The 56,349-nt window shown below is 62.0% G+C and carries 55 protein-coding genes (1 of these 55 only partly in view); 35 read left to right on the top strand and 20 right to left on the bottom strand.

Features of this window, described 5'->3' with window-relative positions; genetic code table 11:
• The first annotated feature begins 234 nt into the window (after window positions 1-234).
• Entirely contained in the window at window positions 235-1,128 is an 894-nt protein-coding gene (locus AC1DLT_RS23275) for a LysR family transcriptional regulator (protein WP_477488320.1), read from the top strand.
• Window positions 1,129-1,174: 46 nt separating this feature from the next.
• Window positions 1,175-2,284, top strand: a complete 1,110-nt coding sequence (locus tag AC1DLT_RS23280; RefSeq protein WP_477488321.1) for a pyridoxal phosphate-dependent aminotransferase — start codon at window positions 1,175-1,177, stop codon at window positions 2,282-2,284.
• 189 nt (window positions 2,285-2,473) lie between these two features.
• Here AC1DLT_RS23280 and AC1DLT_RS23285 read toward each other — a convergent pair whose 3' ends face one another.
• The gene (locus tag AC1DLT_RS23285) at window positions 2,474-2,740 is read right to left on the bottom strand and encodes a sel1 repeat family protein (RefSeq protein WP_046637522.1); all 267 of its coding nucleotides are present in this window, start codon (window positions 2,738-2,740) and stop codon (window positions 2,474-2,476) included.
• A 520-nt stretch (window positions 2,741-3,260) separates the two neighbouring features.
• Between AC1DLT_RS23285 and AC1DLT_RS23290 the strand changes: the two genes are divergently transcribed.
• The 12 genes from AC1DLT_RS23290 (at window position 3,261) to vapC (ending at window position 9,574) form a co-directional block, all read left to right on the top strand.
• Window positions 3,261-3,599: a DUF2147 domain-containing protein gene (locus AC1DLT_RS23290; RefSeq protein WP_038585137.1), complete on the top strand. Its 339-nt coding sequence runs from the start codon at window positions 3,261-3,263 to the stop codon at window positions 3,597-3,599.
• A gap of 572 nt (window positions 3,600-4,171) precedes the next feature.
• The gene (locus tag AC1DLT_RS23295) at window positions 4,172-4,396 is read left to right on the top strand and encodes a hypothetical protein (RefSeq protein ID WP_477488322.1); all 225 of its coding nucleotides are present in this window, start codon (window positions 4,172-4,174) and stop codon (window positions 4,394-4,396) included.
• Window positions 4,397-4,483: 87 nt separating this feature from the next.
• A complete protein-coding gene (locus AC1DLT_RS23300) occupies window positions 4,484-4,699 on the top strand; it encodes a hypothetical protein (RefSeq protein ID WP_247036779.1) in 216 nt (71 codons plus the stop codon).
• A gap of 87 nt (window positions 4,700-4,786) precedes the next feature.
• Window positions 4,787-5,002, top strand: coding sequence for a hypothetical protein (locus AC1DLT_RS23305; RefSeq protein WP_247036779.1), 216 nt, complete (start codon window positions 4,787-4,789; stop codon window positions 5,000-5,002).
• An 86-nt stretch (window positions 5,003-5,088) separates the two neighbouring features.
• A complete protein-coding gene (locus AC1DLT_RS23310; RefSeq protein WP_247036786.1) occupies window positions 5,089-5,355 on the top strand; it encodes a hypothetical protein in 267 nt (88 codons plus the stop codon).
• Window positions 5,356-5,440: 85 nt separating this feature from the next.
• A complete protein-coding gene (locus tag AC1DLT_RS23315; RefSeq protein WP_038541422.1) occupies window positions 5,441-5,734 on the top strand; it encodes a hypothetical protein in 294 nt (97 codons plus the stop codon).
• An 84-nt stretch (window positions 5,735-5,818) separates the two neighbouring features.
• On the top strand, window positions 5,819-6,079 hold the full coding sequence (locus AC1DLT_RS23320; protein ID WP_046600236.1) for a hypothetical protein: 261 nt from the start codon (window positions 5,819-5,821) through the stop codon (window positions 6,077-6,079).
• A gap of 453 nt (window positions 6,080-6,532) precedes the next feature.
• Window positions 6,533-6,829 carry a hypothetical protein gene (locus AC1DLT_RS23325; RefSeq protein ID WP_038541417.1) on the top strand — a complete coding sequence of 99 codons (297 nt, stop codon included), beginning with the start codon at window positions 6,533-6,535 and terminating at the stop codon, window positions 6,827-6,829.
• A gap of 324 nt (window positions 6,830-7,153) precedes the next feature.
• Complete coding sequence (locus AC1DLT_RS23330; RefSeq protein ID WP_157884579.1) at window positions 7,154-7,324, top strand: hypothetical protein; 171 nt, start codon at window positions 7,154-7,156, stop codon at window positions 7,322-7,324.
• A 71-nt stretch (window positions 7,325-7,395) separates the two neighbouring features.
• Window positions 7,396-8,898, top strand: a complete 1,503-nt coding sequence (gene amn / locus AC1DLT_RS23335) for an AMP nucleosidase (RefSeq protein ID WP_247036790.1) — start codon at window positions 7,396-7,398, stop codon at window positions 8,896-8,898.
• 59 nt (window positions 8,899-8,957) lie between these two features.
• The gene (locus tag AC1DLT_RS23340) at window positions 8,958-9,188 is read left to right on the top strand and encodes a type II toxin-antitoxin system VapB family antitoxin (RefSeq protein ID WP_477488323.1); all 231 of its coding nucleotides are present in this window, start codon (window positions 8,958-8,960) and stop codon (window positions 9,186-9,188) included.
• Window positions 9,185-9,574: a type II toxin-antitoxin system VapC family toxin gene (gene vapC / locus AC1DLT_RS23345; RefSeq protein ID WP_477488324.1), complete on the top strand. Its 390-nt coding sequence runs from the start codon at window positions 9,185-9,187 to the stop codon at window positions 9,572-9,574. Before AC1DLT_RS23340 ends, vapC begins: the two co-directional genes overlap by 4 nt.
• Here the strand turns inward: vapC and AC1DLT_RS23350 are convergent, their stop codons facing one another.
• Window positions 9,575-10,537 (bottom strand): lysylphosphatidylglycerol synthase transmembrane domain-containing protein, encoded by a 963-nt coding sequence (locus AC1DLT_RS23350; protein ID WP_477488325.1) that lies wholly within the window; start codon window positions 10,535-10,537, stop codon window positions 9,575-9,577. It abuts the gene before it with no gap.
• An 83-nt stretch (window positions 10,538-10,620) separates the two neighbouring features.
• Here AC1DLT_RS23350 and AC1DLT_RS23355 point away from each other — a divergent pair, with 83 nt between their 5' ends.
• Window positions 10,621-11,640, top strand: a complete 1,020-nt coding sequence (locus AC1DLT_RS23355) for a glycosyltransferase family 2 protein (RefSeq protein ID WP_477488326.1) — start codon at window positions 10,621-10,623, stop codon at window positions 11,638-11,640.
• A complete protein-coding gene (locus AC1DLT_RS23360) occupies window positions 11,624-13,123 on the top strand; it encodes an ArnT family glycosyltransferase (protein WP_477488327.1) in 1,500 nt (499 codons plus the stop codon). Before AC1DLT_RS23355 ends, AC1DLT_RS23360 begins: the two co-directional genes overlap by 17 nt.
• A gap of 8 nt (window positions 13,124-13,131) precedes the next feature.
• On the opposite strand, the gene AC1DLT_RS23365 is transcribed toward AC1DLT_RS23360, so the two are convergent.
• A complete protein-coding gene (locus AC1DLT_RS23365; RefSeq protein WP_477488328.1) occupies window positions 13,132-14,499 on the bottom strand; it encodes an aspartate aminotransferase family protein in 1,368 nt (455 codons plus the stop codon).
• 84 nt (window positions 14,500-14,583) lie between these two features.
• On the opposite strand from AC1DLT_RS23365, the gene AC1DLT_RS23370 reads away from it, so the two are divergent.
• Window positions 14,584-15,918, top strand: coding sequence for a glutamine synthetase family protein (locus AC1DLT_RS23370; protein ID WP_477488329.1), 1,335 nt, complete (start codon window positions 14,584-14,586; stop codon window positions 15,916-15,918).
• Here AC1DLT_RS23370 and AC1DLT_RS23375 read toward each other — a convergent pair.
• On the bottom strand, window positions 15,915-16,643 hold the full coding sequence (locus tag AC1DLT_RS23375) for a hypothetical protein (RefSeq protein ID WP_247137900.1): 729 nt from the start codon (window positions 16,641-16,643) through the stop codon (window positions 15,915-15,917). The two genes, AC1DLT_RS23370 and AC1DLT_RS23375, sit on opposite strands and share 4 nt — an antisense overlap.
• Window positions 16,644-17,015: 372 nt before the next feature.
• Here AC1DLT_RS23375 and AC1DLT_RS23380 point away from each other — a divergent pair, with 372 nt between their 5' ends.
• On the top strand, window positions 17,016-17,759 hold the full coding sequence (locus AC1DLT_RS23380; protein ID WP_038541390.1) for a GGDEF domain-containing protein: 744 nt from the start codon (window positions 17,016-17,018) through the stop codon (window positions 17,757-17,759).
• Window positions 17,760-17,798: 39 nt separating this feature from the next.
• Here AC1DLT_RS23380 and AC1DLT_RS23385 read toward each other — a convergent pair whose 3' ends face one another.
• Window positions 17,799-18,737 (bottom strand): diacylglycerol/lipid kinase family protein, encoded by a 939-nt coding sequence (locus AC1DLT_RS23385; RefSeq protein ID WP_477488330.1) that lies wholly within the window; start codon window positions 18,735-18,737, stop codon window positions 17,799-17,801.
• A gap of 270 nt (window positions 18,738-19,007) precedes the next feature.
• On the opposite strand from AC1DLT_RS23385, the gene AC1DLT_RS23390 reads away from it, so the two are divergent.
• Entirely contained in the window at window positions 19,008-20,249 is a 1,242-nt protein-coding gene (locus AC1DLT_RS23390) for an MFS transporter (protein ID WP_477488331.1), read from the top strand.
• Here the strand turns inward: AC1DLT_RS23390 and AC1DLT_RS23395 are convergent, their stop codons facing one another.
• Window positions 20,250-20,645, bottom strand: coding sequence for a winged helix-turn-helix transcriptional regulator (locus tag AC1DLT_RS23395; protein WP_477488332.1), 396 nt, complete (start codon window positions 20,643-20,645; stop codon window positions 20,250-20,252).
• Window positions 20,646-20,768: 123 nt separating this feature from the next.
• On the opposite strand from AC1DLT_RS23395, the gene AC1DLT_RS23400 reads away from it, so the two are divergent.
• Window positions 20,769-21,785 (top strand): zinc-binding alcohol dehydrogenase family protein, encoded by a 1,017-nt coding sequence (locus AC1DLT_RS23400; RefSeq protein WP_477488333.1) that lies wholly within the window; start codon window positions 20,769-20,771, stop codon window positions 21,783-21,785.
• 75 nt (window positions 21,786-21,860) lie between these two features.
• Here AC1DLT_RS23400 and AC1DLT_RS23405 read toward each other — a convergent pair whose 3' ends face one another.
• Window positions 21,861-22,472 carry a L,D-transpeptidase gene (locus tag AC1DLT_RS23405; RefSeq protein ID WP_477488334.1) on the bottom strand — a complete coding sequence of 204 codons (612 nt, stop codon included), beginning with the start codon at window positions 22,470-22,472 and terminating at the stop codon, window positions 21,861-21,863.
• A 180-nt stretch (window positions 22,473-22,652) separates the two neighbouring features.
• Here AC1DLT_RS23405 and AC1DLT_RS23410 point away from each other — a divergent pair, with 180 nt between their 5' ends.
• Together AC1DLT_RS23410 and AC1DLT_RS23415 are read left to right on the top strand one after the other, a co-directional pair.
• A complete protein-coding gene (locus AC1DLT_RS23410) occupies window positions 22,653-22,859 on the top strand; it encodes a type II toxin-antitoxin system VapB family antitoxin (protein WP_247038910.1) in 207 nt (68 codons plus the stop codon).
• Window positions 22,856-23,230 carry a type II toxin-antitoxin system VapC family toxin gene (locus tag AC1DLT_RS23415; protein WP_477488335.1) on the top strand — a complete coding sequence of 125 codons (375 nt, stop codon included), beginning with the start codon at window positions 22,856-22,858 and terminating at the stop codon, window positions 23,228-23,230. The genes AC1DLT_RS23410 and AC1DLT_RS23415 overlap by 4 nt, the downstream gene beginning before the upstream one ends.
• Window positions 23,231-23,234: 4 nt before the next feature.
• On the opposite strand, the gene AC1DLT_RS23420 is transcribed toward AC1DLT_RS23415, so the two are convergent.
• Window positions 23,235-24,896, bottom strand: coding sequence for an electron transfer flavoprotein-ubiquinone oxidoreductase (locus AC1DLT_RS23420; protein ID WP_477488336.1), 1,662 nt, complete (start codon window positions 24,894-24,896; stop codon window positions 23,235-23,237).
• 258 nt (window positions 24,897-25,154) lie between these two features.
• Between AC1DLT_RS23420 and AC1DLT_RS23425 the strand changes: the two genes are divergently transcribed.
• From AC1DLT_RS23425 to AC1DLT_RS23445, 5 genes are all read left to right on the top strand, one after another.
• A complete protein-coding gene (locus AC1DLT_RS23425) occupies window positions 25,155-25,958 on the top strand; it encodes an SDR family oxidoreductase (protein ID WP_038541371.1) in 804 nt (267 codons plus the stop codon).
• Between the two features lie 125 nt (window positions 25,959-26,083).
• Window positions 26,084-26,452: a hypothetical protein gene (locus tag AC1DLT_RS23430; RefSeq protein ID WP_038541369.1), complete on the top strand. Its 369-nt coding sequence runs from the start codon at window positions 26,084-26,086 to the stop codon at window positions 26,450-26,452.
• A gap of 100 nt (window positions 26,453-26,552) precedes the next feature.
• On the top strand, window positions 26,553-26,756 hold the full coding sequence (locus AC1DLT_RS23435) for a hypothetical protein (RefSeq protein ID WP_038541367.1): 204 nt from the start codon (window positions 26,553-26,555) through the stop codon (window positions 26,754-26,756).
• A gap of 201 nt (window positions 26,757-26,957) precedes the next feature.
• A complete protein-coding gene (locus AC1DLT_RS23440) occupies window positions 26,958-28,184 on the top strand; it encodes an efflux RND transporter periplasmic adaptor subunit (RefSeq protein ID WP_477488337.1) in 1,227 nt (408 codons plus the stop codon).
• On the top strand, window positions 28,181-31,306 hold the full coding sequence (locus tag AC1DLT_RS23445; RefSeq protein WP_477488338.1) for an efflux RND transporter permease subunit: 3,126 nt from the start codon (window positions 28,181-28,183) through the stop codon (window positions 31,304-31,306). The genes AC1DLT_RS23440 and AC1DLT_RS23445 overlap by 4 nt, the downstream gene beginning before the upstream one ends.
• A 197-nt stretch (window positions 31,307-31,503) precedes the next feature.
• Here AC1DLT_RS23445 and blaOXA read toward each other — a convergent pair whose 3' ends face one another.
• On the bottom strand, window positions 31,504-32,328 hold the full coding sequence (blaOXA, locus tag AC1DLT_RS23450; RefSeq protein WP_477488339.1) for a class D beta-lactamase: 825 nt from the start codon (window positions 32,326-32,328) through the stop codon (window positions 31,504-31,506).
• Window positions 32,329-32,432: 104 nt separating this feature from the next.
• On the opposite strand from blaOXA, the gene AC1DLT_RS23455 reads away from it, so the two are divergent.
• From AC1DLT_RS23455 to AC1DLT_RS23475, 5 genes are all read left to right on the top strand, one after another.
• Window positions 32,433-33,323, top strand: a complete 891-nt coding sequence (locus tag AC1DLT_RS23455) for a LysR substrate-binding domain-containing protein (RefSeq protein WP_477488340.1) — start codon at window positions 32,433-32,435, stop codon at window positions 33,321-33,323.
• 155 nt (window positions 33,324-33,478) lie between these two features.
• On the top strand, window positions 33,479-34,771 hold the full coding sequence (locus AC1DLT_RS23460; protein WP_477488341.1) for an Hsp70 family protein: 1,293 nt from the start codon (window positions 33,479-33,481) through the stop codon (window positions 34,769-34,771).
• A 251-nt stretch (window positions 34,772-35,022) separates the two neighbouring features.
• Window positions 35,023-35,922, top strand: a complete 900-nt coding sequence (locus AC1DLT_RS23465) for a uracil-DNA glycosylase (protein WP_477488342.1) — start codon at window positions 35,023-35,025, stop codon at window positions 35,920-35,922.
• 176 nt (window positions 35,923-36,098) lie between these two features.
• Entirely contained in the window at window positions 36,099-36,290 is a 192-nt protein-coding gene (locus AC1DLT_RS23470; protein ID WP_038541359.1) for a hypothetical protein, read from the top strand.
• A gap of 27 nt (window positions 36,291-36,317) precedes the next feature.
• The gene (locus tag AC1DLT_RS23475) at window positions 36,318-36,467 is read left to right on the top strand and encodes a hypothetical protein (RefSeq protein ID WP_477488343.1); all 150 of its coding nucleotides are present in this window, start codon (window positions 36,318-36,320) and stop codon (window positions 36,465-36,467) included.
• A 13-nt stretch (window positions 36,468-36,480) separates the two neighbouring features.
• Here AC1DLT_RS23475 and AC1DLT_RS23480 read toward each other — a convergent pair whose 3' ends face one another.
• Window positions 36,481-37,419 (bottom strand): DMT family transporter, encoded by a 939-nt coding sequence (locus AC1DLT_RS23480; RefSeq protein ID WP_247137329.1) that lies wholly within the window; start codon window positions 37,417-37,419, stop codon window positions 36,481-36,483.
• A gap of 340 nt (window positions 37,420-37,759) precedes the next feature.
• Between AC1DLT_RS23480 and pepN the strand changes: the two genes are divergently transcribed.
• Entirely contained in the window at window positions 37,760-40,408 is a 2,649-nt protein-coding gene (pepN, locus tag AC1DLT_RS23485; RefSeq protein ID WP_477488344.1) for an aminopeptidase N, read from the top strand.
• Between the two features lie 16 nt (window positions 40,409-40,424).
• On the opposite strand, the gene AC1DLT_RS23490 is transcribed toward pepN, so the two are convergent.
• Window positions 40,425-40,988, bottom strand: a complete 564-nt coding sequence (locus AC1DLT_RS23490) for a TetR/AcrR family transcriptional regulator (protein WP_247038210.1) — start codon at window positions 40,986-40,988, stop codon at window positions 40,425-40,427.
• Window positions 40,989-41,108: 120 nt separating this feature from the next.
• Between AC1DLT_RS23490 and AC1DLT_RS23495 the strand changes: the two genes are divergently transcribed.
• Together AC1DLT_RS23495 and AC1DLT_RS23500 are read left to right on the top strand one after the other, a co-directional pair.
• Window positions 41,109-42,311, top strand: a complete 1,203-nt coding sequence (locus tag AC1DLT_RS23495) for an MFS transporter (RefSeq protein WP_477488345.1) — start codon at window positions 41,109-41,111, stop codon at window positions 42,309-42,311.
• 163 nt (window positions 42,312-42,474) lie between these two features.
• Window positions 42,475-44,817 (top strand): PAS domain-containing sensor histidine kinase, encoded by a 2,343-nt coding sequence (locus AC1DLT_RS23500; protein ID WP_051900058.1) that lies wholly within the window; start codon window positions 42,475-42,477, stop codon window positions 44,815-44,817.
• Between the two features lie 32 nt (window positions 44,818-44,849).
• Here AC1DLT_RS23500 and AC1DLT_RS23505 read toward each other — a convergent pair whose 3' ends face one another.
• From AC1DLT_RS23505 to ccmI, 9 genes are all read right to left on the bottom strand, one after another.
• On the bottom strand, window positions 44,850-45,626 hold the full coding sequence (locus AC1DLT_RS23505) for an aminoglycoside adenylyltransferase family protein (protein ID WP_477488346.1): 777 nt from the start codon (window positions 45,624-45,626) through the stop codon (window positions 44,850-44,852).
• An 80-nt stretch (window positions 45,627-45,706) separates the two neighbouring features.
• Window positions 45,707-48,658 carry a bifunctional [glutamine synthetase] adenylyltransferase/[glutamine synthetase]-adenylyl-L-tyrosine phosphorylase gene (locus AC1DLT_RS23510; protein ID WP_477488347.1) on the bottom strand — a complete coding sequence of 984 codons (2,952 nt, stop codon included), beginning with the start codon at window positions 48,656-48,658 and terminating at the stop codon, window positions 45,707-45,709.
• A 32-nt stretch (window positions 48,659-48,690) separates the two neighbouring features.
• Window positions 48,691-50,100, bottom strand: coding sequence for a sensor histidine kinase (locus tag AC1DLT_RS23515; RefSeq protein WP_477488405.1), 1,410 nt, complete (start codon window positions 50,098-50,100; stop codon window positions 48,691-48,693).
• A gap of 9 nt (window positions 50,101-50,109) precedes the next feature.
• Window positions 50,110-50,868: a response regulator transcription factor gene (locus tag AC1DLT_RS23520; RefSeq protein ID WP_275452108.1), complete on the bottom strand. Its 759-nt coding sequence runs from the start codon at window positions 50,866-50,868 to the stop codon at window positions 50,110-50,112.
• Between the two features lie 77 nt (window positions 50,869-50,945).
• Window positions 50,946-52,535 (bottom strand): Do family serine endopeptidase, encoded by a 1,590-nt coding sequence (locus tag AC1DLT_RS23525; RefSeq protein WP_477488348.1) that lies wholly within the window; start codon window positions 52,533-52,535, stop codon window positions 50,946-50,948.
• A gap of 145 nt (window positions 52,536-52,680) precedes the next feature.
• A complete protein-coding gene (locus tag AC1DLT_RS23530; RefSeq protein WP_477488349.1) occupies window positions 52,681-53,109 on the bottom strand; it encodes a cytochrome c-type biogenesis protein in 429 nt (142 codons plus the stop codon).
• 176 nt (window positions 53,110-53,285) lie between these two features.
• The gene (locus AC1DLT_RS23535) at window positions 53,286-55,274 is read right to left on the bottom strand and encodes a heme lyase CcmF/NrfE family subunit (RefSeq protein WP_477488350.1); all 1,989 of its coding nucleotides are present in this window, start codon (window positions 55,272-55,274) and stop codon (window positions 53,286-53,288) included.
• Window positions 55,271-55,771 carry a cytochrome c maturation protein CcmE gene (gene ccmE, locus AC1DLT_RS23540; protein ID WP_477488351.1) on the bottom strand — a complete coding sequence of 167 codons (501 nt, stop codon included), beginning with the start codon at window positions 55,769-55,771 and terminating at the stop codon, window positions 55,271-55,273. The genes AC1DLT_RS23535 and ccmE overlap by 4 nt, the downstream gene beginning before the upstream one ends.
• On the bottom strand, window positions 55,768-56,349 hold the 3' portion of the coding sequence (gene ccmI / locus AC1DLT_RS23545; RefSeq protein WP_477488352.1) for a c-type cytochrome biogenesis protein CcmI. 555 nt of this gene lie beyond the right edge of the window; 582 of the gene's 1,137 nt are visible here — the last part of the coding sequence; the start codon falls outside the window, past its right edge; the stop codon is at window positions 55,768-55,770. The genes ccmE and ccmI overlap by 4 nt, the downstream gene beginning before the upstream one ends.

The raw sequence follows: 56,349 nt of genomic DNA on the forward strand, positions 1-56,349 counted from the left end.
CCCTCCAGAGGATCAGCGAGCGGATCCCGCCGCCCGTTCCGGCAGCGCCCGTTCTTCTCCTTGTTCAGTTGTTTCCAAAACCTCACCCGGTTGAGAAACATGGCAGTCACTCCATCTATGATGTGATGCCATCGAGCTAGTGGTTTGCGGCACGGCTTGTAGACGCGCCGGCGAACGCCGTTTTTCATCCATGAACGATGGGACGATCACCGGTGAAACAATAAGGTGTCTCGCATGACAGACGCGGGCTGGGATGATCTCAAACTGTTCCTGCATGTGGCAAGCGAAGGTGCCTTGAGTGGCGCCGCCGCCCGCACGGGCCTCAGCGCGCCGACGATCGGCCGGCGGATGCTGGCGCTGGAACGGACGACGGGCCGGACCCTTTTCGTGCGCAGCCAGCAGGGTTATCGGCTGGCGCCCGACGGAGAGACGCTGCTCGAACATGTCCGTGCCATGCAGAAGACGGCCGACAGCATCGCCGACTGGAAGGCGCAGGCCTTCGCGCTGCCGATCGTCTCGATTGGCGCCGACGCCTGGCTTTCCGGTTTCGTCAGCGATCATACGTCCGAGATCAGGGGCAAGGAGGACCGGTTCCGGCTCTGCTGCAAGTCGCTGCACAAGGGGCTCGATTTCACCTATCGCGAGGCGGATGTCGGGATTGTCGGCCGAAGGCCCGAATCCGGCAATGTGGCGATCCGCCGATCGGTCGCTGTCTCACACTGTATATATAGAGCGTATAGCCTTGCCGAAGACGAGACCATGCCGTGGGTTTCGATCGGCACCGAAAGCTCCCATTCGCCGGCCGACAAATGGGTGTTTCAGCATCACGAGGCCGATATCCGCACCTGGACCAATTCGCCGGAACTGCTGCTGCGGCTGATTGCCGGCGGCAACGGGCGCGGCGTGCTGCCATGCTTCATCGGCGATGAGGTCCCTGGCCTGGTGCGCGAGGGCGGCATCATCGAAGAACTCACCTATACGATGTGGATCGTCGCCAATGACGACGACCGGCACCGGCCGGAGGTGCGCCAGGTGATCGAAGGCCTTGGAGCGCTTTTCAAAAGCCACGAGAGAAGATTCATCGGCGAGAGGGCGCAATCGGCAGCAAGCAGACTTGCTTACCGATGAATCGATCTTATTGTGTGCCGGTTTTAGAGAACCGGAACTGAAATCCATGCCTGCATTCTCGCGCTTCACACCGCTGATCAGCGCCCTTCCCGCCAGCGTCCCCTTCGTCGGCCCCGAAGCCATCGAGCGAAATCGCGGTCTCATGGTCAAGGCCCGCATCGGCGCCAATGAAAACGGCTTCGGACCGGCGCCTTCCGTCATCGAGGCGATCGGCGCAGCGGCCGCAAGCACCTGGAAATATGCGGATCCGGAAAATTTCGAGCTCAAGCAGGCGCTTGCGGCGCATCTGGGCTGTCAGATGAACAATATTGCCGTCGGCGAAGGCATTGATAGCCTGCTCGGGCTGATCGTCCGGATGGTGATCGAGCCGGGCATGCCGGTCGTCACCTCCTTCGGTGCCTATCCGACCTTCAACTTCCATGTCGCAGGCCACGGCGGCCGGCTGGTAACGGTGCCTTATGTCGACGACCGCGAGCATCTCGATGGGCTGATGGAAGCCGTTCGCCGCGAAAACGCGCCGCTCGTCTATTTCGCCAATCCCGACAATCCGATGGGAAGCTGGTGGGATGCCGACAGCATCGTCGCGTTTGCCAAGGCGCTGCCGGAAACCTGCCTGATGATTCTCGACGAGGCCTATTGCGAGACGGGGCCAGCCGGCGCGACGCCCGAGATCGCCGCCCTGATCGACCGGCCGAACATCATCCGCACTCGAACCTTCTCGAAGGCCTATGGCATGGCCGGCTCGCGGGTGGGTTATGCGATCTCGACGCCCGGCACGGCTGAGGCCTTCGACAAGATCCGCAATCATTTCGGCATGAACAGGATCGGCGTCGCCTCGGCGCTCGCGGCACTCAAGGACCAGGCCTACCTCTCCCAGGTGATCGGCCAGATCAAGGCCTCGCGGGAACGGATCGCCGCCATCGCTCAAACCAACGGCCTGAAGCCGCTGGCGTCTGCCACCAATTTCGTGGCGATCGACTGCGGCCGCGACGGCGCCTATGCGCGCTCGATCGTCGATGGGCTGATGGAGCACGGGGTTTTCATCCGCATGCCGGGTGTCGCATCGCTCAACCGCTGCATCCGCGTGAGCACGGGACCGGAGCCGGACATGGCGTTGCTTGAAGAAGCGCTGCCGAAGGTGCTGAAGAGCTTATAGGCCAAAAGAAAATGACCGCGCCGGCCTTGTTCCTGCCGGTCGCGGTCTCAATTTCAGGCGTCGTCCCCGTCCAGACCCGACCGCCCTGTCTCCCGATCCCCTTTTGGGTTGATGTCTTTTGGATTGTTCTCCCGCCGGCCCTCTTGCGGGGCCGGTCAATTCGTTGACCACGGCGCTCCCTGAAGGCGCTCAGTGCATGGTCATCCATTCGCGAGCGGCGCGGAGTGCCGCGGCCAGCTGCATCTTGCTCATCGTCTGAGCGAGGTCGGCGCGCAATTCGGCGGCGCGATCGGAGCCCTTGATCGCGGCGATGTTGAGCCATTTGTGTGCGGAGATCAGATCGACGTCGCAACCACGACCGGTCGCATACATCAGGCCCATTTCGCAGAAAGTGTCGGCGCGGGTTTCGCCACCCATGGTGGCCATTCCGGAATTATTCATTTCAAAGCGTGCCATCGGTTTGATCCCTGTTAAAGCCTGTTGTTCGTCGTCTGCCCTGTTTTTTGCCCTTTCGGGCTCCATCCGGATCACCGTCTTGAAGCGGCTGTTTGATCCTTCCGGCCGGCGGTTTTTCCCGCTCGTTTGATGACTTCACTATGCGCCCAACCTTCCAAAAGACGCCTAAAAAGCATGATTAATTCAACGAAAACAAAGTACAAACGCTTGGTAAACTTGGCTTTTTGTTAAACATGGGATGCCTTGCATTTTAAGGAATTTGCAGAGATTTTTACGAAAAATTTAGAAAACGATTTAAACTGATTGCTAACTACGAATCCGGGTCGCATCGAGGATCTGTGGAAAAACCTGGCCCTCCCCGACGCTGTAAATCCCCGTTTTCCAGCCAATCCGATATTTACCTTTACGTACGGGTAAGATAAATTTCGAACCGGGTTCGCGCAAAGGGTGCGAATTGGAGGAAACCGCACCGTCTATCGCTTGAGAAGGTCTGACGGCGGAAGCAAAGGAGGAAACAATCATGATGCGCAGACTGATGCTTGCTGCCGCGCTGACACTTGCCGCGGCTGGGGCCCAGGCCGCCGAGCCGATCGAAGGCAATTGGAAAACCGCCAGCGGCGAGACCGCAGCGATAGGCAAATGCGACACCGCCTATTGCGTGACACTGAAGACCGGCAAACATTCCGGCAAGCAGATCGGCAAGCTCTCCGGCAAGGACGGCGAATATAGCGGCGAGATCACCGACCCGGCGGACGACAAGACCTATAGCGGCTCCGGCTCGGTCAGCGGCAATTCGCTGAAGATGAAGGGCTGTGTCCTCGCGATCTTTTGCAAATCGCAAACCTGGACGCGCCTCTAAGTCGGCTCGTCCCATATTCCTTATATAAGAAGTGCAGAGATGGTCGCGCCGACAAAGGCCGCGGCCATTTTTCGTCTCGCGACGTCAAGGACTGCCTGATTTTTTTGCTGCGCCGCACCAACAAAAGGCAGCATGATCACGGAAACGGCATCGGATTTGACCACCAAGTCCGGCGGATTTTTGGATGTCACAGTTTTGTGAAAAGCTTGAATAGGCCTTGAACGCAATTTACGCCGCACAAAAGTCCCAAAAAAGCCTTATTCGGCCAAAACACACACGCAGGCGATGCAAATTCTGTCACACCTGCCTATGATATTGATATTAATCAATAATTATCTTACCAAATTGTAACTTAATCGGTTTATTTGCGGCAATCTCAAAAAAATTAGCTTGCTTAGCACTTTTAACGTGCATTTTTAGAAGCCGATTTTGGCTGTCAACGTTTCGTTGACAACAGTCGCCAAAAGTGGGGCTTTCGGATCGAACCGATCGGTCCGATATCAGCATCGCAAACAGAAATTCACTCTGGTTCGACCCAAGACCGAACCGAACATACTCCAAGGATAAAGACAATGACCAAGATCACTTCCGCATTCGCCGCAGCCCTTATCGCTTCGGCTTCTTTCGCTTCGGTCGCCCTCGCTGAAGGCGACTATTGTGAAGGCGCCTCCAAGGCCTCCGCGACTGTCGACCATGTTCAGACCGGCAGCATTGCGAAGGATCAACAGGCTGCCAACCAGATCCAGGCTCCGGTCGGCCGCGGCGACTATTATGAAGGTGCAAACCGCCCGAACTAACCGCAGCTCATTCAAAACACCGAAACAACAATCCGTAGGCCAGGTCGCAAACTAAGAGCCGCGGAACACTCTGAAGGGACTACCACAATGACCAAGATCACTTCCGCCATCGCCGCAGCTCTCATCGCTTCGGCTTCCTTCGCCTCCGTCGCCCTCGCTGAAGGCGATTATTACGAAGGCGCCTCCAAGGTTTCCGCCACGACCGACCAGGTCCAGACCGGCAGCATCGGTCAGAAGGCCGAAGCCCAGAAGGCAGACGTCAACAGCGGCGACTATTTCGACGGCGCAAACCGCCCGAACTAACCGCAGACGTTCAAGACACAGAAACAACAATCCGCAGGCCAGGTCGCAAACTCATGAGCCGCGGAACACTCTGAAGGGACTAACATCATGACCAAGATCACTTCCGCTATCGCCGCAGCCCTTATCGCTTCGGCTTCCTTCGCCTCCGTCGCCCTCGCTGAAGGCGATTATTACGAAGGCGCTTCCAAGGTTTCCGCCACGACCGACCAGGTCCAGACCGGCAGTATCGGTCAGAAGGCCGAAGCCCAGAAGGCAGACGTCAACAGCGGCGACTATTTCGACGGCGCGAACCGCCCGAACTAACCGCAGACGTTCAAGACATAGAAACAATTTCCGCAGGCCAGGTCGCAAACTCATGAGCCTCGGAACACTCTGAAAGGACTACCATCATGACCAAGATCACTTCCGCAATTGCCGCAGCCCTGATCGCTTCGGCTTCCTTCGCCACCGCCGCTCTTGCCGATGAAGGCGACTATTACGAAGGCGCACAGCCCACAGAACAGGCTCAGGCCGTTCAGGGCGCTCGCGTCGACAACTTCGGCTACACCGGTTCTATCGGTCGCGCCAAGGCTTCGGCCCAGTCGAACCAGTCCTTCGACGGCACGGTCACCCTGAACCACGGCGATTATTATGAAGGCGCAGTTCGTCCGAACTAACCGCCCTCAATCAACCGAAACAACACATCCGCAGGCCAGGTCGCAAACTTTGAAGCCGCGGATCACTCTGAAAAGGAATAGGATCATGTCTAAGATCACTTCGACGATCGCTGCTACGCTGATCGCTACCGCTTCCTTCGCCACGGCCGCCCTTGCCAGCGGCGGCACCTATTACGAAGGCGCCGTCGAACCGGCTCCCAGCCAGCCGGTTGCCTCCAGCCATCAGGCCGCTCCCAAGGCCCAGCATCCGCGGGTCAGCTACGGCTACACGGGCTCGGTCTCGCACGCCACTGGCTCCGATCAGTCCGGCAAGGGCTTCGACGGCACGGTGATCCTCAACCGTGGCGACTACTACGAAGGCGCAGTTCGTCCGAACTAACCGCCGTTATTCAAGATACTGAACATATGTCCGCAGGCCGGGTCGCAAACTCACTGCCGCGGGCAACTCTGAAAGGCATAGACAATGACCAAGATGACTTCCGCACTCGCCGCAGCCCTGATCGCTTCGGTTTCGTTCGCCGGTGCAGCACTTGCTGAAGGCGACTATTACCAGGGCGTTCAGAAGACTGCGCCTTCCGTCTCCACCTCCATCGATCGCACCAACACCGGCAGCATCGATCGCCAGGACGGCAAGCTTCCGTTCAACAATGGCGGCGGACGGGATAACCGTATCTCCGATCTGGACAGCGGCGACTACTACAGCGGCGCAAATCGCCCGAACTAATTCTTAAGTTCGCTCGCGATCGATAGCCGCACGGAGCCTCGGCCAGTGCGGGATCGGACAGACAGAAAATATACGGGAAGAATGAAATACCAGCCGCTTGCGCGGCTGGTATTCGCAGTTCATTCAAGACACCGATTGGAAAGACGGGTCGCAATCGTCTTTCCGGTGCGTGGATGGCAGGACTCTGAAACCCGCCACCGTATTCAAGATTAAGTGAAGCTTTTCCACGAATCAATCACGTTGATGCTCTTCTTCGTGAGATTCCTGCATTTGGCAGCGGACCGCCCGTTTTTCGCGGTATTCCAGGCTTTTTCGCCCCCTAGACAAAAAACCGCTAGTGGCAGGTCCGCTCCATTTCCATTGGAACGATCCGTCCTTCCAGGGATTTCTATCTTCGGCGGAGCGATGCGACTATCGCTTCGCACCATAAGAACAGATGGAAAGGACAGGACAATGAAAACCTATCTGACTTCCGGTATTGCCGCTCTTATCATTACGGCAGGTTATACTGGTGCCGCCATGGCGCAGGATGCCGTCTATCCTGACCCGAATGGCCTGCCGCAATCGCCGCCGACCATCCAGCAGGATCGCGGCCGGGATCGCGGCCAGGGCGTCGACACCATGTCGACCGGCAGCATCTATCCGGGTACCGGCTACATGTACAACAACAACACCAGCGGCAATGCCGACCTGGATGGTGGACAGGACGAAGGCGACTACTACGACGGTATATTGCGTCCCCATAACTAAGCAGTTGCTTCAAGATACCGCATCTCGCGCAGGTCGCAGCCAGCGCACGGAATGACCTCTCCACCGATAGAACCAATTTTAAAGCCGGCCCCCAGGGGTCGGCTTTTTCGCGATCGGCATGGCTTCGAAGATGCACGGCGACATCCGGTCGCCTCGTGACGGCGCCGGACCATGTTTCGGCAGGGACGCAGTCATGTGCGGCTCTTCAAGCGTCCGTTCTGTTCGGCCGGCGTTAACCATTCTGAACCCAGGATGAAGCCCTCTCTCAGGACGCATTCAGCCCCGCGCCTTTATTCTGCCGCCATTGGCTTTGGGGAGAGAACCATGACCGTCCTCGCACGTCGCCTGACAATCGTAACGCTGATCATGACCATCTTCGCATTTGCCTTTGCCGCGCTTGTCGCAGCTCCGGCGCGCAACGATCTGCGCGTGCATCTCGGCACGACCGTGCCCTGTTACCATCCCGCGACGCCAAACTGCGTCGCGGCGCTTTAAAACTCATGAATCAATCGGCACGAGCCTTCCGACGTCGTTTGATTGTTATTGAGTTCCCACTATAATAGCGCATGAACACACGAATCTTTTCCCTATCCCCGCTTTCCTTCATCAGCCCGAGCCCGGTCGAGCCGCGCGCCTTCGACAATCCGGTCGAGGCGGTCGATGCCCTGACCGAGCTCTACGAGCGCAACACGCGGTTCCTGATCGAGGCGTTCGGAGCGCTTGCCGACGGCGCCGCCGTGACCGGCCGCTACCGCGCCTGCTACCCGCAGGTCAGCATCGAGACGACCTCATTCGGACACGCCGACTCGCGCCTCTCCTACGGCCATGTGTCGTCCCCCGGCGTCTATACGACGACCATCACCCGGCCAAAACTGTTCCGGCATTACCTCAAGGAACAGCTCGGCCTGCTGATGCGCAACCACAGCGTTCCGGTGACGATTTCCGAATCGACCACGCCGATCCCGCTGCATTTCGCTTTCGGCGAAGGTGCGCATGTGGAAGCGTCGGCGACCAGTTCGCTCGCCGACATCTCGTTGCGCGACCTCTTCGACACACCGGATCTCAACAACACCGACGACCTGATCGCCAACGGCGAATACGACCAGGTGCCCGGAGAACCGGCGCCGCTTGCGCCGTTCACCGCCCAGCGCATCGACTATTCGCTGGCCCGGCTCAGCCACTATACGGCGACCAGCGCCGATCACTTCCAGAACTTCGTGCTGTTCACCAACTACCAGTTCTACATCGACGAATTCGCGGCCTGGGCCCGGGAGATGATGGCAAAGGGCGGCGACGGCTACACGGCCTTCGTGGAGCCCGGAAATATCGTCACGCTTGCCGGCAGCGACAAACCGGAAACCGATGCGATCGTCCGCCTGCCGCAGATGCCTGCCTATCACCTGAAGAAGAAGGGGCACGCGGGCATCACGCTCGTCAATATCGGCGTCGGGCCTTCCAACGCCAAGACGATCACCGACCATATCGCCGTGCTGCGTCCGCATGCCTGGCTGATGGTCGGCCACTGCGCCGGCCTGCGCAACAGCCAGCGCCTGGGCGACTATGTGCTGGCGCATGCCTATGTGCGCGAAGACCATGTGCTCGACGACGACCTGCCGGTGTGGATCCCGATCCCGGCGCTTGCCGAAGTGCAGCAGGCGCTGGAAAGCGCGGTTGAAGAAGTCACCGGCTACCAAGGCTTCGAGCTCAAGCGGATCATGCGCACTGGTACAGTCGCGACGATCGACAACCGCAACTGGGAACTGCGCGACCAGCGCGGGCCGGTGAAGCGGCTCTCCCAGTCGCGCGCCATCGCGCTGGACATGGAATCAGCGACAATCGCCGCCAACGGTTTCCGCTTCCGCGTGCCCTATGGGACGCTGCTCTGCGTATCCGACCGGCCGCTGCACGGCGAACTGAAACTGCCCGGCATGGCAACCGCCTTCTACCGCACCCAAGTCAGCCAGCACCTGCAGATCGGCATCCGCGCCGTTCAAAAGCTTGCGGCAATGCCGACCGAGACGCTGCATTCGCGCAAGCTGAGAAGCTTTTACGAGACGGCGTTTCAGTGATGTTGTAAGGCCAGCCACCTTGGTGTATAATTTTCGGAATTCATACACACGAGGTGGCTATGCGCACCAATATCGAACTCGATGATGAACTGATCACCGAAGCAATGGAGCTGACCGGCCTGCCGACGAAGAAGGCGACGGTGGAGCAGGCATTGAAGGATCTCGTTCGTATCCGCAGGCAGATGCGCGCGGTCGACAATCTCGAAGGCATCGGCTGGGATGGCGATCTCGATGAAATGCGGAAAGACTCCTTGCGCTTTGCCGATTGGGGCTTAGCAGGCCGCGAATGATCGTCGCCGACAGCTCAGTCTGGATTTCGTTATTTCGAAAAGACGATGTCGATGTCGCGGTTAGACTGCGCTCCTTCATAGCCCAGGGCACTGTTCTTGTCGGCGATATCATCATGCTCGAAGTGCTCCAGGGCGCTCGCGATTACCATCAAGCCCGTTGGATCGAACAAAACTTCCGCGACTTTCCCGCTGCTCAAATGCTGTCGCCCTCACTTGCAGTAAAGGCGGCGGCCAACTACCGGCTTCTTCGGGATCGAGGCGTCACCGTGCGGAAGACGATAGATATGATTATCGGCACCTATTGCATCGAACGCGGCCACCGCCTGTTGCATAGGGACAAGGATTACCTGCCGATGGTGGAGCATCTCGGACTGCAGATCGCCTGATCACCCGACCTTTGTCGGCCGCGCCACCAGCAAGGACAGCGCCGTCCCCACCAGCGACGAGATGATCACCAGCAGGTGCGTGTTGACCGCAGCTTGGCCGAGTTCCGCCAGGGGCAGCCCGGCGGTGCCGGCACCGAAGGCGATGGCGCCGGCGGTGATGCCGGCGGGATAGGTGCCAACGCCGGCGGGGGCGTGGACCGGAAGCACCGAGGAGAGTTCGCCGCCGAGGGCGCCGCCGAAGCTTGCAGCGGTAGACAAGCCGCCGAGCAGGCCAAGCACCCAGGCGAGCACGGCAATCTTGGTGAACCAGTTGATCAGCGTCGCGCCCCAGGCCCGGGCAAAGGCTTTGGCATCGAGCGGCAGGCCGGCTTCGACTTCGTCGAGCAGTTTTTTCGCCTTGTCCGGCAGAACCTTGGCCGCCAGGCGGAAGGCCTGGCCGCGCAGCGCGAAGGCGACGGCGGGCAGGATGAGGAAGGCGAGCCAAAGCGCCCAGGCCCAGAGCGTTCCGGTCTGCAGCGCCAGCCCCGTGCCGGCAGCGGCGAGCAGCGCATGCAGGTCGAAGAGGCGCATGACGAACAGCGCCGCGGTTCCGCGGGCGACGCCGAGCCCGAATTCGCGCCTCATCAGCAGCGGAAAGCTTGCCTCGCCGGTGCGGAAGGGCAGCATGATGTTCAAGAGGTTATGGACCTGGACGAGCCTCAGCAGCGTGCCGAAATGACCGCCGGTTTCGGCCGGAAAATAGTCGTAGATACGCCAGGTGCGCAGGACATACGTGCCGAGCAACAATACGAGCGCTATCGCGGCGGAGCCCCAGCCGGCGCTGCTCCACAGCGACACGAGGCTCTGCCAGCCCCAGACCCACTGGATGAAAGCGGCGTAGACGAGGATGATCGCCACCGTTCCGAGCGTCATCGCGTGGCGAATTATCCACGCCCGGCGACTGGCAACCGGAGAATTCTTCATATAGTAGGATGCCCCATGTGAAATTTCGGTTTCGGCCACTATCTGAGCGGCCTTTCCAGCCCGTGGTTTAGGAGAAACGCAAGGTGCGTACAACAGCAGAGTCGGTGACGGGCCTCATCGAAACGGCCGAGCCGATCGAACTGTCCCTCGTCGTGCCCCTCTTCAACGAAGAAGAAAGCGTGCGCCCGCTGATCGAGCGGATCTGCGCGGCGATGGCGAATTATGCTGCGACATGGGAACTTATTCTCGTCGATGACGGCAGCACCGATGCGACGATCGCCAATGCCCGCGAAGCGCTGAACCGCCCCGGCCTCGACCTGAAGATCGTCGCGCTGCAGCGCAATTTCGGCCAGACGGCTGCCATGCAGGCCGGCATCAACCAGGCCGAAGGACGGCTGATCGCCACGCTCGACGGCGACCTGCAGAACGACCCGAAGGACATTCCCGGCATGGTGGCCGAGCTGGAACGGCGCGAACTCGACCTTCTCGTCGGCTGGCGCAAGAACCGCCAGGACGGGCTGCTGTTGCGCAAGGTGCCCTCCTTCATCGCCAACCGGCTGATCGGGCGGATCACTGGCGTGCGGCTGCATGATTACGGCTGTTCCCTGAAGATCTATCGCGGATCGGTGATCAAGCAGGTCAAGCTGATGGGCGAAATGCACCGCTTCATTCCGGCCTGGGTTGCCGGCGTGGTGCCGAGCTCGCGGATCGGCGAGATGCCGGTGACCCACCATGCGCGCCAGCACGGCGTTTCCAAATACGGCATTTCCCGCACCTTCCGGGTTATCCTCGACCTTCTGTCGGTAATGTTCTTCATGCGTTTCAAGGCGCGGCCGGGACATTTCTTCGGCTCGCTCGGCCTTGGGCTCGGGGCGCTGTCTGCGATCATCCTCTTCTACCTGTTCATCGACAAGTTCGTCATGGGCAACGACATCGGCACGCGACCGCTGTTCCTCATCGGCGTCATGCTGTTCCTCTCGGCGGTACAGATGATCACCACCGGCATTATCGCGGAAATGATCGCCCGCACCTATTACCGCGATGACAACTCGCTCAGCTACATCGTCAGGGAAGTCTATGAGGGCGATGCGGCGCATCAGTGACGCGCTTGCCCGCCGTCCCGGCCTCATCCTCTGGCTGATCGCTGCCTATTATGTGCTCGCGGTCATCCTTCGGATGCTGCGCTCGGAGGCGCTCGAAAGCGACGAGGCAGAACAGCTCTACCAGTCGCAGTTCCTGCTGATGGGCTACGGCCGTCAGCCGCCGTTCTACAACTGGCTGCAATACGGGATCGTCCACCTGATCGGCCCGTCGATCCTGGCGATCGCCCTGGTCAAGAACCTGCTGCTATTCCTCACCTGTGCGGTCTATGGACTGGCGGCGCGGGTGTTGCTGAAGGACCCACGGCTCGTTGCCATCGCCATGATCGGCGTGATCGCCATGCCGGCGGTCAGCGTCATGGCGCAGCGGGACCTGACGCATGCGATCGCCACACTGTTTGCCGTCGCGTTGTTTTTCTACGGTTTCCTCAAGACGCTGACGCGGCCGAGCCTGTGGACCTATCTCCTGACCGGCATCGCGGTCGGGTTCGGTCTGATCGCCAAGTATAATTTCGTCATCGTGCCCGTCGCGGCAATCCTCGCGATCCTGCCGGAACCGGACCTGCGCAAGCGCATCCTCGACTGGCGGCTGATCCCGGCGCTTGCCCTCGTCGTAGTGATCTGCCTGCCGCACGGCCTTTGGGTGCTCGGAAACTTGAGCGAAGCGACGGCAGGAACGATCAAGGCGATGCGGGAAGATGCATCGGGCAACCCCATCCTCGACCGGCTATCCGGCATCGGCACGCTTTTCGTCGCCATCCTGACCGGCGGTCTGCCGGTGCTCGCCTTTTTCCTGATCGCCTTCCGGCGGCCGCTGATCGATGCGTGGCATGCGACAAACCAATGGACGCGAGTGATCGGCCGAACGGTCGTTCTCTGCCTGATCGCCGTCGGGCTGATCGGGCTCGGTTTCGGGGCCACCAGCATCAGCGAAAAATGGCTGTCGCCCTTCCTGGTTCTGCTGCCGCTTTACCTCTGCCTGAAGCTCGAGGCCGCCAATGCGGAGACGAGCCGCAGCATCCCGCGGCTGCTGTTTCCGGTGGCGGCGCTGGCGCTCGGCTTCGTCGTTTATATCGCGCTCGGCAATGTCATCGGCGCGAGGTTCGGCAACTATACCAAGGAAAACCTGCCGTCCGGACGGTTCATCGAACAGGTGGTGGCGGAGCATGCCGGAGCAAAGCCCGCCTATGTGATCACCGCCGATCCCTATCTTGCCGGAAGCGCCCGGTTGGAACTGCCGCAGGCCCGCGTGCTGCTGCAAAGCTTCGGCCAGACGCCGCCGCTCGGCGAGGCGGAGAGACGCCAGCCGGGGCTGATCCTCTGGCAGGAAAGCGGGGATACGCTCGATGCTCTCAAGCCATATCTGCAGGCGAACGGGGTCGCAGCGGAAGGCTTGGCGCCGGCGACCAAAGCCGTGCCTTATCTCTTCTCGGGTGGGCGGAACAGCGTCACGTTTGGATATGCCTGGGTGGAGCCCGCGAAATAGGACAAGGACTACTCGGTTACGCTATCTTTCAAATGATCGAGCGCCGCCCGCAGCTTCTCGATTACCTCATCCACTTCCGAACGGCTGATGGTCAGCGCCGGCGAGGCGAGCATGCGGTCGGCGGTGGCGCGCAGGATGAGGCCGTTTTCGACGCAGTGGTTGCGCACCAGCGAGCCGATATCGTCGGGCTTTGCATAACGGCGGCGGGTGGATTTATCCGCCGCAAGCTGCAGACCGCCGATCAGGCCGGTGCTTTCGGCCTGGCCGACCACCGCGTGATCCTCAAGGCTTTTCCAGGCGGCGGCAAAATAGGGGCCGATATCGTCGCGGACGCGCTCGACCAGTCCCTCCTCCTCAATGATGCGGATGTTTTCCAGCGCGGCGGCGGCGCAGACCGGGTGACCGGAATAGGTGAAACCATGGTAGAAATCGCCTAACTCCTCGGTCATCACGTCGGCGACGCGGTCGCTGACCAGCACGCCGCCGATCGGCAGGTAACCGGAGGAGAGGCCCTTGGCGATCGGCGCCAGATCCGGCTCGAAGCCGTAATATTGGTGGCCGAACCAATGCCCAAGGCGGCCGAAACCGCAGATCACCTCGTCGGAAACGAGCAGGATGTTGCGCGCCTTGCAGATGCGGGCGATTTCCGGCCAGTAGGTGTCCGGCGGTATGATAACGCCCCCTGCCCCCTGGATCGGCTCGGCGACGAAGGCAGCGACCCGATCCTCGCCGAGTTCGTCAATCTTCGCCTCCAGCTCGCGGGCGACCTTGAGGCCGAATTCGGCAGGCGAAAGATCGCCGCCCTCGGCATACCAATAAGGCTGGTTGATGTGATGGATGCCTTCGATCGGCAGGTTGCCCTGTTCGTGCATCAGCTTCATGCCGCCGAGCGAGGCGCCGGCGACCGTCGAGCCGTGATAGGCGTTCTTGCGGGCGATGACCAAGGTCTTTTCCGGCTTGCCCAAAGCCTTCCAGTAGACCCGCGCCATGCGGAACCAGGTGTCGGTCGCCTCCGAGCCGGAATTGGTGAAGAAGACGCGTTTCAGGTTTTCGCCCGTGTGCGAGGCGATCTTCTGGGCGAGCAGCGCCGCCGGCTCCGTCGTGGTGCCGAAGAAGGTGTTGTAATAGGGCAGTTCCTGCATCTGCCTGTAGGCGGCATCGGCGATCGACTTGCGGCCGTAACCGACATTGACGCACCAGAGGCCGGCAAAGGCGTCGAGATATTTCTTGCCCGTCGAATCGTAGATATGGACGCCTTCCGCGCGCTGGATGACCCGCGCGCCCTTGGCGTTCAGCTGCTTCATGTCCGAGAACGGATGCAGGTGATGGGCGGCATCGATGGCGGCGAGATTGGAAAGCGGCGGCATATCGGTCATGACTGTCTCTCTGCCTTAGATTGTGCCGTCAATTCTTATCGGTTACGAACAGAGTTCCGCAACACCCGTCAAAAGACATTCCTCATGGCTTCCGATTCTGCACCGCCCCGCATCGAAATCCTGCTCGTCGGCATGAACGGCGACCTGCGCGGCAAGCAGATTCCGCTCGAGGCGGAAAAGAGGGTCTGGGACGGTACGGTGCGCCTGCCTTCCTCCACCCAGTCGCTGGATATCTGGGGCGACGACAATGACGACATTACCGGCCTGTCGCTGTCGGTCGGCGACCCGGACGGGGTGTGCATTCCCGACAAGCGTAGCCTTGCGCCAATGCCGTGGGCGCCGGAAGGGTCGAAGCAGGTGCTTTCAACCATGCACGAATTCGACGGCACGCCTTCCTTCATGGATCCGCGCGCCATTCTCGCGGCCCTTCTCAAGCGCTTCGAGGAGCGCGGCCTGACGCCGGTCGTGGCGACCGAGCTCGAATTCTACGTGATCGAGGACGACTGGCGCGAGACCGGCAGGCCGCGACCGCCGGCAAAGCTGACCTATCGCGGTGAGCCGAACGGCTTCCAGCTCTACGACATGAGCGCTGTCGATGCACTCGACGACTACCTGCAGACGGTGCGGACCTGGGCCAAGGCTCAAGGACTGCCGGCGGATGCGACGACCGCGGAATTCGGCCCGGGCCAGTTCGAGATCAACCTCCTGCACCGCGCCGATGCGCTGGCGGCCGCCGACGACTGCATCTATCTCAAGCGCATCGCCGAACAGGCGGCAAAGAAGCACGGCCTCAAATCCACCTGCATGGCAAAGCCCTATGCGGACCATGCGGGCTCCGGCCTGCATGTGCATGCGAGCATCATCGACCGGGACGGCAACAATGTGCTGGACGCGAAGGGCGGCGACCCGGTGAGGCTCAAATCCGTCTGCGCCGGAATGCTAGACACGATGCGCGATGCTCAGCTGGTCTTCGCACCGTTCGCCAATTCCTACCGCCGTTTCCAGCCGGGATCCTTCGCGCCGGTCGACATCGACTGGGGCTACGGTCATCGGGGGACTGCGGTGCGCATTCCGGACGCCCAGGGGCCTGCTGCCCGCATTGAGCACCGCGTCGCCGGTGCCGACGTCAATCCGTATCTGCTGCTGACCGCCATCCTCGGCGGCATGCTTTTAGGATTGGACGAAACGCTCGATCCGGGCCCTGCAACCGAACCCGGCAAGGAGCCGCCGGCCGGTACAAACAAGCTGACGCACGATTTCCTGACGGCGGTCGAGGAATTTTCCGCCTCGCCCTTCATCGCCGACGTTTTTGGCGCGCGCTATCAGAAGCTCTATGGCGACACGAAGCGCAAGGAGGCGATCACCTACCTGCGCACGGTCTCGGATTTCGACTACCAGACCTATCTGCCGCGGATCTAGGATCGAGGCGGCTTCAGGATCCAGGGCGCGCTCGCCAGATCGTCGATATCGATCAGCATCGGCGATCCCTCGTCCTCCTTGTAGTCGAAGGCCTTGGTCATCGCTGCGGAGAACTTACCGAATTCCTCGTAGAGCTGAAACAACCCTTCTTTATTGCCGGTGACCTGGGCCGCTATCTCTTCCTCTGATATCGCCTTGACCAGATCGCGATAGGTGCTGTTGCCCTTGCTGTCGGGGATGAAGACGACAACGCCGCCCACATCCTTGAACTTGATGCCGATCTCGATTTCGTCATCGGTGAACAGCTCGCGATTCTTGGCGATCATCTGCGGAAGGGTAAGCGCGAACAAGCTTTCGCGCGTGAGGCCGCCATGTACCTCATACTGCTGGTTCGCCAGCTGCATGAACTGCCAGCCCTTTTCGGAAAGCAGGACTTTCAGCATCAGTTTTGCGGTCGGGTCGCTTATCTTGAACTTATCGGAGCCGATGAACGCGATCGCATCGGAAACCAGCTGGCTCTTCTCATCCACATCGATGAAGGCCGCATTCACTGCGAATGCCGCCCGCATCGTTTCCCTGGCGGGCTCGCCGGTAATTCCGTTCGCCACCTGGACGAGATCGGCCTTCTTCTCCTCGGTCTTGTCTTCTTCATTTTCGGCAGGCTGCGCATTCGCCTGCTGAAGGATCAGCAAAGCCGCAGGTTGAACAACGGAGATGGAAGTCATGCCGGCCCTCGCCCGCGACGCGCCACCCTTGATGGGCATTGCCGCGATTTGTCGGGCGCTTCATGGCCAGACCAACCAATGATTCTATCAATGGTTGAAAATCTAGTGATCCCCAGTTAACGGGATATGAACAAACGGATGCAAGAGGTTGTATCGCAGGCTTCGGACTCGCTCAAATCCTGCTGACGTCCCGTTCCTGTGTCCGGTTGATTAGCACCGTCGGCTCGCCCGCACGGACCGGCAGCATCGCCCCACCGCAAACAGGGACGATCCATCGGCTGCACACGATCGATGTTTAAGCGAATGTTTCAACCTATCTTAAATTCATAAGGCCTAAGGAAGCTCGATATTTGAAGTCTTGCGGCACATCCGATGCGTATTGTTATCGCCAAGTCACTCCTTACCGGCCTCCTGTCCCTGCTCGCTTCTCTGGCTATATCGTTTACCTTCGTTCCGATGTTGGGCGGGGAAGTGGCCGGTGCCGGCCTGGTGATGACGATCGTTTGCCCGCTTGCCATCTCTATCCCCGCCTCGGCCGTGCTTTACAGCCAGTCGGAACGAATCCGGCGTGCAGAAGCCAAGGCCTCTGACGCACTCGCCAAACTGGCAGCCGCCTACGAGGAGCTTCACCGGCAGTCCCGCCACGACGGATTGACCGGGCTGTTGAACCGCAGCGCCTTTATGGAAGAACTGCAGACCCTCAGCCGGGAGGGTGTAACCGGAGCCCTTATTTTTCTGGATCTCGACCACTTCAAATCGATCAACGATCGCCACGGCCATGCAGCCGGTGACGAGGTCCTTCGCCGCACCGGGCAGATACTCGCCACGTATGACGGGCAATTCAACATAGCGGGCCGCCTCGGAGGCGAAGAATTCGCTCTCTTTCAAGGCGGCCTGAGCGTCGACGAGATGTTGAGGTGGTGCGAGGATATCCGCGGACTCATCGAAGGCATGGACATGCGCTCCGCCTCACGATCGAGCGTCCCGGTGTCGGCCAGCATCGGAGCTATCCAGTGCGCTTCGGGCTTTGACCCTTCTGAAAGTCTCAGAGCCGCCGATGTAAATCTATACGAGGCAAAATCGCTCGGGCGAAATCGGGTCGTTTCATCCATCTGAAGAGGCGGCCGAACTGCTCGGATATCGCCGCGAGCCCGCTCAGATGCCGCTGCCGTCCCGTTCCTGCGTCACACGCTCCTGCGGCCGGTTGACCAGAACGGTTAGCTCGCCCGCATGGATCTTCAACAGCACGTCGCGGTCCATGGGGAGCAGCTCGCCGTCGATGACGCAGCGGATATCGTGGCGCTCGCGGGGGAAATGCAGTTCCAGTTCGGTCACCGTCATCGCGGTGACCGCGGCGTTTTCCTTCAGCCGGCCGCGCAGGATGTCGAAAGTCAGCCGCACCACGCCCGCCGGCGTCAGCGGATCGGCGACATAAAAGCCGAGATGGCCGCCGGTCAGGCTGTCGGCAAACATCAGCGGGTCGCGGCCGAACTCGTTGTTGGAAACGGAGATGGCCGAGACCCTGCGGTGCCCGACCTTGCCGCCCGCATTGTATTCCACCTCGAATTCCGGCGGATTGAACATGACGCCGATCGCCGCCCTCGTGCTCGCGCGTATCTTGCCAAGCCGTGAGGCGAAGGTCATCGAGTTGCGATAGCGCACCATGCGCGCATGCATGCCGGCAGAAAACTGATGCACGAAACTCTTGCCGTTGGCGCTGGCAATATCGATGTTTTCCGGCCGCGCCTGCGCCAAAGCATCCAGCACCTGCCAGATATCGAGCGGCAGTTTCAGCGAGCGGGCGAAAAGGTTCATGGTGCCTGCCGGCACGACGCCGAGCGCGATGCCGCTTTTCCACGCGATGCCGGCGGCGGCCGAGATCGTGCCGTCGCCGCCGCCGGCGATCAGCCCTTCGACGCCTGGCGTCGAGGCCGCCTTTTCCATGGTCGAGACCACGTCCTTGCCGGATACCACATGGCATTCGATCTCGTGACCGGCCGCCTTGAACGTCTCGGCTGCTCGAGCGCAATAGGCGTCCATGTCTGTGGTTCGGAAGGTACCGCCATCGCGGTTGAAGACGGCAAAGAGGTTCATTTGCTCTCGCTTGCAGAGGAGCGGATTTGGCGCGGGACAACGGCCCATCAGAGAAATGGTTGCGACCGGGAGTTTTATCAACAAGCCCGCCGTCGCTTCAGGAAAAAACTCACAATCCCGTGAGAGCACGCCTGAATAAATGGCGGATACTACCGCAACGCACCATGCCGTGTTAGCCTTAAGTCCGGTCATTCGATGACCCACTCACCTCCAGAGCGGGTGGATGCCTCCCACATCCTACCCGCGTCTTTTTCCAGCAGATTCAACGTTATGACCGATACTGCCGCCGATTTTCAATCCGCACGGGACCGTTCGGAAGCCAAAGATTTTGATAATGCATCAGAGCTTTCGCGGCTCGCCGTCATCCTGATCGAGATCGCGCTGGCGGTTGGAGGTTTCGGAATCGGCACCGGCGAATTCGCCATCATGGGGCTGCTGCCGGATGTCGCCTCCACCTATCAGGTCAGCATTCCGATGGCGGGCTACGTGATCAGCGCCTATGCCCTCGGTGTTGTCATCGGCGCGCCGATCATCGCGGTCGCGGCCGCGCGGATGACGCGGCGCTCGCTGCTGCTGATCCTGATGACGGTGTTTGCGCTCGGTAATATCCTGAGCGCCGCCGCCCCGGACTTCTGGAGCTTTACCGCGCTGCGCTTCATCACCGGCCTGCCGCATGGCGCCTATTTCGGCGTCGCGGCTCTCGTTGCCGCCTCGATGGTGCCGCCCAACAAGCGCGCCCGCGCCGTCGGCCGGGTGATGCTCGGCCTCACCGTCGCGACCCTGGTCGGCACGCCGATCGCCACCTTCATGGGACAGATGCTCAACTGGCGCGCCGCCTTCTTCCTGGTCGGCGGCATCGGCGTGGTGACGGTGGCGCTGCTCTGGTATTTCCAGCCGCGCGACAAGGTGCATGAGGGCGCCAGCATCTGGCGCGAGCTGAGCGCCTTCGGCCGCGCGCAGGTATGGCTGACGCTCGGCATCGCGGCGGTCGGTTTCGGCGGCATGTTCTCGGTGTTCAGCTACATCGCCTCGACCACGACGGTGACGGCCGGAATGTCGGTCGGCATGGTGGCGATCGTGCTGACGCTGTTCGGCATCGGCATGAATGTCGGCAATATCGTCGGCTCGCGGCTGGCCGACCTGTCGCTCAAGGGCACGATCGGCGGCGTGATGCTTTTCAACATCGTCGTCATGGGCGCCTTCGGCCTGTGGGCGCAATATCCGGCCGTGCTCTGCCTTTGCGTGTTCCTGATCGGCTGCGGCTTCGCTGCTGGCCCTGCGCTGCAGACGCGGCTGATGGATGTCGCAGCCGACGCGCAGACGCTTGCTGCCGCCTCCAACCACTCGGCCTTCAACATCGCCAACGCGCTCGGCGCCTGGCTGGGCGGGCTGGTGATCGCCTGGGGCTGGGGTTTTGCCGCGACCGGCTATGTGGGCGCGGTGCTATCGCTTCTGGGTTTTGGGGTGTTCGCGGTATCGGCAGCGCTCGACCGGAAGGTCGCGGCGGCCTGATCAGGCCGCCTTAGATGGCTTTTCAGCCTCCGACATGACCATATATTTCCGGCCATTCTCGCAGATGACGTGTTCCTTGCCCCAGAGACGGAGTGCGGCGATGACCGGTTCCAGGCTGCGGCCGATCGGCGTCAGCGCATAATCGACGCGCGGCGGCACGACCGGGAATACGGTGCGGGACAGCAAGCCTGCCTCTTCCAGTTCCCGCAGCTGCTTGGTCAGCATGCGCTGGGTGACCGCCGGAATGCGGCGGCGCAGTTCGTTGAAGCGCAGCGTGCCGTCTTGCAACAGGTGATAAAGGATGACGCCTTTCCATTTCCCATCGAGGAAACTCAGGGTCGACTCCACCGGGCAGCCTGGGAAATTGTCGGTCAGCTTTGCACGGGGTTTCGACATGGTCAGCGTCCTTTCACGGTATACTTTTCGGTACTATAGACCAAAAATGTGCATTCTTGCGCTCCTTGAACATAGGCGCCATCTAGTCTCCGGACAACAGGACACAAACCAAGGAGACGTTCCATGCGCGCCGTCGGCTTCAACATGCCCCAGCCCATTACCGCCGAAACCTCGCTGATCGACATCGATCTGCCCATGCCGGAGGCGACCGGCCGCGACCTGCTGGTCGAGATCAGGGCGGTCTCGGTCAATCCGGTCGATACCAAGGTGCGCCGCTCGGCCCCGGTCGAACCCGGCCAGCACCGAATCCTCGGTTATGATGCTGCCGGCGTGGTCAAGGCGGTCGGCCCGGGCGTCAAACTCTTCAAGCCGGGCGACGAGGTCTATTATGCCGGCGTGATCAACCGGCCGGGCACCAATGCGGAATTCCATCTGGTCGACGAGCGCATCGTCGGCTTCAAGCCGAAGACCCTGAGCTTCGAGGAAGCAGCCGCCCTGCCGCTGACGGCGATCACCGCCTACGAGACGCTGTTCCACCGCATGAAGGTGCAGGACAAGGTAACCGGCGCCTGGAACGCGGTGCTGGTCATCGGCGGCGCCGGCGGGGTCGGCTCGATCACCATCCAGCTCCTGCGCGAACTGTCAGACGTGACAGTGATCGGCACCGGTTCGCGGCCGGAAACGCAAGCTTGGATCAAGGAACTCGGCGCCCACCACGTGCTCGACCATTCGAAGCCGATGGCGCCGCAACTTGCCCAGATGGCGATCGGCGCACCCGCCTTCGTCTTCTCCACGACCCATACGGAAAACCATCTCCAGGACATCCTGGAGCTGATCGCACCGCAGGGCCGGCTGGCGCTGATCGACGATCCGAAGGAGCCGATGGACCTGCGCGCCTTCAAGAGCAAGGCGCTGTCGGTGCATTGGGAGATGATGTTCGCGCGTGCCGTCTTCCAGACCGCCGATATGATCGAGCAGCACAAGCTTTTGAACCACGTCGCGGAATTGGTCGATACCAGAAAGATCCGAACGACGCTTGCCGAGACGCTGGGGCCGATCAACGCCGCGAACCTGAAGAAGGCGCATGCGATGGTCGAAAGCAACCGCACCAAGGGCAAGCTCGTGCTTTCGGGCTTCTGACGAGGTCCTGTGAAAGAAACAAAGAAAGCCCGCCGTGGCTGAAACGGCGGGCTTTCTTAGCGGCCTGGCGGTGGATCAAGCCTGGATGACAACGACCTTGGCGCCGACATTGACGCGGCTGTAGAGATCGACGACGTCATGGTTCATCATGCGGATGCAGCCGCTCGACATGGCAAGCCCAATCGATTGCGGCTGGTTGGTGCCATGGATGCGGAAATGCGTGTCGTTACCGCCGCGATAGAGATACATGGCGCGGGCGCCAAGCGGATTGTTCGGGCCACCAGGCATGCCGCCTGCGAGTTTCCGATATCGCTCCTCGCGGCGCTGCATGTTTTCGGTGGGCGTCCAGGTGGGCCATTCGGCCTTGCGGCCGACATAGGCATTGCCGGCAAGCGCCAGTCCGGCACGGCCGACGCCGACGCCATACCGGATCGCGCGGCCGTTGCCGAGAATGTAATAGGCGCGGCGGGCCGGCGTGTCGACGACCACGGTGCCGGCTGCATGCGGGGTGACATAGGCGACTTCCGTGCGGCGCAGCTCCGGCTTTATGTTCTCGACCGGTACGGTCTTCAGCGGGAACTGTTCATTCGGCAGTGCTGCGTAGTTCGTCTGATCGTTGATGGTGGAAGCGCAACCGGCAAGCAGAAGCGGCAGACCGCCAAGAAAGCCGCGACGGGAGATCGTCATGAATGTGTCCTTGATGCGTCGAGAAGATGACGCCGAACTTAAGAATATTATGGTTAATGAAGTGCTAAACGGGCGGTTATTGCAGTCATCACGAACGCGTTAGAAGTAGATCGCGACACGACGCATCCGCATTGAATTCCGCATCAATTGATGCTATTTTTGATGACAAGGAGACCGGCTATGCGTACGACCATAACCATCGACGATGAATTGCTTGATAAAGCTCGCAAATATACGGGAGTTACCGAAACTCCCACCTTGATCCGGCTGGCTCTCGAAGGGCTCGTCCAGCGGGAGGCGGCCAGGCGCCTGGCCCAGCTTGGAGGAAGCGCACCCGATCTTGTGGCTCCTCCCCGGCGGCGCTTCGATCCGGTGGAGCCGGAATGATCCTTGTCGATAGCTCAATCTGGGTAGATCATTTTCGGGCCGGCGACGCACATCTGCAGGCATTGTTAGATGCGGAAGAGGTTATCATTCATCCGTTCGTTATCGGGGAGTTGTCGTTGGGACATATCCCACGATACGACGATGTGATGGCTATGTTGGGGGATTTGCCGATCATAATCAAAGCGGACGACAACGAAGTACGGCACATGATCCGCAGTAAGGCGCTCTTCGGAACAGGTATCGGCTATGTTGACGCACACCTGGTTGCGTCCGTGTTTCTTTCGGATGGTCACGCATTATGGACGCGCGACAAGAAGCTTCACAGGATGGCGCATGCCGTTGGCATTGCAATGCCAAGCCATCTGCACTGAGAGATCACATATTCGGATAGACCGGCCCCTCGCCGCCCTGCGGTGGAACCCAGTTGATGTTCTGGTTGGGGTCCTTGATGTCGCAGGTCTTGCAGTGGACGCAGTTCTGGGCGTTGATCACGTAGACTTCTTCGCCGTCCTTCTCCACCCACTCGTAGACGCCGGCCGGACAGTAGCGCGTCGAGGGACCGCCATAGACGTCCAGCTCCGAGCGCTTCTGCAGGTCCATGTCCTTGACCTGTAGATGGACCGGCTGGTCTTCCTCGTGGTTGGTGTTCGACAGGAACACCGAGGACAGCCGGTCGAAGGTAAGCACGCCGTCCGGCTTCGGATAGACGATCTTCTTGTGCCGGGCTGCCGGTTCCAGCGAGGCTGCGTCGGTCTTGCCGTGTTTCAGCGTGCCGAAGATCGACAGGCCGAACAACTGGTTGGTCCACATGTCGAGGCCGCCGAGCGCGATGCCGAGGCCGGTGCCGAGTTTCGACCAGAGCGGCTTGACGTTGCGCACCCGTTTCAGGTCCGTGCCGATCGGCGTCGAGCGCCATTCGTTTTCGATCTCGACGACCTCGTCATTGGCACGGCCGGCTTCGATTGCCCTGGCGATGTTGTCGGCGGCGAGAATGCCGGACAGGACGGCGTTGTGGCTGCCCTTGATGCGCGGCACGTTGACGAGGCCGGCGGAACAGCCGATCAGCGCGCCGCCCGGGAAGGTCAGTTTCGGCACCGACTGGTATCCGCCCTCGGTGATGGCGCGGGCCCCGTAGGAGAGGCGTTTTGCTCCCTCGAACGTTCCGCGGATCGCCTGGTGCGTCTTGAAGCGCTGGAATTCCTCGAACGGATAGAGATACGGGTTCTTGTAGTTCAGGTGCACAACGAAGCCGACGGCGACCAGATTGTCCTCCAGGTGATAGAGGAACGAACCGCCGCCGGTCTTCATGCCGAGCGGCCAGCCGAAGGAATGCTGTACCAGGCCCGGACGATGGTTTTCCGGCTTCACCTGCCAGAGTTCCTTGAGGCCGATGCCGTATTTCTGGGGCTCGCGATCCTTCTGCAGGTCGAATCGCAGGATCAACTGCTTGGCGAGCGATCCGCGCACGCCTTCGCCGATCAGCGTGTATTTGCCGATCAGTTCCATGCCCCGGGTAAAGGCCGGGCCGGGCTCGCCATTGCGCTCGACGCCCATGTCGCCAGTCGCCACACCCTTGACCGCGCCGTTTTCGTCATAGAGCACTTCGGTGGCGGCAAAGCCCGGATAGATCTCGACGCCGAGCGCTTCCGCCTTTTCGGCGAGCCAGCGACAGACGTTGCCGAGCGAGACTATGTAGTTGCCGTGATTGTTCATCAGTGGCGGCATCATGAAATTCGGCAGGCGGATCGAGCCGGCGGGGCCTAAGAACAGGAAATGGTCGGCGGTGACCGGGGTTTTGAACGGATGATCCGCCTCCTCGCGCCAGCCGGGCAGCAGCGCGTCGATGCCGACCGGATCGACAACCGCGCCGGACAGGATATGGGCGCCGACTTCCGAACCCTTTTCGAGCACCACGACGGTCAGGTCCGGATTGACCTGCTTCAGGCGGATCGCGGCTGAAAGCCCCGCAGGACCCGCGCCGACGATCACCACGTCGAATTCCATGCTCTCGCGTTCTGGCAGTTCTTGCTCGTTCATATCCAACTCCGCTCGCCGGCCCCTTCCGGCTTTATTCAGGCAACCTGTTTGACAAAACCGCCCCGGCTTGTCGAGGCGGGAAAACGTCCTCCGCCTTGTCATTCGCGCAAATGGTGTTTCGGTTTTCTCATATTACGTTTACGTTCACGTCAACTATAGACACCGAACCGCAGAAAGCAAGATCGACCTTTCGCAGCCTTCTGTCGCTGCTATAAAGGCCCGACAACCGATTACAGGAATTGGGGAAGGAACAGAACCATGGATCTCGGTCTCAACGGCAAACGCGCTCTCGTGCTCGCCTCGTCGCGCGGGCTTGGCCTCGGCATCGCCAAGGCTCTGGCGAGCGAAGGCGCCCATGTTCTCCTCGTCGGCCGCTCCGGCGAACGGCTGGCGGACAATTGCAAGGCGATCAATGCCGAAGGCCAGGTAAAGGCCAATGGGGGAAAAGCAGACTGGGTCTGGGGCGACCTTTCCGAGGAGAATTTCGTCGAGGCGATGAAGACCGCCGTCAAGGAGAAGCTCGGCGGCATCGACATTCTGGTCAACAATACCGGCGGCCCGACGCCCGGCACCGCGGAAGACATGACCGCCGACAAGCTCGACATCTTCTTCCAGTCCATGGTTCTGCGCGTCATCACGCTCACCAACGCCTTCCTGCCGCAGATGAAGGAACAGGGCTGGGGCCGCATTCTCACCTGCGCCTCGTCGGGCGTCTACGAGCCGATCGCCAACCTTGCGCTGTCCAACACCCTGCGCTCTGCGCTGGTCGGCTGGAACAAGACGATCGCCACCGAAGTGGCGGGGTTCGGCATTACCTGCAACATGCTGCTTCCCGGCCGCATCCATACCGACCGTATTGACGAACTCGACGGCGCCAATGCCAAGCGCACCGGCAAGTCGGTGGAAGAAATCCGCTCCGCCTCGCTGAAGACCATTCCCGCCGGCCGGCTCGGCAGGGTCGAGGAATTTGCAGCCGCCGGCGCGTTCCTCTGCTCGGTCCCGGCAAGCTATGTCACCGGCACGATGCTCCGGGTCGACGGCGGCGCGTCGCGTTCGATCTGATCTTCCGAGCGACCGTTAAACTGAGGTCGTTAAACATTAAATCGAATTGAGCTGCCGCCGTTGGCGGTATCTCAATTCGCCTCAGCTAAGAGGCAAGCCGGCCCCCAAATTAAAGGATCGCCGGCATGATCGAAAGTGTTTCGGGGGCGACCGAAGCTGCATCGCCCAGTATCCCCTCCGCCGTGCCTCACGTCGCGGCGCCTTCGGCAGCCTCCTCGGCTGCGTCGATCTCGGCGACGCTTGCGGCCGGACAGGTCGCGACCTATGCAGGCACCTGGGAAGCAGCAACCCGGCACGCAGCCGAGACTTCGGCGATCTCCAGCCGGCCGGGCATGATGCATGCGCGAAGCCTTGAGGCCGTGGACGATGTTGTGGTCCGCAACCTCCTCGACAGCCTGTCTCCATCGAGCCGCATCGCCGGCAGTTTCTTCCTGGCCGACGGCGAGGAACCAGCGCCACGCTCGCTGATCGCCACTTATTACGAAGACGTCTGACCGGACACGGTTCAGGACGATGTGACATCACGCAAATTCGTCTCGCGGGAGCCTTCGCCCAAGCCTATGATCTCCGGACCTTGCCTTTGGAGATTTTTCCATGAAATTCACTCGACTTGCGCTTTCGATCATCGGTGCCCTGCTGGTCGTGCTCGGCCTCATCTGGATCGGCCAGGGCAGCGGCGCCTTCCCCTATCCCGCCAGCAGTTTCATGATCAACCAGACGCCCTGGATCATCAGGGGCGCCATCGTCGCGATCATCGGCGTCGTGGTCATCTGGGGCGCCCGGCGGTTTCTGCGCTAGCTGCGGCGAGCGCAGTTCAGCGGCGCATCCAGAAGGCGAGAAAGATTAACTCCAGTTCATTCTAAGCCCTTCATTACAAACCTTTAATCCACCTTCACCGGTTAGTGAGGCGATCAGCCAAAACTTGTCTTTTTTGCGCCGCAATATGGGCAGTTCGATGGAGCGATACCATTGGCACAACCATAGGCGAGCGGTCACCTCATGAAGAAGATCTGGATTTTTGCTGGCATTCTTGTCGCTGCCGGCGTTGCGGGCTGGGAGTTCCGCGATCGGCTTCCCTTTCTTTCACCCTTCATCCAGCAGGCATCCGCCGATGCCGGGGACGGCCAGTCGACGGGCACGCAGCGACGTCGCGGAGCAGGCGGTCCGCCGCCGGCGGTGAAGACCGTCGCCGCCACCCGCGCCGCCCTGCCGATGGACGTGACCGCCTCGGGCGCGGCCAATGCCGATCAGAATACCACGATCGCCGCACAGCAGCCGGGCATCGTCGTCAGCATCACCGCGACTGACGGCGCCTTCGTCAAGGCGGGCGACCTGATCGCCAAGCTCGACGACCGCACCGCCAAGGCCGCGCTCGACAAGGACAAGGCGCTGCTCGTTCGCGACCAGGCGACGCTGACCCAGGCTCAGACGGCGCTCTCCCGCGCCAACGACCTGCTGCGCGGCAATGCCGGCACGCAGCAGACCGTCGACCAGGCGAAGGCGGCACAGGATACAGCGGCCGCCACCGTGCAGAGCGACAACGCGGCGATTGCCTCCGATCAGATCGCAATCGACCACACGGACATCCGGGCGCCTTTCGACGGAAGGCTGGGCGATATCGACATCAGCACCGGCGCCTATCTCAGCGCCGGCTCGGCGGTGGTGACGATCGCCAAATACGATCCGATCTATGTGAAATTCCACCTTCCCGAGGCCTATCTCGGCCAGCTCAAGCAGGGCGCTTCGGCAAATGCCGTAACGGTCGATGCCGTGCCGCAAGGCGGCGGTACCTCGGCCACGGGAACCTTGAGCTTCTTCGACAACAGCGTCGACCCCGCTTCGGGCACGATCCTTGCCAAGGCGCGGTTCGACAATCCATCCGGAACGCTCTGGCCGGGGCAATCGCTGAATGTCACCGTGCATTTCGAGAGCGGCGACAGGGATATCGTGGTGCCGACGGTGGCGGTCAATCCGGGCGTCGACAGCCCGTTCGTCTATGCGGTCGGCGACGACAAGAAAGTTCATGTGATGCCGGTCAAGGTGGCACGTTCGAACGGCCCGAACACGGCGATTGCCAGCGGGCTCACCGAAGGTGCGCATGTGGTGGTCGAGGGCCAGGTGCAGCTCGTCGATGGCGCGACCGTCGTCGAGCAGTTCGGCAACGGCCAGAAGACGGCCGGCACCAAGGGCAATGAGCAGTCGATCGAAGTGGGGGCCGCGCAATGATCCCTCAATTCTGCATCCGCCGCCCGGTCGCCACCACGCTGCTTGCCATCGGCGCCGTGCTCGCCGGCCTTGCCGGTTATCAGCTGCTGCCGGTCGCCGCCCTGCCGCAGGTCGACTTCCCGACCATCAACGTCTCCGCCCAGCTGACCGGCGCCTCGCCGCAGACGATGGCGACGGCGGTCTCGACACCGCTGATCAAGCAGTTCGAGACGATCCCCGGCATCAGCGAGATCAGCGCCACCAACTCGCTCGGCAATACCTCGATCGTGCTGCAGTTCGACCTCAACCGCAATATCGACGCGGCGGCCGCCGACGTGCAGGCGGCGATCTCGCATGCGACCCGGCAATTGCCCGACAACATGACGACGCCGCCGAGCTACCGCAAGACGAACCCGGCCGACGCGCCGGTCCTGCTGCTGTCGATCCGCAGCGATACGATGCCGCGCAGCAAGATCGACGAAATCGCCGAGGACGTGCTCTCTCCTTCCCTCTCCACGCTTCCAGGCGTCGCGGAAGTGTCGATCTTCGGCGCCCAGACCTATGCGGTGCGCGTCGAGGTCGATCCGAACAAGCTGCAGGCGCGCAATCTCGGCGTCGACAACGTCACCAAAGCGATCTCCAACGCCAACAGCCAGGCGCCGGTCGGCTCGCTGCAGAACAACAGCCAGCGGCTGACCATCAATGCCGATACCCAGCGCACCAATGCAGATCAGTTCCGTTCGCTGGTAATCGCCAGTCCGAACGGTGCGCCCGTGCATCTCGGCGATGTCGCCAACGTTCAGGACAGCGTTGCCAATCTCGACGCGGGAAGCTGGTATGACGGCAACCAGTCGATCATTCTCGCCATCCAGCGCCAGCCGGACGCCAACACCGTCGATGTCGTCGATTCGGTGCGCGCAAAACTGCCCGGACTTTCTGCCGAGCTGCCGGCGTCGGTGTCGATCAGCGTCATGAACGATTCCTCGACGGCGATCCGCTCCTCGATCTCGGACGTGCAGTTCACGCTGATGCTGACGATCGGCCTCGTCGTGCTGGTCATCTATCTTTTCCTCGGCCGGATCACCGCCACCCTCGTTCCGGGGCTTGCCGTGCCGCTGTCGCTGATCACCACGTTCGGCGCCATGTATGTGCTCGGATACAGTATCGACAATATCTCGCTGCTCGGGCTGACGCTCTCGGTCGGCCTCGTGGTCGACGATGCGATCGTCATGCTGGAAAACATCATGCGGCATGTCGAGGACGGCATGCCGCCGATGCAGGCGGCCCTGCAGGGCGCAAGTGAAGTCAGTTCGACGATCATTTCCATGTCGGTCTCGCTGATCGCCGTGTTCATCCCGATCCTGTTGATGGGCGGGGTGGTCGGCCGGCTGTTCAACGAGTTCGGCATGGTTGTGGCGCTCGCCATCGTCGCCTCGGCGGTCGTCTCGCTGACGGTGACGCCGATGCTCGGTTCACGTCTGTCGGGTGCCGAACATCACCCGGGCCTGATGGTGCGCATCTTCGACGCGGGCTTCAGCCGCACGCTCAAGGGATATGACCGGTCGGTCGGCTGGTGCCTCAGGAACCGGGGGGTCATCCTCCTTGTCTTCCTCGCCTCGGTCGGCGCCTCGGTTTACCTGTTCACGACGCTGCCAACGAGTTTCTTTCCACAGGAGGATATCGGCCGCCTGACGATCTCGACCCGCGCCCGCGAGGACATTTCCTATCCGGCGATGCGCGACCTGCAGGCAGAGGTCGCGGCCGCCGTGCAGAAAAACCCGGCGGTCAACCACGTCACCTCGATCGTCGGCAGCAATGGCCGCAGCTCGCTCAACAACGGCACGATCTGGGTGGAACTGAAGGACCGCGACCAGCGCCCGCCGCTCGACCAGACGCTGCGCGAACTCAGGCAGGCGACATCCAGGTTCGCCGGCATGAAGACCTTCATCACGCCGCAGCAGAGCCTGCGCTTTGGCGGGCGGGCGACGGCCAGCCAATACCAGCTCGTCGTGCAGGCCTTGAATGCCTCGCAGACCAGCGAATGGTCGGACAAGATCCAGACCGCGATGCGCGCCGACCGGACGCATTTCACCGATGTCACCTCCGACGCCCAGAACAACGCGATCGAAGCCAATATCAAGGTCGACCCGGAAAAGGCGGCGTCGTTCGGGATTACCGACGACCAACTGCGCAAGACGCTGCAGATGGCGTTCGGCGGTTATACGGCGGCCGAAATCCAGTCGACCGGCGACAGCTACGACGTCATCACCGAGTTCGACAATACCCAGCAGTGGAGCGACCAGATGCTGCAGGGCGTCAGGGTGATGTCCTCGAACGGCTCGCTGGTGCCGCTCTCGAACTTTGCGGCGGTCGTGCGCCAGACGGCACCGGTCACCATCAACCAGACCGGCCAGCTTGTCTCGACCACCGTGTCGTTCAACCTGCCGGCCGGCGTGTCGCTCTCGGACGCGACGGCGGCGATCGACCAGATCAAGACACAGCTGCAGATGCCGAACGACGTGTTCACCTCCTATGGCGGCACGGCGCAGATCTTTCAGCAGAGCCAGGGCAATACGCCGCTGCTGATCCTTGCCGCGGTGCTGACCATCTACGTGGTGCTCGGCGTGCTCTACGAGAGCTTCATCCACCCGCTGACGATCCTGTCGGGCCTGCCGGCTGCGGCCTTCGGAGCGTTGCTGGCACTGAAGCTGTTCGGCTTCGACCTGTCGATCATCGCGCTGATCGGGCTGCTGATGCTGATCGGCATCGTCAAGAAGAACGCGATCATGATGATCGACGTGGCGGTGGAGACGATGCGCTCGAAGGGAGAAACGGCGGCCGTCGCAATCCACGAGGCCTGCGTGCGGCGTTTCCGGCCGATCATGATGACGACCTTCTGCGCCCTGCTCGGGGCGCTGCCGATCGCGCTCGGCACCGGTGCCTCGTCGGAACTGCGCCAGCCGCTCGGGGTCGCGGTGGTCGGCGGCCTGATCGTTTCCCAGGCGCTGACGCTGTTCATTACGCCCGTCATCTTCGTGGAGATGGACCGGTTCGGCCGCTTCCTCGGGAGGCTTTGGTCGAAGAAGGACAAGGACCTGCACGAGGCAAACGATGACGCGCCGACGCAGATCGCCGCGGAGTAACGCCCCTGACCGCCGCCCCAAAAGGGCCGGCGGGCGGGCGCCGGTGCAGGTAACCTTAACCGATAACCTGAACGGACGACTCCGTTTGCATTAGCCACTGCTAAAGCTTCTTATAGGTGGCGCAGCGCAGTGTTGCGTACGCGCTGGGCGGTCGGGCTTGGGGGTCGCCCGGCCGCTTTCAGCTTCAGGCCGAGAGCCTAGAACCCTTCCGCCAGTTTCGGGAAATCCTTGATCAGCCCATCCCGCACCACGAAGCTGATCGGCTCGTTCGGATAGCGCTTGGTATCGACCAGCAACCTTGCGAAGATGACACGCCGTTCGTCCTTCATAGCCCAGCCGACGAACCAGCCGAGGGGGCGGTCGTAATCCACCTTGCCGGCCTTGTCGCGCAGCCAGCCGGAACCCGTCTTGCCCTGGATGTCCCAGCCGTCGCCGGCCTCGAAATGCGGCACGATCGCCAGCGTCATGTCGACGGCATGTTCGGAGATCGGCAGGCCGCCATTGAGGAACCGGCGCAGGAACCGCACTTGCTCGTCCGCCGAAATCTTCAACGACGACATCAGCCAGGATTCGGTCAACCCGTCGGTATTGCCCGGGCCTCCGGAGACATCGCGATTGCCGTAACCGAAGCGTTGGATGTAGTCCGCAAACTTGGGCTTGCCGAGCTTGCGGGCGACTTCCTGCGAATACCAGACGATCGAATCCTTTTCCCAGATCAGCGGATCGACATCCTTCTTCACCCGCTCAGGGCCGCCGAATTTCGCCTGGTATTTCCAGCGAGGGTTTTGGGCGTCGGTGAGGATGCCGGCATCATAGCCCATCATGGCCAAAGGCAGTTTGAAGGTCGATTGGGGATAAAAGCTCTGGTCGCAGGTACCCTGCCGGTAAAGCGCATCGCCGCTATCCTCGTCGATGATGACGGTGCAGCGGATCGGATCGGCAGCACCGGCGGAGGCGCAATCGAGAAAAGTCACGGTAATGCCGAGAGAAAATGCCAGAAGAAAAGAATTTCTGAAAGCCATTGCGGTGCTCCAAATGGGGTGACACGGCTTTTCTAGGTCGGCTTGCAAGCCCTAATCAAACGATGATATCTGCGGTCAGGCATGAATCAAATTGGGGCATGGCCATGGTTCGACCATATTTGCCGTTGAACGCGCTGCGGGCCTTCGAGGCGGCCGCGCGGCATCTCTCCTTCACCCGTGCGTCGATCGAACTCTGCGTCACCCAGGCCGCCGTCAGCCATCAGGTGAAGCTGCTCGAACAGCGGCTCGGCGTCACCCTGTTCCGCCGCCTGCCGCGCGGGCTGATGATCACCGAGGAAGGCCTGGCCCTGCTGCCGGCGCTGCAGGAGAGTTTCGACCGCATGGCCGCCATGCTGGAGCGCTTCGAAGACGGGCATGTGCGCGAGGTGCTGAAACTCGGGGCGGTCGGCACGCTGGCGGTCGGCTGGCTGCTGCCGCGGCTTTCCGACTTCCGGGAAAAATACCCGTTCATCGATCTGAGGCTTTCCACCAACAACAACCGCGTCGACATCGCCGCCGAGGGACTCGACTACACGATCAAGTTCGGCAACGGCGCCTGGCACGATATCGAGGCGGAGCCCCTGTTCGAGGCGCCGCTGTCCGTCCTCTGCATTCCGGCGATTGCCCGCCAACTCAAGGCACCGGAGGACGTGGCGCACCAGGTGCTGCTGCGCTCCTACCGCGCCGACGAATGGCCGGGCTGGTTCGAGGCGGCGCATGTCCCCCCACCGCAAATCCGCGGCCTCGTCTTCGACAGTTCCGTGCTGATGGTCGAGGCGGCTATACAAGGGGCCGGCGTGGCGCTCGCCCCTCCCCTGATGTTCTCCCGCCAGCTCGCCGCCGGCATGATCGAACAGCCGTTTCCGGTCTATATTTCCAAGGGCAGCTACTGGCTGACCCGGCTCAAATCCCGCAGCGTGACGCCGGCCATGGAGATGTTCAGGAATTGGCTGACGGGGATGGCCGCAGAGACGCGGCGGCAGCTGGAAATCTAGGGCTTCCGGGGTTGCCATCCCGGCCACCTTGTGCGATCACCCGCCCTCTCAAAAATTCCGGGGTGCCAGCAGCGCCCTTTTCGCATTCGGAACCTGCCGGCGGATTGCCGGGGGTTCCGGTTCAATGATTTTCGACGGATAAAAGGAGCACGGCGATGGCACGGGCGCTCGGGCTTGATTTCGGCACGACTAATACGGTTCTGGCATTGGCGGATGGCGGCAGCAGCACGCATTCGATGCGCTTCACCAGCAGCGCTGGCGAGAGCGATTCGATGCGCACGGCGCTCTCCTTCATGAAGGATCCGGTGATGGGGGCGCAGGCGCTGAAGGTCGAGGCCGGGCAGGCGGCGATCCGCCAGTTCATCGACAATCCCGGCGACTGTCGCTTCCTGCAGTCGATCAAGACGTTTGCGGCAAGCGCGCTGTTCCAGGGCACGCTGGTGTTTGCCCGCCGGCACGCCTTCGAGGACCTTATGGAAATTTTCCTGAAGCGCCTGAAGATCTATGCGAACGACAGCTGGCCAACCGACGTTTCGCGGCTGATCGCCGGACGGCCGGTGCATTTCGCCGGCGCCAATCCGGATCCTAAGCTGGCGACCGAACGCTACAACGAGGCGCTGACCCGGCTCGGCTTTCCGGAAATCCACTATGTCTACGAGCCGGTCGCGGCCGCTTATTATTTCGCCCAGACGCTGAAGAGCGACGCCACCGTTCTCGTCGCCGACTTCGGCGGCGGCACGACCGACTATTCGCTGATCCGCTTCGAAACCAAGGCTGGCAAGCTGACCGCCACCCCGATCGGGCATTCGGGCGTCGGGGTTGCGGGCGACCATTTCGACTACCGGATGATCGACAACCTGGTGTCCCCGGAAATCGGCAAGGGCAGCAAGTTCAAGAGTTTCGACAAGGTTCTGGACGTACCGGCCGGCTATTACGTCAACTTCGGCCGCTGGAACCAGTTGTCGATCTTCAAGACCACGCGCGAATTCACCGACCTGAAGTCGTTGGTGCGCTCGGCGCTGGAGCCGGAAAAGCTCGAACTGTTCGTCGACCTCGTCGACCATGACGAAGGGTATCCGCTCTACCAAGCGATTTCGGCGACCAAGATGGCGCTGTCGGGTGCGGAAGAAGCGGAATTCAACTTTGCGCCGCTTGGGCGTGCCGGCCGCAAGATGGTGAAGCGCACCGATTTCGAAGGCTGGATCGCCGAGGACCTCGGCCGCATCGAAGGCGCGCTCGACGAGGTGCTGGAAAAGACCGGCACCGCACCTTCCGAGATCGACAAGGTGTTCCTGACCGGCGGCACCTCCTTCGTGCCGGCCGTGCGCAGCATTTTCACGCAGCGATTCGATGCCGGCAAGATCGAGACCGGCGGCGAACTGCTGTCGATCGCCCACGGCCTGGCGCTGATCGGCGAGAGCGACAATGTCGCGCAATGGGCGGCTTGAGGGCGGCATACTCCCACTGATCTCCCCCCTTGAGGGGGAGATGTCACCGAAGGTGACAGAGGGGGGTGGCGACGGTGCGGCAAAATATTCGGCCAATGAATATGCCGAGAGGTCACCCCCCTCTGCCCTGCCGGGCATCTCCCCCTCAAGGGGGGAGATCGGCCAGCCGCTCCGTCTCCGTCCACAGGCCGTCGCCCATTCGAGCCAAAACCGGTTCCCTCTCCCACGCCACATGCTGTAGTGTGAATCCGATGAACCTCGTCAAAGACATGGACGCTCTCGAGCTCGCCGCCCTTCTGCATTTCTATGCGGATGCGGGCGTGGAGTGGCTCGTCGAGGATGAGCCGGTGGACCGGTTCGCGCAGTTTGCGGCCCAGAAGGCGGCGCAGGCCGATGCCAGAGCGCCCGCGTCTGCCCGGCAGCAGCAGCCGACGAACTATGAGCAGGCGCCGACCTCCCAGGCAGCCGCGGCAACGCCGAAACGCACAGCTCCGACGGCGCGCGCCGCAGCACCTCCCCCCGCCTCCGCGCCCGTATCGGTACCGGACGAACAGGCGGTCGCCTCTGCACGGTTTGCCGCCGAAAGCGCCCGCTCGCTCGATGAACTCAAGACCGCGCTCGAAGCCTTCAACGGCTGCAACCTGAAGAACGGCGCGCGCAACACGGTATTCGTGAGCGGCAATTCCGCATCCGGCATTATGGTCATCGGCCCGATGCCGAATGCGGACGACGACCGGGACGGCATTCCCTTCTCCGGGCGGCAAGGGCAGTTGCTGGACCGCATGCTCGGCGCGATCGGGCTTTCCCGCGATGGCGTTCTGCTCACCAATGTCATCCCCTGGCGGCCACCGGGCAACCGCATGCCCTCGCAGGCCGAGATGGATATCTGCCGGCCGTTCCTGGAGCGCCAGGTGGCGCTCGCCGAACCGAAGCTGCTGCTGCTGCTCGGCAATTTTCCCGCCCGCTTCTTCTTCGGCGGCAATGGCACGATCCACTCGATGCGCGGCGAATGGCGGGAAATTGCTTTCGGTGGAATCAGTTGCTCGGCGATCGCTACCCTGSATCCGCAGGAACTGCTGGCAGCCCCCGCCAACAAGGCCCTCGCCTGGCAGGACCTTTTAATGTTCAAAATGCGTTCTCATGGGCACTGACTGCCCGCATTTCAGGCAAACTTCCCGGCAATTGATGCAAAGTTACGGAAATATGAAGAATGCCATGCAAGCCACGCATGGCAGTGCGGCGTTTCGCTGCATTGCAGAATCGATGCTGCGCTGCAATATAAGCGGTGTGTCTTGGGAGGAATTCTAGGTTTAAGGAACCAAGGCCAATGACGACCCGCTTCCGCCCGATCCATTCGGGCTTCGAAACTCTTCGCATCGCCGGCCTGTCGCCGCGCTCGACGAAGGGTTATCACCATTTCGGCTCTGCGACGAACGAACAGCTGACCTCCTGCGCCATGGCGCGCCCGGTCGGCATCACCCGTCCCGCTTCGATCTTCGCCGATTTCCGCGAACGTTGATCGCGCGGCCTCAAGGAAGCATCAGCCATGACGGCCATTTTCCACCCGATCCGCACCCTGCGTGAGAACTTTTCTCACATCGGCGCTGCTGTGAACGCCTCGCGCGAATATAGCCGCGCGGGTGCTGCCCGCGCCTGCGCCGAGACCAATCCGGTTACCGCGGCCATTCAGCTCTAAACCTCCGGCTTGATCAAGCCCCGGGCGGCGATGCCTTGCGCGCCGCCTTCCGCTCGAGCCCCAACTGGTGCTCGCGGTAGATGATGAAAATCCCCGCCGACACAGTGATCGCCGTCCCGACCAGCATGGCCGCCGTCGGCACGTCCCCGAACAGAACATAGGCGATGCCGATCCCGAGCAGGATCGAGGTGTATTCGAACGGCGCCACCGTCGAGACATCCGCGTTGCGGTAACTTTCGGTCAGCAGGATTTGTCCGACGCCGCCGCAAAAGCCGGCGCCGATCAGAAAAAGCTTTTCCGGCATCGTCAGCGCCGCCCAGCCGAAAGGCAGGCTCGCAAGAGAAAACAGCGCCCCCGACAGCGAGAAATAGAGCACGATCGTCGCCGTCTTTTCGGTGCGCACGAGCTGGCGGGTCTGGATCATCGCAAAGCCGGCCAGCACCGCCGAGAGGATGACGGAAGCGGCGCCGACCGCCTGCTCCGATCCCATGCCGCCCTGTTCGAACATGGTGAGCTTCGGCCAGGAGATGATCACCACCCCGACCATGCCGACCATGACCGCGCTCCAGCGGTAGATGCGCACCGTCTCCTTCAGGAAGATCGCCGCGAAGACGACAGCCAGGAGCGGCGAGGAGTAACCGATGGCGATCGCATCCGGCATCGGCAAGTGGACCAGGCCGTAGAATCCGAAAACCATCGACAGGATGCCGAGAAAGCCGCGCTTCACATGGCCGGTCAGGCTGTTCGTGTGGAAGGCGCCGCGCAACTCGCCCTGGAAGGCGAGATAGACCATGATCGGCACGAGCGCGAAAGCGGAGCGGTAGAAGGTGATCTGTCCGGCCGGAATATCGGGACCTGCCGATTTGATACAGGTCTGCATCATCACGAAGATCACCACGGAGGTGACTTTGAACATAATTCCGCGCAGGGGATTCAGGGCATCGGCGGACATCAACAACTCATGGAGATTTCTGGGGGAATTTTGGCGGAAATCCGATCCGCGCTGACAGGACGTGTTGGAGAGGCAATCCGGGGAGATTCAGTTTGGCGGCAAAGTAACGGAAAAGTGCCGTGAGGGGGATCAAATCTGATGATAGGTCGATCAATATCCGTGACCTTGTGAAAGGTTGCGCGACATATACTGGATCGAAATGACGCTTTATTTTAGCCAAAGTTTCAACAATCGTTTAGCATTGCGTGCAATTATCCGCGCGGCGACGGGTGTGTGCCAGTTCGACGGGAGTGCTGCGACGCTCCCGACACCAATTTGAAGAGCCGGTTCAGGAAGCAACATGCGAACAGATACGGGCCAGATCGTTCATCTGGCAGATTACCGCCCCACCGACTTCGTCCTGGAACGCGTCGATCTGACCTTCGAGCTCGACCCCACCAACACCAAGGTTGATGCGCGGCTGATCTTCCACCGGCGCGAAGGTGTCGACCTTTCGGCGCCGCTGGTGCTGGATGGCGACGAACTGACGCTGTCCGGATTGCTGCTCGACCAGAACGAAGTGCCCGCGGCGCAATACGATGCGACGCCGGAGAGCCTGACGATCCGCGACCTGCCGGCCGAATCTCCCTTCGAAATCACCGTCACCACCTACATCAATCCGGAAGCCAACAGCCAATTGATGGGTCTCTACCGCACCAACGGGATCTATTGCACCCAGTGCGAGGCCGAAGGTTTCCGCCGCATCAGCTATTTCCCGGACCGTCCGGACGTGCTGGCGCCCTATACGATTACCATCATCGGCGACAAGGCCGCCAATCCAGTCATGCTGTCGAACGGCAATTTCCTGGGCGGTGCGGGATATGACGAAGGCCGTGCGTTTGCGGCCTGGTTCGACCCGCATCCGAAGCCGTCCTACCTCTTCGCGCTGGTCGCCGGCGATCTCGGCGTGGTCGAGGACACGTTCGTCACCATGTCCGAGCGCGAGGTAACGCTGAAGATCTATGTGGAGCACGGCAAGGAAGCCCGTGCGGCCTATGCCATGGACGCGCTGAAGCGCTCGATGAAATGGGACGAGGAGCGATTTGGCCGCGAATACGACCTCGATATCTTCATGATCGTCGCCGTGTCCGACTTCAACATGGGGGCCATGGAGAACAAGGGGCTCAACGTCTTCAACGACAAATACGTGCTGGCCGACCCGGAAACCGCGACCGACCAGGACTATGCCAATATTGAGGCGATCATCGCCCACGAATATTTCCACAACTGGACCGGCAACCGCATCACCTGCCGCGACTGGTTCCAGCTCTGCCTCAAGGAAGGCCTGACGGTCTATCGCGACCACGAGTTTTCCGCCGACCAGCGCTCGCGTGCGGTCAAGCGCATTGCCGAGGTGCGGCACCTGAAGTCGGAACAGTTCCCGGAAGACGCAGGCCCGCTCGCGCATCCGGTCCGCCCGACCAAATACCGCGAAATCAACAATTTCTACACGACCACCGTCTACGAAAAGGGCTCGGAAGTTACCCGCATGATCGCCACGCTGCTTGGCCGCGACGATTTCAAGGCTGGCATGGACCTCTATTTCGAACGCCATGACGGCCAGGCCGTGACGGTCGAGGATTTCGTCAAGTCGTTCGAGGATGCGAGCGGCCGCGACCTTACGCAGTTCTCGCTCTGGTATCACCAGGCCGGCACGCCTCTTGTCACCGTGTCGAGCGACTATGACCAGGCAAGCGGCACCTTCAAGCTATCGCTCGAGCAGATGATCCCGGCAACCCCTGGCCAGACGGCCAAGGAACCGATGCACATCCCGCTCTCCTTCGCGCTCATCCTCGACAACGGCTCGGCGGCAGTGCCGACCAAGGTCGCGGGTGGCGAAGTCACCGGCGACGTGCTGCACCTGACCGAGCGCCGGCAGAGCTTTACCTTCTCGGGCGTCTCCTCCCGTCCGGTCCTGTCGCTCAACCGTTCGTTCTCGGCGCCGATCAACCTGCATCTCGACCAGACGCCGGCCGATCTTGCCCATATCGCCCGCCACGACACCGATCTCTTCGCCCGCTGGCAGGCGCTGACCGACCTTGCCCTGCCCAATCTGATGCAGGCGGCGCGCAACGCGCGTGACGGCAAGGAAATCGCCTGCGATCCGTCTTTCGTCGCGGCCCTTCTGGAAGCCGCCGGCGATGAGACGCTCGAACCCGCCTTCCGCGCCCAGGCGCTGGCGCTGCCGAGCGAGGCCGACATTGCCCGAGAACTCGGCGGCAACAACGACCCCGATGCGATCCATGCCGGCCGCAACGCCATTCTTTCGGAGATCGCCAAGGCGGGAACCAAGACCTTCCTGCGCCTGTTCGAGGACATGAAGGTCGATGGCGCCTTCAAGCCGGATGCGGCAAGTGCCGGCAAGCGCTCGCTGCGCAACACCGCGCTGTCCTACCTCACCTATGCGGAAGGAACGCCGGCCCGCGCGGCCGCAGCCTTCACATCCGCCGACAACATGACCGATCTCGCCCAGGCGCTGGCGGTGCTTGCCCATCGTTTCCCGGACGCGCCGGAAACGACAAACGCGCTCGCCACGTTCCTCGCACGCTTCGACGGCAACGCTCTTGTCGTCGACAAGTGGTTCTCGACCCAGGCGACCATTCCCGGTGCAGGTGCGCTTGCCCGCGTCAGGGCGCTGATGGAAAACCCGCGCTTCATCGCCAGCAATCCGAACCGGGTGCGCTCGCTGATCGGCACGTTCGCCTTCGGCAACCCGACCGGCTTCAACCGGGCCGACGGCGAAGGTTACCGGTTCTTGGCCGAGCAGATCCTTTCGATCGATCCGCGCAATCCCCAGCTCGCCGCCCGCATCCTGACCTCGATGCGCTCCTGGCGGTCGCTGGAACCGCAGCGCGCCGATCATGCGCGCGCAGCGCTGACCACGATCGAACAGGCAGCAACGCTTTCGACCGACGTGCGCGACATCGTCGAGCGGATGCTGAAAGGTTGAGCCTGAAGCGCCGGCTTCAAGCGCCGGCGCATTTTTCCAGGAAGCGGGAGACCAGCGAGCGGCAATAGTCGATCGTCAGTTCGCGGTCGCGGAACAGGATGTGGTAGATGATCGGCGCGATGACGGCGTCGATCGCTTCGCTCACGTCGAAGGCTTTCTCGCCGCGCGTCAGGGCGCGCTCGCGCAAGGTCTCCAGGTGATCATAGGTGAACTGGCAGCAACGGCCCGCCGCGGCGCCTTCCATGCTGCCCAGCACGTCCGCCAGCATCGAGCGGCCAACCTTGGATGACATCTCCTCGGCATATTGGAGAATGAAGGTTTCGAGGTCGGATCCCATCGCGCCGGTGTCTTCCGGGTCGGCAACCGGCCGCATGCGCGCGACCGCGACATCCGCCAACAGTTCGGACAGATCCCCCCAGCGGCGATAGATGGTCGACGGCGTCACACCGGATTTTTCGGCGATCATCGGCACAGTGATCGCGCCGCGATCCATGGTCTTCAGCATATCCCGTACCGTGCGATGCACCTCCGACTGGATGCGCGCACTGCGCCCACCCTGGCGCACCATTTCCCTGGCCATTTTGTTCTCCTTGCCGGCACATGCCGGAATATGAAACTCCTTAATGCAAAGATATTGCATTAATCCGGCAATGCAACTATATCCGGCTAACGCTAAAAAATTGCGTTAAGGTGAACCGCCATGAGCAGTATCCTCCCCTCGCCCAATTCCCCATCCGCCTTCCGGATGACGGTCTACAGTTTCATCTTCGCGGTGCTGATCTCCGCGACCAGCAGCGCACCAACGCCGCTCTACCATCTCTATCAGCAGATCTTTCATCTCTCCCCAGCGATGATCACCCTGATCTTCGGTTCCTATTCTTTCGCGCTGCTCGCGGCGCTTCTAACGGTCGGCGGGCTTTCGGACTATCTCGGCCGCCGGCCGCTGATCCTGCTGGCGCTGATCTTCAATGCCGCGGCGCTGATCGTCTTCATGCTGGCTGAGTCGGGCACGACGCTGCTTGTCGGCCGTATCGTCCAGGGTTTCGCGACCGGCATCGCCTTTCCGACCTTCGGGGCGACGATCCTCGATACCGACAAGCGCAGAGGCTCGACGCTCAACAGCATCACCGCCTTTCTCGGCCTGATGGTCGGTACGCTTGCCGCCGGCACGCTCGTCGCTTTCGCGCCCGCGCCGACGCATCTCATCTACGCGCTTCTTTTCATCGTGACGGTCGCCGGCATCATCGCGCTTGCCTTCATGCCGGAGACGATCACCGGACGGCCAGGAGCGCTCGCTGCCATGCGCCCGCATATCAGCGTACCGCAACGGGCCCGCGCGACGCTTCTGAAGGTCACGCCGGTCAATATCGCCGGCTGGGCGCTCGGGGGCTTCTATCTGTCGCTGATGCCGACGCTGGTCGCCGTTGTGACCGGCATTACCTCACCGTTCGTCGGCGGCACGGTCGTCGCCGCACTGATGCTCAGCGCCACCGCCTCGGTCTTCATCTTCCGCACATGGGCGCCCCAGCGGGTTCTCTTCACCGGCGCGACCACGCTGATCATCGGCGTCCTGATCACGCTCTCCGGGGTATACCTTGAGGCCGTCGGGCTCCTCTTCCTCGGCACCGCGGCCGCCGGCCTCGGCTTCGGATCGATCTTCTCGAACATTCTGAAGATCGTCCTGCCGCTTGCCGAAAGCCACGAACGGGCCGGCCTGTTCGCGGCTTTCCTGGTCGAGAGCTACCTCGCATTCTCGATCCCCGCGATCGCTGCGGGGCTGATCGCGCCTACGCTCGGCCTCTCCAATACCGCGTATGTCTATGGCAGTGCAATCATCACGCTGGCGGTGATTTCGATCGCGGCCACCCGCACCAGCCTTTCCGAAAGCCCGGCCGTCTCCTGAGACGGCCGGTTTGCCGCCCTGCGGGACTCTTCCGATTCGCAATTGAATCAAAACGTTAAAAAAATCTTAGCAAGCCTCTGGACACGAAGAATCACTAATGATTCATTAAGGCAGATTCGGGCGAGCGGCGCGCCGAATCACCATGAGGGACACCATGAAAACCATGTCGGACGTGCAGCGGGCAACCGCGGCCGAGGGGCGGCTGCGTCTTAAATTTCCGAGCCTTGGAAATTTGCGGCGGGTCATTCCTGACGAGGCGCGGCTTTCCGTCAAACCCATCGCACGGCAGCTGCCGCGGGTGGAGCTGGTTCTCAAGCGTTCGATCCCTCTTCTCATCATCGCATTCCTCACCGTTGTCGCTGCCTCCCGCGTCCTCGGCATCGTCTCCGAATACACGCGGATGGAAAACGCCGCTCGGCAATCGACCGCTCTGATGGCAGCCACCGCAAGTGCTGCCTTTGCCGGTGATGCGACGGCGCTCATCGGCCGCGACCGCGCTGCAGCGGAAAAACGCCTCGCCGCCTTCCTGCCGCAGGAGCGGCTGGGGGCGGACGCGTTCTTTCTTTTCGTCGACGAAACCGGCCGTATCTTCGGCGGCACCAAGCAGGCGACCAGCTATATCGGCAGGCGCCTGACCTCCGTCCTGCCGGAGACCGCCGCGCTCAGGCGGTTCGGCGACGAGAGCGGCGTGATCGAGACCTATTTCGGCGAAATTCCGCATTACGCGGCCATCGAGGCGGTCGGCACCGAAGGTGTGCTGATCGTGGCGGCCTATTCGCTGGAGAGCATCAATCTTGCATGGCGGCACGACGTCTCGCTCAACGTCACGCTTTTCACCGGCATCTCGGCGATCCTGCTGATCATCCTCTACGCCTATTACATGCAGGTGAAACGCGCCCGCGAGGCCGACGAGACCTTCGTCGAATCCAATCTGCGTATCGAGACCGCATTGTCGCGCGGCCGTTGCGGGCTTTGGGATTTCGACGTCAGCAACCGGCGCCTGTTCTGGTCGGGATCGATGTACGAGATGCTCGGCCTGCCGCCTGCCGGCAACGTGATCTCGTTTACCGACGCGGCGCGGATGATGCACCCGACCGACGGCAACATCTATGCGCTCGCCCGCGCCATCAGCCGCGGCAATGCCAAGCAGGTCGACCAGGTTTTTCGCATGCGCCATGCGGCCGGCCATTACGTGTGGATGCGCGCCCGCGCCCAGCTGGTGAAGACCAGCCAAGGCCGCACCCATGTCATCGGCATCGCCATGGACGTGACCGAACAGCATCGCCTCGCCCAGCGTTACGCCGAAGCCGACCAGCGCCTTGCGGATGCGATCGAATGCACGTCGGAAGCCTTCGTGCTCTGGGACAAGAACGACCGGCTGGTGATGTGCAACACCCATTTCCAGCAGGCTTACGGCCTGCCTGACAGCGTGCTGGTGCCCGGCACCGAACGGCACGCGGTCAATTCGGCTGCCGCCCGCCCGGTGATCGAACGCCGCGTCGCCGACCCGGATGGCAGCGGCCTTTCGCGCACCACCGAAGTGCAGCTCGCCGACGAGCGCTGGCTGCAGATCAACGAGCGCCGCACCCGCGACGGTGGCCTGGTCTCGGTCGGCACCGACATCACGCTGCTGAAACGCCACCAGGAGCGGTTGCGCGACAGCGAGCGCCGGCTGATGGCGACGATCGGCGACCTTTCCTCCTCGCAGAAGAAGCTGGAGCGCCAGAAATCCGAGCTCTCGGTCGCCAACGCCAACTATCAGGCGGAGAAGGAGCGCGCCGAGGCCGCCAACAAGGCCAAGTCTGAATTCCTCGCCAACATGTCGCACGAGCTCAGAACGCCGCTCAATGCGATCCTCGGCTTCTCGGAAATCCTTGCCAACGGCATGTTCGGGCCGCTCGGTTCACCGAAATATTCGGAATATTCCAAGGACATCCATGACAGCGGCAAACATCTGCTCAACGTCATCAACGACATCCTCGACATGTCGAAGATCGAAGCAGGCCATATGCGCATCCAGTGCGAGGCGGTCGACCTGAAGCCGCTGATCGAGGAAAGCCTGCGGCTGACCACGATTTCCGCCCAGGACAAGGAGATCGCCATCCATCAGCGCCTGTGCGACAGCCTCCACATGGTTGCCGATCGCCGCGCGCTGAAGCAGGTGATGCTCAACATTCTCTCCAACGCGGTGAAATTCACCAACCACGGCGGCAGGATCGAGTTGCGAGCCCGCAAACTGGAAAAAGGGGTGCTGCTGACGATCGCCGATACCGGCATCGGCATTCCGATGGACGCGCTCAACAAGATCGGCCAGCCGTTCGAGCAGGTGCAGAGCCAATATGCCAAGAGCAAGGGCGGTTCGGGATTGGGACTTGCCATTTCCCGCTCGCTGATCGGCCTGCACGGCGGCAAGATGCGAATCCGCTCACGGGTCGGCGAAGGCACCGTCGTGTCGCTGCTCATCCCTGACCAGCCCATGCTGGTTAGTCGCAAGCGGGTAGCGTAGGTCAATTCCCCGACAGCTACGCAACCATATGACTACAGCAGTGCCACGATGCGTCCGCTCAGGTCCTCGGCTACCCCATGGACTTGTTGTCGACGGTGAGACCAATCGTCCTTCTCCGTCCCCAGATAGCCATCGCGCGCGCAGATGACCAGTGCCGCGGCCTCTCTCGGCAACCGGGATATCGCCCAATCGGCTGCGGCATCCTTTGGAACGATCTCTCCCGTTGTGAGCGTACGCCACATGCGTACGAGTGCCAGCAGGACGTTGCGCTCGTCGCCATGGAGCGACCCGAGCAAGGCAGGAAGCGCATCTCCGATCGCACGCCGCAGGTCGGCCTCCGGGATGACCCGCAGTAGTTCAGGAGCGTCCGGACCGGCCAATGTCTTTGCCTTCAGCCTCGCCTGGGCCAGCAGTACGGTCAGTTCCGGATCCCTGACCGGTTGGGGGACGTGGCCCGCCTCGAACGCCTCGCGCAGCCATTCGCCATAGACGAATTCGCTCCGCGGCGGATAGTCGGACACGGCAAGATCGTCCCGATGGAAAACGATCAGCTCGATGGGGCGCTGACCGCTACCATCCGCCGGATGCCCTGAAATCTTCATGAGCGAGGTCATCAGACGTTTGCGTTCGATATGCGTCGTCGGTCGATCGACAATCACCATGATGTCCACGTCGCTATCCGGTCGCAATCCGCCGGCGACCGCCGAGCCGTGCAGATAGGCGGCAACGAGCGCGCCTCCGAAACATTCCCGGGCAATACGGAGCGCTTGCTGAGCTTCGATGGGGATTATCACCGCATCGTCATCCATAACCACTTGCTTCCGCGTCTCGTGCGTCGATCATTGGGGGTGACAATAGCGTAGCGGTCGGTGCGGAATCGCACAAACCGTCATTTCCGGACGACCGCCCCGAACACCGCCCGCACCGCCTTCGACAGACGCTTCACCTCGCCCTCCAGCGTCCTGATATCCGGGCAATCCCCTGCCCGGCAGACGCGCTCGACAAGCCCGGCGGGTGCATCACCTGGATCAAAAGGTCCATCGACGCAGAGCCGGACGATCTGCGACAGTTCGGTAAGTAGCCGTAGCGCCTCGATGCAGGTATCAAGATCACTTGGCTTCATCAGTTTTTCGCCGAGCGCCTTCAGGGCTTCCTCGGTGCTGAACCCGTAGGTATCGGGCGCTACGCCTTTGGCTGGCGCAATCAGGCGCAGATACTGGGCGATGAACTCGATATCGATCAGGCCGCCTGGAATGAGCTTGAAATCCCAGATGTCACGCGGCGGCTTTTCCTTGTCGATCAGCGCGCGCATCTCGGCCACGTCCTTGGCGATCCTGGCGATATCGGGCTTGGTCGACAGCACTTCGCCGATCATGCCCTTCGCTTCGTCGGCGAGGCTTTCCTCGCCGCAGATCAGCCGGGCGCGGGTAAGCGCCATGTGTTCCCAGGTCCAGGCCTCTTCGCGCTGGTATTTGCCGAAGGCGTTGATGCGGGTGGCGACCGGCCCCTTGTTTCCGGAGGGTCTCAGGCGAAGATCGACCTCGAAGATCACGCCCTCGGCCATTGGCGCTGAAAGTGCCGCGATCAGCCGTTGGGTCAGGCGGGTAAAATAACGGCTGGAATCGAGCGGCTTGTCGCCTTCGCTTTCCGTGGCTTCATTGTCATAGTCGTAGAGCAGGATGAGATCGACGTCGGAGCCGGCGGTCAGCTCGAAACTTCCGAGCTTGCCCATGCCCATGACGGCGACGCGGCCGCCGGGATAGAGGCCGTGGGCGCTGCGGATTTCTGCGGTCACCGCCTTCAGGGCGGCGTTGATCAGCAGGTCGGCGAGATGGGTGAAGGCGCGGGCCGCCTGGACACCCGAGATTGCCCCCGTCAGCAGCCGGATGCCGATCAGGAACCGCTGCTCGGCCGCAAAGATGCGCAGCCGGTCGAGCTTTTCCTCGTAATGCCGGCCGGCGGTGAGGAATGCGGTCAGGCGATAGGAGAGATAATCTCGGGTCGGCAGTTCGGACATCAGGCCGGGGTCCAGCATGCCGTCGAACACATGCGGCTTGGAGGCGATGATATCGGCAAGCCGCGGCGCCGAGGACATGATCGTGACGATCAGCGCAAGCAGCGGCGGATTGTTGCCGATCAGGGAGAAGAGCTGGATGCCGGCCGGCAGGCCTTTCAGGAAGCTGTCGAACCGCAGCAGCGCCTCGTCGGCACGTTTGCTCTCGCCGAACGCCATCAGCAGCGCCGGCATCAGCTCGGTCAGCCGCTCGCGCGCCTCGGCGGATTGGGTGGCACGATAGCGGCCGTAATGCCAGGTGCGGATAACGCGGGAAATATCGGCCGGCCGTTCGAAGCCGAGCGAGGCAAGCGTCTTCAGCGTGCCCGGATCGTCCTGCTGCCCGGTAAAGACGAGATTGCCGTCGCCACCGGACAGCTTTGCCTCCTGCTCGAACAGCCGCGAATAACGTTTCTCGACGGTCTTCAGCACATATTCGAGCCTTGCGGAAAAACCGGCGGTATCGGCGAAACCAAGCATCAAGGCGATGCGCTTCAGTTCGGGCTCGGTTTCCGGCAGGTTATGGGTCTGCTCGTCGCGGACCATCTGGATGCGGTGTTCGACATCACGGAGGAACCAGTAGGCCTCGGTCAATTCGGCGGCGATGTCAGGCGCGATCCACCGGGCCTCGGCGAGCGCCTTCAGCGCCACCTCCGTTTCGCGCGCCCTCAAGGGCGGCATGCGGCCGCCGGCGATCAGCTGCTGGGTCTGGGCGAAGAACTCGATCTCGCGAATGCCGCCGCGACCGAGCTTGACGTCATGGCCCTTCACGGCGATTGCGCCATGGCCCTTGTGCACATGGATCTGCCGCTTGATCGAATGGATGTCGGCGATCGCCGCGTAGTCGAGATATTTGCGGAACACGAAGGGGGTGAGCAGCCGCATGAAATTTTCACCAGCGGCAATGTCGCCGGCGATCGGCCGCGCCTTGATGAAGGCCGCCCGCTCCCAGTTCTGACCGCGGCCCTCGTAATAGATCAGTGCTGCGTCGAGCGAGACGGCGAGCGGCGTCGAACCGGGATCCGGGCGCAGGCGCAGGTCGGTGCGGAACACATAGCCGTCGGCCGTGCGTTCCTGCAGGATGCGGATCAGGCGGCGCATCATCCGGCCATAGACTTCCGACCCGTCGAGCGGGTCGGCAAGGATGCCCGTTTCGGGGTCGAAGAAGACGACGGTATCGATGTCGGAGGAATAGTTGAGCTCGCGGCCGCCGAGCTTGCCCATGCCGAGCACGATCAGGCCCGAGCCCTTGCTCGGTTCTTCGAGGTCGGCAAGCTTAAGCTTACCGCTATCGTGACCGGCGACCAGAAGGTGGTCGATCGCGGCCGCGACGGAGGCTTCGGCAAAGAGGCTCAGCCAGCGCGTCGTGTCCCTGGCGGAAAAGATGCGGGCGAGATCAGCAAGCGCGACGAGGAAGCTCAAGGCCCGCTTGCCGGCGCGCAACGCAGTCATCACCTCGTTTTCGGAGGGTGCCTTGCCGTCCGTCTTCTGCCAGGCCCGGCGGGCCGTATCCACCAATCGCTCCAGCGTCGGCTCCAGCGGCTCGGTAACCGCGATCGTCAAAAGCCTTGGCGTGATGACAGCCGTGTCGCGCAGGTAAGGTGAGAGGGTGAAGGCAGCGGTGATGAAATCCTTGAGCGGGCTATCCTTGCCAAGCAGTCCCGCGACGGAAGGTTCGGACTTGCCGATATCCTTCAAGGCCGCCAAGGCCGCCTTGGTTTCCGTCTGGTTCAGCGGACGGATCACCTCCGCCTTGACCGCATCGAGCCGGTTTCCGGTCTCCGACACTGGCACCTCCCGTGATTCTTCCCTGGCGAAACTTAGGGCTTCGGCACAGGAAAGACCATGGTGACCGTCAGGCCGGGCGCCGCAGTGTTCGCTTCGTCGGTGGCGGAGAGTTCCAGCGAACCGCCATGCAGCTCCATCACCGCCTCGACCAGCGAGAGGCCGAGGCCGGTGCCGGGTTTGGAGCGACTTTCGTCCAAGCGAAAGAACCGTTTGGTCACCTCGCCGCGCTTGTCGGCCGGAATGCCGGGGCCGTTGTCGCAGACGGAGAGCCTGAGCGTGCCATCGCTTCGCGCGAGGCGAACGCGGATATGCGCCGCGTCCTTTGCCTCGGAGGCGTATTTGATGGCGTTGTCGAGGAGGTTGAAGATCGCCTGGCCGATGAGTTCGCGGTTGCCGTGGACCACGAGCCCCGGTTCGAGCTCGGTCGTCAGCGACAGGCCGGCTTCCTCAGCCGCGGGTTCATAAAGCTCGGCGCTGTCGGCGGAGATCGCAGATAGGTCGACATCCGACATTTCCGCCGCAATCGAGCCCGCCTCGACACGGGAGATCATCAACAGCGCGTTGAAGGTGCGGATAAGCTGGTCGGACTCGGCAATGATGCCTTCGAGGGCTGTCCGGCGCACATCCGCACGATCCTCGCCCAGCGCATCGGCTGCCTTGTTGCGCAGCCTCGTCAGCGGCGTCTTCAGGTCGTGGGCGATGTTGTCGGAAACCTGGCGCAGACCCTCGTTCAGCTTCTCGATGCGTCCAAGCATGGCGTTCAGCGAATCCGACAGCCGATCGAATTCGTCGCCGGACTTGCCAACCGGCAGGCGCTGCGAAAGGTCACCCGCCATGATCTTCTGGCTCGCCGCCGACATCCGGTCGATGCGTTTCAGCGCATTGCGGCCGATGCCGAACCAGATCACCAGCGCTCCGACGCCCATGATGGCCAGCGCCACCATCAGCGCCCGGCGTACGATACCGCGGAAGCGGCTCGGGTCGCCGAGATCGCGACCGACCAGCAGCCGCAGGCCGTTGTCGAGGCGGAGCACGTTCGCCGTGGCGAGATGCCGGCCAGGTCGATCCGATTCGGTATAGGGTTCGTAGGTGAAGGGCATTTCCGTCCAGCCCTGCTCGTCGAGCACGCCGGGCTGCACCGCGGCGACGTTTCCGGCGAGCATTTCGCCGTTTGGCCCCGCGATCACATAGAGGTTGGCGCCCGGCTGGCGGGCTCGCCGCTCCATCATCCGCAGGAGAAGGCTGACGCCGCCTCGTTCATAGGCGCGCTGTATCTCCTGCACTTCCTCTTGCAGCGACTGGCGCGTCTGCTGCGCCAACAACCGTTCGGACATCGCCGTCACGTAAATGACCAGGAATGCCGCACACAAGGCGAAGAGCAGGATATAGAGCGCCGACAGCCGCACGGCCGTCGAGCGGAACATCAGGCGGGCACGTGCCAGCAACTCGGCTTACCCCTCGTCCTTGATCATGTAGCCGGCGCCGCGAATAGTCTTCAGAAGCGGCTTTTCGAAGTCCTTCTCGATCTTCGATCTCAGCCGGGAGACATGCACGTCGATGACATTGGTCTGGGGATCGAAATGATAATCCCAGACGTTTTCGAGCAGCATGGTGCGGGTGACCACCTGGCCGGCGTTCTTCATCAGATATTCGAGCAGGCGGAATTCTCGCGGCTGCAGAAGCACTTCCTTGCCGGCGCGCTTCACCTCGTGCGACAGCCGGTCGAGTTCCAGATCACCGACCCGATAGACCATGTCCTGTTCAGGCGTGCCCTTGCGGCGGCCGAGCACTTCGACGCGGGCGAGCAGCTCGGAAAAGGCATAGGGTTTCGGCAGGTAATCGTCGCCGCCGGCGCGCAGGCCGGTCACCCGGTCGTCCACCTGGCCGAGCGCCGAGAGGATCAGCACCGGGGTATTGATGCTGCGCTTGCGCAATTCGCTGATGACGGACAGCCCGTCGCGTCGCGGCAGCATACGGTCGATGACCATCACGTCGTAGGAATTTTCGGTTCCCATGAACAGGCCGCTCTCGCCGTCGCTTGCGTGGTCGACCACGATCCCGGCCTCGCGAAAGGCCTTGGTCATATAGGCCGCGGCCTCCAAATCGTCTTCGATCACCAGAATCTTCATGTGCGGAACAATAGCGTCCGCGCCCGCCTTTGCACTACGGGAATCTGCGGTACCGGCAGAATATCGGGTATCCGTTTCCATCACACGCTCCATGGAAGGAAAAAGGGCGCCGACCGTTGCCGGCGGCGCCCTCGATCTTGCGACCTGTTTTCTAGAAATCAGCCTTCATTGATCGGCAGGGCAACGAAACGGCTGCTATTGCCTTCGCCGGCCACCTGGAACAGCGCGCGGGTGCGGCCGTCCTTGCGGGCCTGGTCGAGAACCTTGCCGACGTCGGCGGCACTGGTGACCTTGCGGTTGTTGACCGAGACGATCTTTTCCCCGGTCTTCAGGCCGCGGGCAGCGGCTTCACTGTCCGGATCGACATCGGTGACCGAGAGACCGGAACCGTCCTCGGCCGGAGCGACGGTGATGCCGAGGCTGGCAAGCGCCTTGTCGCTGGAGGGCGCCGGAGCGTCGGGCTGCTTCGGCTCGGCCTTGGCGGCTTCGTCGCTCTGGAGGTTGCCGAGCGTAACCGGGATCTTCTGCGCCTTGCCGTCACGCCATAGATCGACCTCGACCTTGGTATTCGGGCCGAAGGCGGCGACGCGCTTGGCAAGATCACGGGCATCCTTGATCGGCTGGCCATTGACGGCCGTGATGACGTCGCCTTCCTTGATGCCGGCCTTCTGACCCGGAGAGCCTTCCTGCGGAGCAACGACAAGGGCGCCGGTCGCTTCCTTGAGGCCAAGCGAGTCGGCAATATCCTGGGTGACCGGCTGAATCTGTACGCCGAGCCAGCCGCGATCGACCTTGCCATCCTTCATCAGGTTGGCAACGACGTCCTTGGCGGTGGAAGACGGGATCGCGAAGGCAATGCCGACATTGCCGCCGGACGGCGAGAAGATCGCGGTGTTGATGCCGACGACTTCGCCGGAGAGGTTGAAGGTCGGGCCGCCGGAATTGCCGCGGTTCACGGCCGCGTCCACCTGGATGTAATCGTCATAGGGGCCGGAGCCGATGTCGCGGCCGCGGGCCGAAACGATGCCGGCGGTGACCGTGCCGCCAAGGCCGAACGGATTGCCGACGGCAACCACCCAGTCACCGACCCGGACCTTCGAGTCGTCTGCGAAGTTAACATAGGTGAACTTGCGGCTGGTGGCGTCGACCTTGAGGACTGCGAGATCGGTGCGGCTGTCCTTGCCGACCAGCTTGGCTTCGAGTTCGGTGCCGTCGTTCAAAACGACCGTGTAGGCCGAACCGTCGGAAACGACGTGATTGTTGGTGACGACGTAGCCGTCTTCGGAGATGAAGAACCCGGAGCCCTGGGCGGTCGGGCGCAGGCGGTGCGGACGATTGCTGTCCTGGCCCCGCGGGCCGTTGCGATCGGCGCGATCCTGGTTGCGGTTGTTCCGGTCGCCCGGAGCACCCGGAGCGCCGGGCATCTGGCCGCCGAATTCACGGAAGAACCGCTTCAGCGGATGGTCGTCGGGAAGCTGATCGAAGCCGCGGCCGCCAAAGCTGAACGAACTGCTGTCATCGGAAACGGCTTGGGCATCGGACTGGACACGGACGGAAACGACGGCGGGAGAAACAGCCGAAACGACATCGGCAAAGCTCGGGGCCTGCGGTGCGGTGACGCTGACCGGAGCAGCAAAGGACTGCGTGATCTGAGCCGGGATGCCGCTCGAGAGCATGACCGCGGCAAGACCAGCAACCGTGGTGGTCTTCAAGACGGTCTTCAGAGAGGGACGTCCGATATTGCGCATGTTTTAAGCTACCTTCTTCTCTTCAGTCATGATGGCCGGAGGTTGGCCAAGCGGTGGATGACAGAGATATAGGCGCTCTGAGGTTAACTGCAGGTGGCGGACGAATGAAATATTCGTAATGTTCGAGCGTGCCTGTTTCAGGCAGCTACTTTTTCAGAAGCTCTTCAATACGCGCCTGCTCCTCGGCCGAAAGCACCGCAACTGCGCGTTGGCTTGGACGGGTGCGGACGAAGACCAGTATCGCGATTGCGCCGACCAGCAGTAGCAGGATGGGTGTTGCCCAGAGAATGATCGTCTTGGCACCGAGGCGCGGTTTCAGGAGCACGAATTCGCCGTAGCGAGACACGACGTAGTCGATCACCTGATCGTCCGTGTCGCCGTTCGTCAATCGCTCCCGCACCAGCACGCGCAGGTCGCGGGCAAGCTCCGCATTGGAGTCGTCGATCGACTGGTTCTGGCACACCATACAGCGCAATTGGGCCGAAAGATTTCGGGCGCGCTGTTCGAGCACCGGGTTGGAGAGCACTTCGTCGGGGTTGACGGCGAAGGCCGGGAGGGGGGCTAGGAGAGCCACGAGAAGCAGAAAGAACGAGAAAAGTCCCCTTCTGGCCTGCCGGCCATCTCCCCCACAAGGGGGGAGAAAACCCGTGGCAGCACCTCGCATCCATCTCAATGGTGCGATCCGGCAATGAAGCCCCTCCCCCTTGTGGGGAGGGGTTGGGGAGGGGTCTTTGTCGACGGGTATTCCCATCACTCCGCCGCCTCCAGACGCGCCTTGACCGGCTTCGCCTTCCGGCTCGGCGCACCCACCCGCAACCGGCGATCCGACAGCGACACGAACCCGCCGAACATCATCACCAGAGCGCCGCCCCAGATGCAGAGGATGAACGGCTTCCACCAGATGCGCACCACCATGCCACCGCTGTCCATCGCGTCGCCGAGCGAGACGTACAGCTGACTGAGCCCGAAGGTGAGGATGCCGGCCTCCGTCGTCGGCATGCGCCGCGCCGTATAGAGTCGCTTCGACGACCAGACATCCGCCACCTGAACCCCGCCGCGGCTGACGGCGAAATGGCCACGCTGTTCTGTATAGTTCGGCCCGACCGCATCGCGCAGCCCGTCATAGGTCAGCGAATAGCCGCCGATATCGACGGTAGCGCCCTGCTTCATCTCGACCACCGTTTCGGTGCCGAAAGTCGTCGCCGCGAAAATTCCAAGCACCGTGACGCCGAGCCCGAAATGGGCGATCGCCGTGCCGAACACCGAACGCGGCAGGCCGGCCAGCCGCTTCAGCCCGACCGACAGCCCGACCTTGGCAAAATTGCCGCGATACCAGAGATCGGCGAACGCACCGATCATGCCCCAGAAGCCGAGCACCAGGCCGAAGATCGCCAGAACCGGCCCTCCATTCTGGATATAGAAGAAGGCAAGGCCTGCAGCCAGCGCCAGTCCGGCGAAGGCATAGAGCCGCTGCAGGGCGCCCAGGAGATCGCCGCGCTTCCAGGCGAGCACCGGCCCGAACGGCACGGCGACCAGCAGCGGCAGCATCAGCAGGCCGAAGGTCATATTGAAGAACGGTGCCCCGACCGAGATCTTTTCGCCGGTCAGCGTTTCGAGGATCAGCGGATAGAGCGTGCCGGTCAGCACCGTCGCCGTCGCCACCGTCAGGATCAGGTTGTTGAGCACCAGCGCGCCCTCGCGCGAGATCGGCGCGAAGATGCCGCCCGCCTTCAGCATCGGCGCCCGCCAGGCAAACAGCGCGAAGGCGCCGCCGATGAAGATGCCGAGAATGCAGAGGATGAAGATGCCGCGGGTCGGATCGGTCGCAAACGAATGCACCGAGGTCAGCACGCCAGAGCGCACCAGAAAGGTGCCGAGCAGCGACAGTGAAAAGGTCATGATCGCCAGAAGCACGGTCCAGATCTTCAGCGCCTCGCGCTTTTCCATGACCAGCGCAGAATGAAGGAGCGCCGTGCCCGCGAGCCACGGCATGAAGGAGGCGTTCTCGACCGGATCCCAGAACCACCAGCCGCCCCAGCCGAGTTCGTAGTAAGCCCAGTAGGAGCCCATGGCGATGCCGGCGGTCAGGAAGGTCCAGGCGGCCAGCGTCCAGGGCCTTACCCAGCGGGCCCAGGCGGCATCGATGCGGCCTTCCATCAGCGCCGCGACGGCGAACGAGAAGCAGACCGAGAAGCCGACATAACCGAGGTAAAGAAGCGGCGGATGAACCGCCAGGCCGAAATCCTGCAACACCGGGTTAAGGTCCTGCCCCTCGGCCGGCGCCGGATTGAGGCGAAGGAACGGATTTGAGGTCAAAAGGATGAAGAACAGGAATGCGGTCGAAATCCAGGCCTGGACGGCCAGAACATTGGCCCGCAGCGTATCGGGCAGATTCCGCCCGAACATCGCCACCAGCGCGCTGAAGAAAACGAGGATCAGCAGCCAGAGCAACATCGAACCTTCGTGATTGCCCCAGACGCCCGAGAATTTATAGATCAGCGGCATCAGCGAATGGGAATTCTCCCAGACGTTCATCACCGAGAAGTCGGAGACCACATAGGCCCAGGTCAGCACGCCGAAGGAAAAGGCGACGAGCGCGAACAGCACCAGCGCTCCGGTCGGCGCCAGCGCCATCATCGCCACGTCGCCGCGCCTTGCACCGATCACCGGCAGGACGGAGACGAGAAGGGAAGTCGCAAGCGCCAGCACAAGCGCGTAATGGCCGATCTCGATGATCATTGCGTGACCGCTCCCTTGGCACCGCCGGATTTTCCCTGATTGGCCTGGCCCTGCTCCCCCTGGCCCTCGTTCCAGACGCCCTGCGCCTTCAGCCGGTCGGCGACTTCCTTTGGCATGTAGTTTTCGTCATGCTTGGCGAGCACGCTGTCGGCCACGAAACCATGGGATGCCGCATCGAACGCGCCTTCGGTCACCACGCCCTGGCCTTCGCGAAACAGGTCCGGCAGAATGCCCGTATAGGTGACCGGCACATTGCCGGTGCCGTCCGTCACAGTAAAGCTCACGGTCGAGCCTTGGCCGCGCTTCACCGAGCCTTCGGCCACCAGCCCCCCAAGCCTGATGCGGGTGCCGGGCTTGACGTCGGCCTTGGCAAGGTCGGCCGGCATGAAGAAATAGGCAACCGACTGGCTGAAGGCGAACATGACGAGCAGCACCGCGACGAGGATGAAGCTCATGCCGCCTGCGATCACCGCCAGCCGCTTCTGTTTGCGGGTCATTGGGCCACTCCTTCGACGGCAAGCCCCATCTCGTTGGCCAGCGCCACCAATTCTCCTGATGACGGGAACTGCTTGAGGCCGCTCTTCAACGCCGCTTCTGCCTTGAGTTTGTCTCCGAGCACGGAATAGGAGCGCACCAGCCTCACCCAGCCCTCGAGATTATTGGGATCCTGCTTCAGCCGTTCCGCAAGGCTGTCGACCATGCCGCGGATCATCGCCTGCCGATCGCCCTGCGACATGGTTTCGGCTGCCGCCACATCCGCCTGGTTCGGATTTCCCGGCGCCCGCGCCGTGTCGCGTCCGGGCATGATGGTGCCGCCGTTCTTGGCGATATGCTGGTTGACGAGCTGCATCCACGGCGCGTCGGCCGGCGAGGCTTTTGCGATCGTCTCGAACTGCGCCCTTGCTTCCGCCGCCCTGCCCGCCTGCTCCAAGCCGAGGCCGACATAAAAGCGGGAACGTGGATTGTCCGGATCGAGCTTCACCGCCTGCTCGAAGGCGGAACGCGCGTCCTCGGTGACGATCCCGTCATTCGATGCGACCAGCGTTTCGCCGAGCCCGGCGAGCCTCACAGGATT

The organism is Neorhizobium sp. 05N33, from assembly GCF_056397445.1.

Bases quoted from the DNA above. Each gene is read 5' to 3' on its own strand.
- AC1DLT_RS23275 (WP_477488320.1), top strand. From the start codon at position 235: ATGACAGACGCGGGCTGGGATGATCTCAAACTGTTCCTGCATGTGGCA.
- AC1DLT_RS23280 (WP_477488321.1), top strand. From the start codon at position 1,175: ATGCCTGCATTCTCGCGCTTCACACCGCTGATCAGCGCCCTTCCCGCC.
- AC1DLT_RS23285 (WP_046637522.1), bottom strand. From the start codon at position 2,740: ATGGCACGCTTTGAAATGAATAATTCCGGAATGGCCACCATGGGTGGC.
- AC1DLT_RS23290 (WP_038585137.1), top strand. From the start codon at position 3,261: ATGATGCGCAGACTGATGCTTGCTGCCGCGCTGACACTTGCCGCGGCT.
- AC1DLT_RS23295 (WP_477488322.1), top strand. From the start codon at position 4,172: ATGACCAAGATCACTTCCGCATTCGCCGCAGCCCTTATCGCTTCGGCT.
- AC1DLT_RS23300 (WP_247036779.1), top strand. From the start codon at position 4,484: ATGACCAAGATCACTTCCGCCATCGCCGCAGCTCTCATCGCTTCGGCT.
- AC1DLT_RS23305 (WP_247036779.1), top strand. From the start codon at position 4,787: ATGACCAAGATCACTTCCGCTATCGCCGCAGCCCTTATCGCTTCGGCT.
- AC1DLT_RS23310 (WP_247036786.1), top strand. From the start codon at position 5,089: ATGACCAAGATCACTTCCGCAATTGCCGCAGCCCTGATCGCTTCGGCT.
- AC1DLT_RS23315 (WP_038541422.1), top strand. From the start codon at position 5,441: ATGTCTAAGATCACTTCGACGATCGCTGCTACGCTGATCGCTACCGCT.
- AC1DLT_RS23320 (WP_046600236.1), top strand. From the start codon at position 5,819: ATGACCAAGATGACTTCCGCACTCGCCGCAGCCCTGATCGCTTCGGTT.
- AC1DLT_RS23325 (WP_038541417.1), top strand. From the start codon at position 6,533: ATGAAAACCTATCTGACTTCCGGTATTGCCGCTCTTATCATTACGGCA.
- AC1DLT_RS23330 (WP_157884579.1), top strand. From the start codon at position 7,154: ATGACCGTCCTCGCACGTCGCCTGACAATCGTAACGCTGATCATGACC.
- amn (WP_247036790.1), top strand. From the start codon at position 7,396: ATGAACACACGAATCTTTTCCCTATCCCCGCTTTCCTTCATCAGCCCG.
- AC1DLT_RS23340 (WP_477488323.1), top strand. From the start codon at position 8,958: ATGCGCACCAATATCGAACTCGATGATGAACTGATCACCGAAGCAATG.
- vapC (WP_477488324.1), top strand. From the start codon at position 9,185: ATGATCGTCGCCGACAGCTCAGTCTGGATTTCGTTATTTCGAAAAGAC.
- AC1DLT_RS23350 (WP_477488325.1), bottom strand. From the start codon at position 10,537: ATGAAGAATTCTCCGGTTGCCAGTCGCCGGGCGTGGATAATTCGCCAC.
- AC1DLT_RS23360 (WP_477488327.1), top strand. From the start codon at position 11,624: ATGCGGCGCATCAGTGACGCGCTTGCCCGCCGTCCCGGCCTCATCCTC.
- AC1DLT_RS23365 (WP_477488328.1), bottom strand. From the start codon at position 14,499: ATGACCGATATGCCGCCGCTTTCCAATCTCGCCGCCATCGATGCCGCC.
- AC1DLT_RS23370 (WP_477488329.1), top strand. From the start codon at position 14,584: ATGGCTTCCGATTCTGCACCGCCCCGCATCGAAATCCTGCTCGTCGGC.
- AC1DLT_RS23375 (WP_247137900.1), bottom strand. From the start codon at position 16,643: ATGACTTCCATCTCCGTTGTTCAACCTGCGGCTTTGCTGATCCTTCAG.
- AC1DLT_RS23380 (WP_038541390.1), top strand. From the start codon at position 17,016: ATGCGTATTGTTATCGCCAAGTCACTCCTTACCGGCCTCCTGTCCCTG.
- AC1DLT_RS23385 (WP_477488330.1), bottom strand. From the start codon at position 18,737: ATGAACCTCTTTGCCGTCTTCAACCGCGATGGCGGTACCTTCCGAACC.
- AC1DLT_RS23390 (WP_477488331.1), top strand. From the start codon at position 19,008: ATGACCGATACTGCCGCCGATTTTCAATCCGCACGGGACCGTTCGGAA.
- AC1DLT_RS23395 (WP_477488332.1), bottom strand. From the start codon at position 20,645: ATGTCGAAACCCCGTGCAAAGCTGACCGACAATTTCCCAGGCTGCCCG.
- AC1DLT_RS23400 (WP_477488333.1), top strand. From the start codon at position 20,769: ATGCGCGCCGTCGGCTTCAACATGCCCCAGCCCATTACCGCCGAAACC.
- AC1DLT_RS23405 (WP_477488334.1), bottom strand. From the start codon at position 22,472: ATGACGATCTCCCGTCGCGGCTTTCTTGGCGGTCTGCCGCTTCTGCTT.
- AC1DLT_RS23410 (WP_247038910.1), top strand. From the start codon at position 22,653: ATGCGTACGACCATAACCATCGACGATGAATTGCTTGATAAAGCTCGC.
- AC1DLT_RS23415 (WP_477488335.1), top strand. From the start codon at position 22,856: ATGATCCTTGTCGATAGCTCAATCTGGGTAGATCATTTTCGGGCCGGC.
- AC1DLT_RS23420 (WP_477488336.1), bottom strand. From the start codon at position 24,896: ATGAACGAGCAAGAACTGCCAGAACGCGAGAGCATGGAATTCGACGTG.
- AC1DLT_RS23425 (WP_038541371.1), top strand. From the start codon at position 25,155: ATGGATCTCGGTCTCAACGGCAAACGCGCTCTCGTGCTCGCCTCGTCG.
- AC1DLT_RS23430 (WP_038541369.1), top strand. From the start codon at position 26,084: ATGATCGAAAGTGTTTCGGGGGCGACCGAAGCTGCATCGCCCAGTATC.
- AC1DLT_RS23435 (WP_038541367.1), top strand. From the start codon at position 26,553: ATGAAATTCACTCGACTTGCGCTTTCGATCATCGGTGCCCTGCTGGTC.
- AC1DLT_RS23440 (WP_477488337.1), top strand. From the start codon at position 26,958: ATGAAGAAGATCTGGATTTTTGCTGGCATTCTTGTCGCTGCCGGCGTT.
- AC1DLT_RS23445 (WP_477488338.1), top strand. From the start codon at position 28,181: ATGATCCCTCAATTCTGCATCCGCCGCCCGGTCGCCACCACGCTGCTT.
- blaOXA (WP_477488339.1), bottom strand. From the start codon at position 32,328: ATGGCTTTCAGAAATTCTTTTCTTCTGGCATTTTCTCTCGGCATTACC.
- AC1DLT_RS23455 (WP_477488340.1), top strand. From the start codon at position 32,433: ATGGTTCGACCATATTTGCCGTTGAACGCGCTGCGGGCCTTCGAGGCG.
- AC1DLT_RS23460 (WP_477488341.1), top strand. From the start codon at position 33,479: ATGGCACGGGCGCTCGGGCTTGATTTCGGCACGACTAATACGGTTCTG.
- AC1DLT_RS23470 (WP_038541359.1), top strand. From the start codon at position 36,099: ATGACGACCCGCTTCCGCCCGATCCATTCGGGCTTCGAAACTCTTCGC.
- AC1DLT_RS23475 (WP_477488343.1), top strand. From the start codon at position 36,318: ATGACGGCCATTTTCCACCCGATCCGCACCCTGCGTGAGAACTTTTCT.
- AC1DLT_RS23480 (WP_247137329.1), bottom strand. From the start codon at position 37,419: ATGTCCGCCGATGCCCTGAATCCCCTGCGCGGAATTATGTTCAAAGTC.
- pepN (WP_477488344.1), top strand. From the start codon at position 37,760: ATGCGAACAGATACGGGCCAGATCGTTCATCTGGCAGATTACCGCCCC.
- AC1DLT_RS23490 (WP_247038210.1), bottom strand. From the start codon at position 40,988: ATGGCCAGGGAAATGGTGCGCCAGGGTGGGCGCAGTGCGCGCATCCAG.
- AC1DLT_RS23495 (WP_477488345.1), top strand. From the start codon at position 41,109: ATGAGCAGTATCCTCCCCTCGCCCAATTCCCCATCCGCCTTCCGGATG.
- AC1DLT_RS23500 (WP_051900058.1), top strand. From the start codon at position 42,475: ATGTCGGACGTGCAGCGGGCAACCGCGGCCGAGGGGCGGCTGCGTCTT.
- AC1DLT_RS23505 (WP_477488346.1), bottom strand. From the start codon at position 45,626: ATGGATGACGATGCGGTGATAATCCCCATCGAAGCTCAGCAAGCGCTC.
- AC1DLT_RS23520 (WP_275452108.1), bottom strand. From the start codon at position 50,868: ATGGAAACGGATACCCGATATTCTGCCGGTACCGCAGATTCCCGTAGT.
- AC1DLT_RS23525 (WP_477488348.1), bottom strand. From the start codon at position 52,535: ATGCGCAATATCGGACGTCCCTCTCTGAAGACCGTCTTGAAGACCACC.
- AC1DLT_RS23535 (WP_477488350.1), bottom strand. From the start codon at position 55,274: ATGATCATCGAGATCGGCCATTACGCGCTTGTGCTGGCGCTTGCGACT.
- ccmE (WP_477488351.1), bottom strand. From the start codon at position 55,771: ATGACCCGCAAACAGAAGCGGCTGGCGGTGATCGCAGGCGGCATGAGC.